This is a genomic window from Hymenobacter metallilatus, assembly GCF_003944705.1.
Classification (GTDB): domain Bacteria; phylum Bacteroidota; class Bacteroidia; order Cytophagales; family Hymenobacteraceae; genus Hymenobacter; species Hymenobacter metallilatus.
The window spans coordinates 288,356-346,026 of record NZ_RWIS01000001.1; the positions used below are offsets into that span (position 1 = coordinate 288,356).

General features: G+C 61.1%; 50 protein-coding genes and 1 tRNA gene (2 of these 51 running past the window's edge). 30 read left to right on the forward strand and 21 right to left on the reverse strand.

Annotation, left to right across the window (positions count from 1 at the left end; translation table 11 throughout):
* Together EI290_RS01090 and EI290_RS01095 are read left to right on the forward strand one after the other, a co-directional pair.
* Positions 1–1,268: the 3' end of a PAS domain-containing hybrid sensor histidine kinase/response regulator gene (locus EI290_RS01090; RefSeq protein ID WP_125425770.1), read on the forward strand. 2,332 nt of this gene lie to the left of the window's left edge; the window shows 1,268 of its 3,600 coding nt (coding positions 2,333–3,600); its start codon lies off the left edge, out of view; the stop codon is at positions 1,266–1,268.
* Between the two features lie 34 nt (positions 1,269–1,302).
* Positions 1,303–2,382, forward strand: coding sequence for a flavin-containing monooxygenase (locus EI290_RS01095; protein ID WP_125425772.1), 1,080 nt, complete (start codon positions 1,303–1,305; stop codon positions 2,380–2,382).
* Between the two features lie 374 nt (positions 2,383–2,756).
* Here the strand turns inward: EI290_RS01095 and EI290_RS01100 are convergent, their stop codons facing one another.
* Positions 2,757–3,137 (reverse strand): T9SS type A sorting domain-containing protein, encoded by a 381-nt coding sequence (locus EI290_RS01100; RefSeq protein ID WP_125425774.1) that lies wholly within the window; start codon positions 3,135–3,137, stop codon positions 2,757–2,759.
* Between the two features lie 175 nt (positions 3,138–3,312).
* Here EI290_RS01100 and EI290_RS01105 point away from each other — a divergent pair, with 175 nt between their 5' ends.
* From EI290_RS01105 to EI290_RS01125, 5 genes are all read left to right on the forward strand, one after another.
* A complete protein-coding gene (locus EI290_RS01105; RefSeq protein WP_125425776.1) occupies positions 3,313–4,431 on the forward strand; it encodes an NAD(P)/FAD-dependent oxidoreductase in 1,119 nt (372 codons plus the stop codon).
* Positions 4,432–4,529: 98 nt separating this feature from the next.
* A complete protein-coding gene (locus tag EI290_RS01110; RefSeq protein WP_185816788.1) occupies positions 4,530–5,711 on the forward strand; it encodes a type III polyketide synthase in 1,182 nt (393 codons plus the stop codon).
* Positions 5,712–5,860: 149 nt separating this feature from the next.
* Complete coding sequence (locus EI290_RS01115; protein ID WP_125425778.1) at positions 5,861–6,568, forward strand: methyltransferase domain-containing protein; 708 nt, start codon at positions 5,861–5,863, stop codon at positions 6,566–6,568.
* Between the two features lie 75 nt (positions 6,569–6,643).
* A complete protein-coding gene (locus EI290_RS01120; RefSeq protein ID WP_125425780.1) occupies positions 6,644–7,078 on the forward strand; it encodes a TonB-dependent receptor in 435 nt (144 codons plus the stop codon).
* The gene (locus EI290_RS01125) at positions 7,078–8,247 is read left to right on the forward strand and encodes an MFS transporter (RefSeq protein ID WP_125425782.1); all 1,170 of its coding nucleotides are present in this window, start codon (positions 7,078–7,080) and stop codon (positions 8,245–8,247) included. The genes EI290_RS01120 and EI290_RS01125 overlap by 1 nt, the downstream gene beginning before the upstream one ends.
* Before the next feature lie 180 nt (positions 8,248–8,427).
* Here the strand turns inward: EI290_RS01125 and EI290_RS01130 are convergent, their stop codons facing one another.
* The gene (locus tag EI290_RS01130; RefSeq protein WP_125425784.1) at positions 8,428–9,336 is read right to left on the reverse strand and encodes a histone deacetylase family protein; all 909 of its coding nucleotides are present in this window, start codon (positions 9,334–9,336) and stop codon (positions 8,428–8,430) included.
* Positions 9,337–9,434: 98 nt separating this feature from the next.
* Positions 9,435–9,512 (reverse strand) — tRNA-Val (locus EI290_RS01135).
* Positions 9,513–9,715: 203 nt separating this feature from the next.
* On the opposite strand from EI290_RS01135, the gene EI290_RS01140 reads away from it, so the two are divergent.
* Both EI290_RS01140 and EI290_RS01145 read left to right on the forward strand, forming a co-directional pair.
* Complete coding sequence (locus EI290_RS01140) at positions 9,716–10,408, forward strand: porin family protein (RefSeq protein WP_125425786.1); 693 nt, start codon at positions 9,716–9,718, stop codon at positions 10,406–10,408.
* Positions 10,409–10,495: 87 nt separating this feature from the next.
* Positions 10,496–10,990 (forward strand): DUF6992 family protein, encoded by a 495-nt coding sequence (locus EI290_RS01145; RefSeq protein ID WP_125425788.1) that lies wholly within the window; start codon positions 10,496–10,498, stop codon positions 10,988–10,990.
* Between the two features lie 79 nt (positions 10,991–11,069).
* On the opposite strand, the gene EI290_RS01150 is transcribed toward EI290_RS01145, so the two are convergent.
* From EI290_RS01150 to EI290_RS01180, 7 genes are all read right to left on the reverse strand, one after another.
* Positions 11,070–11,627: a type 1 glutamine amidotransferase domain-containing protein gene (locus EI290_RS01150; protein ID WP_125425790.1), complete on the reverse strand. Its 558-nt coding sequence runs from the start codon at positions 11,625–11,627 to the stop codon at positions 11,070–11,072.
* A gap of 125 nt (positions 11,628–11,752) precedes the next feature.
* Positions 11,753–12,271: an acyl-CoA thioesterase gene (locus tag EI290_RS01155; protein WP_125425792.1), complete on the reverse strand. Its 519-nt coding sequence runs from the start codon at positions 12,269–12,271 to the stop codon at positions 11,753–11,755.
* A 60-nt stretch (positions 12,272–12,331) separates the two neighbouring features.
* Complete coding sequence (locus EI290_RS01160) at positions 12,332–13,444, reverse strand: DUF3616 domain-containing protein (protein WP_125425794.1); 1,113 nt, start codon at positions 13,442–13,444, stop codon at positions 12,332–12,334.
* A gap of 64 nt (positions 13,445–13,508) precedes the next feature.
* Positions 13,509–14,021 carry a hypothetical protein gene (locus EI290_RS01165; protein WP_125425796.1) on the reverse strand — a complete coding sequence of 171 codons (513 nt, stop codon included), beginning with the start codon at positions 14,019–14,021 and terminating at the stop codon, positions 13,509–13,511.
* A gap of 139 nt (positions 14,022–14,160) precedes the next feature.
* Entirely contained in the window at positions 14,161–14,571 is a 411-nt protein-coding gene (locus EI290_RS01170) for a hypothetical protein (RefSeq protein ID WP_125425798.1), read from the reverse strand.
* 75 nt (positions 14,572–14,646) lie between these two features.
* Positions 14,647–16,692 carry an FAD-dependent oxidoreductase gene (locus tag EI290_RS01175; protein WP_125425800.1) on the reverse strand — a complete coding sequence of 682 codons (2,046 nt, stop codon included), beginning with the start codon at positions 16,690–16,692 and terminating at the stop codon, positions 14,647–14,649.
* Between the two features lie 379 nt (positions 16,693–17,071).
* Positions 17,072–18,514 (reverse strand): aldehyde dehydrogenase family protein, encoded by a 1,443-nt coding sequence (locus tag EI290_RS01180; protein ID WP_125425802.1) that lies wholly within the window; start codon positions 18,512–18,514, stop codon positions 17,072–17,074.
* A gap of 144 nt (positions 18,515–18,658) precedes the next feature.
* Between EI290_RS01180 and EI290_RS01185 the strand changes: the two genes are divergently transcribed.
* From EI290_RS01185 to EI290_RS01195, 3 genes are all read left to right on the forward strand, one after another.
* A complete protein-coding gene (locus EI290_RS01185) occupies positions 18,659–19,114 on the forward strand; it encodes a DinB family protein (protein WP_185816789.1) in 456 nt (151 codons plus the stop codon).
* Between the two features lie 61 nt (positions 19,115–19,175).
* Positions 19,176–19,988, forward strand: coding sequence for an MBL fold metallo-hydrolase (locus tag EI290_RS01190; RefSeq protein WP_125425806.1), 813 nt, complete (start codon positions 19,176–19,178; stop codon positions 19,986–19,988).
* An 88-nt stretch (positions 19,989–20,076) separates the two neighbouring features.
* Positions 20,077–20,664: a phospholipid scramblase-related protein gene (locus EI290_RS01195; protein ID WP_125425808.1), complete on the forward strand. Its 588-nt coding sequence runs from the start codon at positions 20,077–20,079 to the stop codon at positions 20,662–20,664.
* Positions 20,665–20,730: 66 nt separating this feature from the next.
* On the opposite strand, the gene EI290_RS01200 is transcribed toward EI290_RS01195, so the two are convergent.
* The 3 genes from EI290_RS01200 to EI290_RS01210 all read right to left on the reverse strand — a co-directional run bounded on the left by EI290_RS01200 (position 20,731) and on the right by EI290_RS01210 (position 23,236).
* Entirely contained in the window at positions 20,731–21,225 is a 495-nt protein-coding gene (locus EI290_RS01200) for a hypothetical protein (protein ID WP_125425810.1), read from the reverse strand.
* Between the two features lie 173 nt (positions 21,226–21,398).
* Positions 21,399–22,607 carry a tetratricopeptide repeat protein gene (locus tag EI290_RS01205; protein WP_246008813.1) on the reverse strand — a complete coding sequence of 403 codons (1,209 nt, stop codon included), beginning with the start codon at positions 22,605–22,607 and terminating at the stop codon, positions 21,399–21,401.
* A 227-nt stretch (positions 22,608–22,834) separates the two neighbouring features.
* Positions 22,835–23,236: a hypothetical protein gene (locus tag EI290_RS01210; protein ID WP_125425814.1), complete on the reverse strand. Its 402-nt coding sequence runs from the start codon at positions 23,234–23,236 to the stop codon at positions 22,835–22,837.
* Positions 23,237–23,375: 139 nt separating this feature from the next.
* On the opposite strand from EI290_RS01210, the gene EI290_RS01215 reads away from it, so the two are divergent.
* From EI290_RS01215 to EI290_RS01225, 3 genes are all read left to right on the forward strand, one after another.
* Entirely contained in the window at positions 23,376–24,245 is an 870-nt protein-coding gene (locus EI290_RS01215) for an AraC family transcriptional regulator (RefSeq protein WP_125425816.1), read from the forward strand.
* A 124-nt stretch (positions 24,246–24,369) separates the two neighbouring features.
* A complete protein-coding gene (locus EI290_RS01220; protein ID WP_125425818.1) occupies positions 24,370–25,455 on the forward strand; it encodes a hypothetical protein in 1,086 nt (361 codons plus the stop codon).
* A 132-nt stretch (positions 25,456–25,587) separates the two neighbouring features.
* Positions 25,588–26,958 (forward strand): serine hydrolase domain-containing protein, encoded by a 1,371-nt coding sequence (locus tag EI290_RS01225; protein ID WP_125425820.1) that lies wholly within the window; start codon positions 25,588–25,590, stop codon positions 26,956–26,958.
* Between the two features lie 74 nt (positions 26,959–27,032).
* On the opposite strand, the gene EI290_RS01230 is transcribed toward EI290_RS01225, so the two are convergent.
* Positions 27,033–27,689, reverse strand: coding sequence for a T-complex 10 C-terminal domain-containing protein (locus EI290_RS01230; protein ID WP_125425822.1), 657 nt, complete (start codon positions 27,687–27,689; stop codon positions 27,033–27,035).
* A 196-nt stretch (positions 27,690–27,885) separates the two neighbouring features.
* On the opposite strand from EI290_RS01230, the gene EI290_RS01235 reads away from it, so the two are divergent.
* The 8 genes from EI290_RS01235 (at position 27,886) to EI290_RS01270 (ending at position 35,800) form a co-directional block, all read left to right on the forward strand.
* Positions 27,886–28,539: a head GIN domain-containing protein gene (locus tag EI290_RS01235; protein WP_125425824.1), complete on the forward strand. Its 654-nt coding sequence runs from the start codon at positions 27,886–27,888 to the stop codon at positions 28,537–28,539.
* 337 nt (positions 28,540–28,876) lie between these two features.
* Positions 28,877–29,485 (forward strand): pseudouridine synthase, encoded by a 609-nt coding sequence (locus EI290_RS01240; protein ID WP_125425826.1) that lies wholly within the window; start codon positions 28,877–28,879, stop codon positions 29,483–29,485.
* Between the two features lie 297 nt (positions 29,486–29,782).
* On the forward strand, positions 29,783–30,256 hold the full coding sequence (locus tag EI290_RS01245) for a TPM domain-containing protein (protein WP_125425828.1): 474 nt from the start codon (positions 29,783–29,785) through the stop codon (positions 30,254–30,256).
* Positions 30,257–30,271: 15 nt separating this feature from the next.
* Entirely contained in the window at positions 30,272–31,291 is a 1,020-nt protein-coding gene (locus EI290_RS01250; protein ID WP_125425830.1) for a hypothetical protein, read from the forward strand.
* A 344-nt stretch (positions 31,292–31,635) separates the two neighbouring features.
* Positions 31,636–32,103, forward strand: a complete 468-nt coding sequence (locus EI290_RS01255) for a cold-shock protein (RefSeq protein WP_125425832.1) — start codon at positions 31,636–31,638, stop codon at positions 32,101–32,103.
* A gap of 142 nt (positions 32,104–32,245) precedes the next feature.
* Entirely contained in the window at positions 32,246–33,922 is a 1,677-nt protein-coding gene (locus EI290_RS01260; RefSeq protein ID WP_125425834.1) for a hypothetical protein, read from the forward strand.
* A gap of 127 nt (positions 33,923–34,049) precedes the next feature.
* Positions 34,050–34,889, forward strand: coding sequence for a HipA family kinase (locus tag EI290_RS01265; RefSeq protein ID WP_125425836.1), 840 nt, complete (start codon positions 34,050–34,052; stop codon positions 34,887–34,889).
* Positions 34,886–35,800 carry a DUF3037 domain-containing protein gene (locus EI290_RS01270; RefSeq protein ID WP_125425838.1) on the forward strand — a complete coding sequence of 305 codons (915 nt, stop codon included), beginning with the start codon at positions 34,886–34,888 and terminating at the stop codon, positions 35,798–35,800. The genes EI290_RS01265 and EI290_RS01270 overlap by 4 nt, the downstream gene beginning before the upstream one ends.
* A gap of 87 nt (positions 35,801–35,887) precedes the next feature.
* Here EI290_RS01270 and lpdA read toward each other — a convergent pair whose 3' ends face one another.
* The 7 genes from lpdA to EI290_RS01305 all read right to left on the reverse strand — a co-directional run bounded on the left by lpdA (position 35,888) and on the right by EI290_RS01305 (position 43,618).
* Positions 35,888–37,294, reverse strand: coding sequence for a dihydrolipoyl dehydrogenase (gene lpdA / locus EI290_RS01275; protein ID WP_125425840.1), 1,407 nt, complete (start codon positions 37,292–37,294; stop codon positions 35,888–35,890).
* A 611-nt stretch (positions 37,295–37,905) separates the two neighbouring features.
* Complete coding sequence (locus EI290_RS01280) at positions 37,906–38,364, reverse strand: hypothetical protein (RefSeq protein ID WP_246008814.1); 459 nt, start codon at positions 38,362–38,364, stop codon at positions 37,906–37,908.
* Positions 38,365–38,543: 179 nt separating this feature from the next.
* Positions 38,544–39,254 (reverse strand): carboxypeptidase-like regulatory domain-containing protein, encoded by a 711-nt coding sequence (locus EI290_RS22655; RefSeq protein WP_246008815.1) that lies wholly within the window; start codon positions 39,252–39,254, stop codon positions 38,544–38,546.
* 61 nt (positions 39,255–39,315) lie between these two features.
* Positions 39,316–39,771 (reverse strand): hypothetical protein, encoded by a 456-nt coding sequence (locus tag EI290_RS01290; protein WP_125425842.1) that lies wholly within the window; start codon positions 39,769–39,771, stop codon positions 39,316–39,318.
* A gap of 165 nt (positions 39,772–39,936) precedes the next feature.
* Positions 39,937–40,314 (reverse strand): hypothetical protein, encoded by a 378-nt coding sequence (locus EI290_RS01295; RefSeq protein ID WP_125425844.1) that lies wholly within the window; start codon positions 40,312–40,314, stop codon positions 39,937–39,939.
* Positions 40,315–40,949: 635 nt separating this feature from the next.
* Positions 40,950–41,549 carry a Crp/Fnr family transcriptional regulator gene (locus tag EI290_RS01300; RefSeq protein WP_185816790.1) on the reverse strand — a complete coding sequence of 200 codons (600 nt, stop codon included), beginning with the start codon at positions 41,547–41,549 and terminating at the stop codon, positions 40,950–40,952.
* A gap of 413 nt (positions 41,550–41,962) precedes the next feature.
* On the reverse strand, positions 41,963–43,618 hold the full coding sequence (locus EI290_RS01305) for a M1 family metallopeptidase (RefSeq protein WP_125425848.1): 1,656 nt from the start codon (positions 43,616–43,618) through the stop codon (positions 41,963–41,965).
* A gap of 214 nt (positions 43,619–43,832) precedes the next feature.
* Between EI290_RS01305 and EI290_RS01310 the strand changes: the two genes are divergently transcribed.
* The 7 genes from EI290_RS01310 to EI290_RS01340 all read left to right on the forward strand — a co-directional run.
* Complete coding sequence (locus EI290_RS01310; RefSeq protein WP_125425850.1) at positions 43,833–46,601, forward strand: hybrid sensor histidine kinase/response regulator transcription factor; 2,769 nt, start codon at positions 43,833–43,835, stop codon at positions 46,599–46,601.
* A 537-nt stretch (positions 46,602–47,138) separates the two neighbouring features.
* The gene (locus EI290_RS01315; protein ID WP_125425852.1) at positions 47,139–48,461 is read left to right on the forward strand and encodes a sugar porter family MFS transporter; all 1,323 of its coding nucleotides are present in this window, start codon (positions 47,139–47,141) and stop codon (positions 48,459–48,461) included.
* A gap of 197 nt (positions 48,462–48,658) precedes the next feature.
* Positions 48,659–49,543, forward strand: a complete 885-nt coding sequence (locus EI290_RS01320; RefSeq protein ID WP_246008816.1) for a carbohydrate kinase family protein — start codon at positions 48,659–48,661, stop codon at positions 49,541–49,543.
* A 33-nt stretch (positions 49,544–49,576) separates the two neighbouring features.
* Positions 49,577–51,121 carry a glycoside hydrolase family 32 protein gene (locus tag EI290_RS01325; protein WP_125425854.1) on the forward strand — a complete coding sequence of 515 codons (1,545 nt, stop codon included), beginning with the start codon at positions 49,577–49,579 and terminating at the stop codon, positions 51,119–51,121.
* A 260-nt stretch (positions 51,122–51,381) separates the two neighbouring features.
* Positions 51,382–54,438, forward strand: coding sequence for a SusC/RagA family TonB-linked outer membrane protein (locus EI290_RS01330; RefSeq protein ID WP_125425856.1), 3,057 nt, complete (start codon positions 51,382–51,384; stop codon positions 54,436–54,438).
* Between the two features lie 19 nt (positions 54,439–54,457).
* Positions 54,458–56,023, forward strand: coding sequence for a RagB/SusD family nutrient uptake outer membrane protein (locus EI290_RS01335; protein WP_125425858.1), 1,566 nt, complete (start codon positions 54,458–54,460; stop codon positions 56,021–56,023).
* 131 nt (positions 56,024–56,154) lie between these two features.
* Positions 56,155–57,671, forward strand: partial view of a glycoside hydrolase family 13 protein gene (locus tag EI290_RS01340; RefSeq protein WP_125425860.1) — the 5' portion only. The gene runs 262 nt beyond the window's last position; the window shows 1,517 of its 1,779 coding nt (coding positions 1–1,517); the start codon lies at positions 56,155–56,157; its stop codon lies beyond the right edge, outside the window.

Genomic DNA, 57,671 nt, shown 5'->3' on the forward strand with positions numbered 1-57,671 from the left:
AAAAAGGCATTACCCTCCGCCTGCAACTGCCGGCCGCTGGCGGCCCCACGTGGGTACTCGGCGACCCGTACCGGCTACGGCAGGTGTTGCTGAACCTGCTCAGCAACGCCATTAAGTTTACCGATAAAGGTCAGATTCTGCTGGTTTGCCGGCAGGTAGGTGCCGCTGCGGAGCTGGCTCACTACCAGTTTTCGGTGATGGATACGGGCATTGGTATTTCGGAAGGGCAGCTTCAGCAGCTGTTCGAGCCCTTCACGCAGGCTTCGGCCAGCACTGCCCGTGAGTACGGGGGCTCGGGCCTCGGACTCAGCATTTCGCGGGGGCTGGTAGAGTTGCTTGGGGGTACGCTCACGGCGGAAAGCCGCTTACACTATGGCAGTACTTTCCGCTTCACGCTGCCTTTTGCGAGTGTACCGCCCCCGGCCTCGGAGCCTACCCCACCCGCCCCCGACTACCAGCTGCTGAAAGGCCGCCGCGTACTGCTGACCGAAGATAACCCGGTAAACCAATTGCTGGTGCAGGTGATGCTGAAAGGCTGGGGCATGGAAGTTGATACGGCTTCCTCGGGCCAGGAGGCCCTGCTGCTGTTTCGGCAGCACACGTACGACGTGGTCCTGATGGACATTCAGATGCCGGGTATGGATGGGGTAGCTACCACCCAACTACTGCGCCAGCACCCGGACACGATACGGGCGGCTACCCCAGTAGTAGCCCTGACGGCCCACGCCATGCAGGGAGAAGCGGAGCGTTACCGAGAGGCCGGCCTGAATGCGTACCTCTCCAAACCCTTCCGCGAAGAAGCGCTATTCCGGACCATTACGGAGCTGCTTCATTCCGAAACGCATTCCGCGTCTGCTCCCGCTGTTGTTCAGCAAACCGCCGCAACACCACCGCCTGTCCCGGTTCCTGCCTCGCAGGAGCCCCTGTACGACCTGGAAAACCTGCGGCGCATTACCGGCAACGACCTGGCATTTATCCGGCGGCTCATTGACCTGTTCATCAGCACTACTCCCCCGGTTGTTGCTGAAATGGAGCAGCACCTGGCTGCCCGGCAGCTGGAGCCGTTGGGAGCCGCCGCGCATCACCTCAAAAGCTCCATTGACGGCTTGCAGGTGCAGGCGCTACGGCCACTACTCCGCGAGCTGGAAGCCACCGCCTACGCCCCCGAAACTGCCGACTGGACCGTGCTGCAACGCCAGGTGGAGCAGGTCCGGCTGATTGCGGACGAGGTAATCGGGCAGCTCCGGCAGGAATTTCCGGAGCAATGAGGCTACCTTGCTCCGTCCTTGTGCAGCCTACGTCATGATTCCCAACGGTGTACCCGCTTCCACCCCCCGCACCACCGATACGCTCGTTATTGGCGCTGGCCAGGCCGGGCTGGCCGCGGCCTACTACCTGCAGCAGCACGGCACGGCCTGCCTGCTGCTGGATGAGCGCCCCGCGGTAGGGCACTTATGGGCCACGCGCTACGATTCTTTGCGGCTGTTCTCCCCGGCCTGGGCCAGCCGCTTACCAGGGTTGCCCTGGCCGGGGCGGGCCCTGCGCTACCCCACGGCCCAGGAAGCGGCGGCCTACCTGCAGGACTATGCCCGGCACTTTGGGTTTGCCATTGAGCACAACCAGCGCGTACAGCTGGTACAACCCACCGCTGGTGGCTACCACACCCACACGGCCAGCGGCCAGCAGTACCTGTCGCGGCGGATAATTGTGTGCACGGGCCCTTATACTACACCCACCATTCCGGCCTTTGCAGCTGATCTGGAACCGGGCGTGCAGCAAATGCACAGCAGCCACTATCAACGGCCTCAGCAAGTAGCTGGTACCGGCCCGGTAGCCGTGGTGGGCAGCGGCAACTCGGCCCTGCAGATTGCCGCCGACCTGGCAGCCACCGGCCGGCCGGTGTTCGTGGCCTTCGACGAGAAAACGCCGGCTACTCCCAACAATACCGCCATGTGGCTGCTACTGCTGGGTACCGGTATACTGGAGGCCAGCCGCACGAGCTGGCTGGGGCGCTTCATGCGGAGCCAGCCAGAGCCCGTAGTTCGCCAGGACCTGCAGCGGCTGCGCAAGTTGGCCAATGTGCAGTTTATTGGCCGGGCACTGGCTACCAGCGGGCCGGACAGTCTGCGGGGGAAGCTGGCTACCACCGCCCCGCTGGAGGCGGTGCTCTGGGCCACAGGCTACGCTCCTGCCTATTCCTGGCTGCAGGTGCCGGGGGCACTTACCGCGTCCGGCGAGCCAGTGCAGCAGCAAGGAATGAGTCTGGCGCCGGGGTTGGCCTTCCTGGGGCTGCCCTGGCAGCGCAACCGGCGCTCCGCCTTAATGGGTGGGGCCGCTGCCGATGCCCGGCACGTGGTACGGTGCCTGCTGAAAAGCACATAATTATACTGCAACTTCGGGCCGTGTGCCAGTGTTATAGAGGAGTGCAGCTACTGTACGGACGCACTATTTCAGTGTATGGCCTCGTTGCAGAGTTGTTTCTCGCTCTTAATTCTTTTTTGTATGACGCTGCTAATCTTCCTTGGAATTGCTGTGGCTACGGCCTTACTCACACTCGATACGGTACGTAACCTGAAAGATACGCTCCAGCCCATTCCGGTGCGGGCCCGAAATAAACGCTAATTCGTCTGTTTCCGGACGGGAAACGCCTCCTTAACCAGGAGGCGTTTTTTATTTCTTTCCTACTGAAATACGCACAAAAAAAGAGCAGCACTCGGGCTGCTCTTCTGAAGTATATCCACTGGGGAAAGAACCATTTACCGGATTACCAGTTTTCGCATCTCACTGGCGTTGTCTGATTCCAGACGCACATAGTAGAGGCCGTTGGCAAACTTACTCAGGTCCAGGGTACGGGTGTACCGTTCATTTAGCTCCGTGAGCGTTTCGCGGTACATCACCGTTCCAATTACGTTCAGAACGCGCAGCTCTATTTTGCGGCCCTCAAACCCATTAATGGCAATATGAACGATACCAGTGCTGGGATTAGGATACACCAGCAATGCCCGCTCCTCACTGGCTGCCCGGGCGGCTACTGCCGGGCGGGGCGAAGCTCCCTGGGCCAGCGCCGGACGGGGGCTGCCGTGCAGGCCGGTAGCCAGAAATAGTAATAAAGAAAAAATGCGTAGGCGTTGCATCATAGAATACGTTAAGTGGGTGGGAATTATGCCCGAACGGAATATGCAATAACGGCGGACAGCGGGTTAGGTTTTACAAAAATACGACGCTAAACGAGTAAGCCAGCGGAATATAATTCATCTTCGATAAAACAAATCATTTTCTCTTCGTTTTCACCGATTTAGCCGTTAAAATAAGTTGGACGTTGTCATTATCGGCGGGGGCTTGGGCGGGTTGTGTGCCGCCCTGGATTTGCGGCAGCGTGGCCACGCGGTGCTGGTGGTGGAGCGGCAGCAGTATCCGTTTCATCGGGTGTGCGGCGAGTACATATCCAACGAGGTGCTGCCCTACCTGCACCGGCTGGACGCGGCCCCCACTCCGCTCAACCCGGCCCGCATTACCCGGCTGCAGGTAAGCTCCCCGGCCGGGCGGCAGCTAGCGGCCTCCCTGCCGCTGGGCGGATTTGGCGTGAGCCGCTACGCATTGGATTATTTCCTGTACCAGCGGGCCGTGCAGGCCGGGGTGGAGGTGCGGCAGCAGGCCACCGTTACGCACGTAGCTTTCGATGCCGCCCGTGGGGAGCACACCGTAACGCTGGCCGATGGTGCCACTCTCCGGGCCCGGGTGGTGCTGGGGGCTTATGGCAAACGCAGTAGTCTGGACCGGCAGTTTGCCCGGCCGTTTTTCAGCCAACGCTCCCCTTACCTGGGCGTAAAGTACCACCTGCGCTACCCCAGTATGCCCCGCGACCTGATAGCGCTGCACAACTTTGCGGATGGCTACGCCGGTATTTCGGCCATTGAGGACGATAAGTACTGTTTCTGTTACCTCACCACCCGCCGCAACCTGAAAGCCCACGGCACCATTCCGCAGCTTGAGGCGCAGGTGCTGGCCCGTAACCCGCGGCTGCGGCACATTCTGGAAACGGCCGAGCAGCTGTACCCGAAGCCGGAAGTCATCAACGAAATTTCCTTCGCCCCCAAAACCTGCCTCGAAGACCACGTGCTGCTGTGCGGCGACGCCGCCGGCCTGATTACGCCTTTGTGCGGCAATGGCATGGCCATGGCCATCCACGGCGCCAGCCTGGCCGCCGAGCAGGTACATGGGTTTTTGCGGGGCCGCCTCACCCGTCCGGCCCTGGAGGCCACCTATACTGCCGACTGGCACCGCCACTTCGGGATCCGCCTGCGCACCGGGCGGGCCGTACAGCAGCTGTTTGGGCAACCCGTGCTGAGTGAGCTGGCAGTGAACGGCCTGCGCCTGTGGCCGGCGGCGGTGCGGCAGCTGGTGCGGCGCACCCACGGGCAGCCGTTTTAGCCGAGGAGTCCCGTCCGGCGCCCCAGGAAAAAATAGTCAGCAGCCAATCCCGAAAACCTGTAACCCGGGCATTGGCTTTTTTACGTAAACTGCCTCTGATGAGTAGTTACCTGTGTGCCATTGGCACAGCCAACCCGCCCCACCGTATCCCTCAATTGCAGATTGCCGATTTCATGGCCAGCGCCTTGGAGCTGGACGAAGCCGGTACGCGCCGGCTGCGGGCCTTGTACCGGGTATCGGGCATTGAGCAGCGCTATACCGTGCTGCCGGATTACGGCCGCTCCAACGGGCAGTTTGAGTTTTTTCCGAACTCACCGGGCCTGGAGCCCTTTCCGGGGGTAGGCCAGCGCATGGCCGCCTACCGCCGCTACGCCCTGCCGCTGTCGGTACAGGCTGTGCAGGACTGCCTGCGCCAACTGCCGGAAGTTGAGGTTGGCTCCATCACCCACCTGATTACGGTGAGCTGCACGGGCATGTACGCGCCGGGGCTGGATATTGAGCTGGTGGCCGCCCTGGGGCTGCCGGGCCACGTGCAGCGCACCTGCGTGAATTTTATGGGCTGCTACGCGGCCGTGAACGGCCTGAAACTAGCCCATGCCTTCTGCCAGGCCACGCCCACGGCGCGGGTGCTACTAGTGTGCACCGAGCTATGCACCCTGCACTTCCAGAAAAGCCACGAGGACGACCACCTGGTTTCCAACGCCCTGTTCGGCGACGGGGCTGCCGCCGTGCTGGTACAGGGTCAGCCAGCCGCTACGGGTCCGAGCCTGGCGCTTACGGCTTTCCACTGCGGCCTGGAGCCCGACGGGCACGCCGATATGGCCTGGCACATCAACAACTTCGGGTTTGAGATGACGCTGTCGTCGTATGTGCCGCGCATGATTCAGCAGGGAATCGGGCAGCTTACCCAGCGCCTGCTGGCCGATTTGCCGGTGCAGCTGACCGACATCCGGGCGTTTGCCATTCATCCGGGCGGGCGCAAAATCCTGGAGTCCATCGAGCAGGCGCTGGGCCTCACCGCCCACGACAACCGCTTCGCCTACCAAGTGCTGCGCAACTACGGCAACATGTCGTCGGCGACGGTGCTGTACGTGCTGCGGGACTTACTCCGCACGCTTACCCCCGCCGATGCTGATGCCCCGGTGCTCAGCTTCGCCTTCGGCCCCGGCCTTACCCTGGAAGCCATGCTGCTGACGGTAGTGTATGAGGGCAAGGTGGAAATTGTGCGGAATACGGAAGATGTGGAGAATGTACAGAACGTGGCGGTGCTTTCATCCTGAGCAGCACGCAGGACCTTGCCACGTTGAAACATCAACCAGACTAACGAGGCACTTCGTCCGCGGAGCATCTTCCTAAATGGGCGCCGGACGGAGAAGGACAGCACCGCCATATTCCGCATATTTTCCACATTACGCACATTAAGAGTTTCATGCCCGACTTTCGCGTCCGTGCTACTGAACCAGAGCTGATGGACGACCTGACGCTGGCCTCGGATGAGCTGCGGCAGAACCTCGACGAGCTGGAAACCATCAATACCTGGCTGGGTGGCTACGCGCCGGTGCTGGATGCCCTGGCCCGGCTGCAACCCCGGTTTCCGGAGGGCCGCCCCCTCCGCATAGCCGACCTGGGCAGCGGCGGCGGCGACACGCTGCGGCAGATTGCCCGATGGGCCCGCCGCCGGGGCGTGGCCGTGGAGCTGACCGGCGTTGATGCCAACGCTTTCATGCTGCAATACGCCGCCAGCAAAAGCCGGCAGCACCCGGAAATCCGCTTTCAGCAGGCCGATATTTTCTCGCCGGAGTTTCAGCGGCAGCCCTTCGATATTCTCACGGCCAGCTTGTTCTGCCATCATTTCCCGGACGAGCAGCTGGCACTCATGCTGGCCCAGTGGCACCGGCAGGCCGGGCTGGCCGTCATCGTGAACGATTTGCACCGCCACCCGCTGGCCTACTACAGCATCTGGGGGCTCACGCGGCTGCTGGGCGGCTCCCGGCTGGTTCGTCACGATGCGCCCTTGTCGGTGGCCCGGGCCTTCAACCGCCCCGACTGGCGGCGGCTGCTACACCATGCTGGCATCCGGACGTACCAGCTGCGCTGGCGCTGGGCCTTCCGGTGGCAGCTGATTGTTGATTGTTGATTGTTGATTGTGCTGTGATCCTGCGCGGCAGCCACGCGAAACCTCTTACTTTCAATCTGGCAAACTCGCCTTTCTATGGTTCCGCACGGCCTGGCTCGCTTCTTTCTGTTGTTGCTGGGCAATGGCTACCTGGGCAGCCTGTGCGCGCTGGATGCGGCTGAATACCAACATCAGTACCAGACTTACGGGCTGGTTGCCCAGGACGATTGGTGGGTGCTGGAGAATCTGACGCTGCAAGTGGGCCTGCGTATGGATTACCAGCGGCCGTATCCCCAGTACCTGGGTGAAGGTAGCCGGCGGGGGCGCGGCTTCTGGCTGCTGGGGGTGCTGGGCGAGAAAATCTTTGCCCCGCATTTTTCGGTGGTACTCAACGTGGAGAATTTCCTTGACGTGCGCCAGACCCGATTTGAGCCCGTGGTACTCGGGCCGCCCACTGCACCCACGTTCCGGCCGCTCTATGCTCCTCTGGATGGTATTGTAGGCAACGTGGCCCTGAAAATTACGCTCTGATGGCCCGGCTTTCCTACCTCACCCGCGCCGTCTGGCTTCTCTCGCTCATCAGCCTTTTTACTGATCTGGCCAGCGAAATGCTTTACCCCGTGATGCCGCTTTACCTGCAAAGTATCGGTTTCTCGGTGGTGTTTATTGGGCTGCTGGAAGGCGTGGCCGAAGCTGCGGCCGGCCTGAGCAAGGGCTACTTCGGGCAGTGGAGCGACCGGCTGGGCCGGCGTGTGCCCTTTGTGCAGTGGGGCTACGGCCTGAGCACACTCAGCAAGCCACTGCTGGCGGTGCTGGCCACTCCGGCCGGGGTGCTGCTGGCCCGCACCCTGGACCGCCTGGGCAAAGGCCTGCGCACCGGAGCCCGGGACGCGCTGCTCTCGGACGAAACAACACCGGAAAATAAGGGCAAGGTGTTTGGCTTCCACCGCTCAGTAGACACGCTCGGGGCGGTGCTTGGCCCCATGGCCGCCTTGCTTTGGCTCGGGGCTCATCCGGGCCAGTTTAGGGCTTTGTTTCTGTGGGCCTTTGTACCGGGGGCGCTGGCGGTGGCCGTTGCCTTGCTGCTGCAGGAGCGGCCTGCTCCCGCTTCGTCCCGGCCGGTGCGGCCGTTCTGGGCCTCTTTTGGCTATTGGCGCGTAGCTCCACCTGCCTACCGGCGAGTAGTGGGGGCGCTGCTGGTGTTTGCCCTCTTCAACAGCTCCGATGCCTTTTTGCTACTGCTGGCCCGGCAGCGGGGCGTATCCGAAACGGGCGTTATCGGGCTCTATATTCTCTACAATGCCGTGTACGTACTCAGCGCCTGGCCCCTGGGGCACCTGGCTGACCGGCTGGGCCCACGCCGGCTGCTGGTGGGGGGGCTACTGCTGTTTGCGGCCGTGTACGGTGGCGTAGCCCTGGCTCATTCCGGATGGACCTTTGTGGTACTGTTCGGCCTCTACGGCCTCTATGCGGCCAGTACTGAGGGGGTAGCCAAAGCCTGGGTAAGCAACCTGTGCGCCAAGTCGGATACCGGCGCGGCCCTGGGCACCTTCGGGGGCCTTGGGAGTTTGGCCGCCCTGGGAGCCAGCGTGGGCGCTGGCGCACTGTGGCAGGTGGCTGGGCCCGGCTGGACGTTTGGCATTGCGGCAGGGGTGGCCCTGAGCGTAGCCGTATTCCTGGCCCGAAGCCGCCCGTTGTAATCCATACCTAAATACCAGCAAAGAATAAATCCAGGCCTCCTCCTGGCAGCCCCCTACCACTCTGTGGTGAAATGGTGAGGTGGTGAGGTGGTGAGGTGGTGAGTTTGACGTTCTATCCGCGCAGTCGGCGCGAGTGGCGCAAGCGGCACGTTAAACTCACCATTTCCCCACCTCACCCCCTCACCCCCACAAATCGGCAGCTACGCGGAAGGTGGCGGTGTGGGCGTTTACGATGTCGGCGAGGCGGGGGGAGTAGCCGCCGCCCATGCACACCACCACCGGCAGGCGGTGCTGGTGGCAGAGGCCCAGCACGTAAGCGTCGCGCTGGCGGCAGCCTTCGGGGCTCAGGCTCAGGTGGCCCAGCTTGTCGGTGGCCAGCACATCTACTCCGCTCAGGTAAAACACGAAATCGGGCTGGTGCTCGGCCAGCAGCCGGGGCAGGGTGTCGCGCAGCAGCCGGAGGTAGGTGGTATCGTCGGTGCCGTCGGGCAGGGGCAGGTCCAGGTCGGAGGTTTCCTTGCGGTGGGGGTAGTTGCGGGCCCCGTGCATACTGAACGTAAATACCCGGGGCTCGTGCTGGAAAATAGCGGCGGTGCCGTTGCCCTGGTGCACATCCAGGTCCACTATCAGCACCCGGCGCACGCCCAGCGCGGGGTGGGCCAGCAGGTAGGCCGCCGCCGCGGCCTGGTCGTTGAGCAGGCAAAACCCTTCGCCCCGGTTCCGGAAAGCGTGGTGGGTGCCCCCGGCAATGTTCAGGGCCACGCCGCCAGTCAGGGCCCGGCGGGCGCACTCCAGGGTGCCACCCAGAATGGTGGTTTCGCGCACAATCAGCTCGGGGCTCCACGGAAAGCCAGTGGCCCGCTCCTCGGCGCGGGTAAGCTGCCCGGTTTGCAGGCGGTGGTAGTAGTCGGCCTCATGCACCCGCAGGATATCCGCGGGCGGGGGCGGAGCGGGCCGGAAAAAGGCGCTTTCTTCCACAATACCCTCCCGCAGCAGCTGCTCGGGCAGCAGCTCATACTTGAGCATGGGGAAGCGGTGGGCGGTGGGGAGCGGGTGGGCGTACAAGGGTGCCCAGGCAATGGCAAGCATACCGCGCAAACCTACGCAGGCAGAGCCGGATAGCAGAAGCCGGACACAAAAATAACCGCCGGTCGGGGGCGGTTATCTTCGGATTCGGATGGTTTTGTTGGTGGGGCGTATCGGGCTCGAACCGATGACCCCTACCTTGTCGAGGTAGTGCTCTGAACCAACTGAGCTAACACCCCGGACAAAACCTACTGGCGGCGGCCGTAAGGGGCCAAAGGTAACCGTTCGGTGGGCAATATGCTTGTGGCAGCCGTATAAGATTATGACCTTCCCCGGGTGGGGGCTGTAACCTTCTGCGCGTGGGGTAGTATAGCGGCATACGCTGGCTGGTGGGCTATTCCCCGGCTGCCCTTTCCTACACCTGAACCACCGTTACCATCCCATGAAACACATTGCACTCCTGCTGGCTGGCTGCGCCCTGAGCGCTACGGCCCTGGCCCAGACGAATGGCCCCAGCGGCACGCCCTCCTCGGCCGATTACGGTACCGGCACTACCGACTCCCGCAACAATGGCTTCGGTATCAAAGGTGGCTTTACGGCCTCCAACTTCCGCGGCGACGACAAGAAGAACTACGGCAACGAGGCCATCTACAACACATTCCACGCCGGGGTGTACGCCCAGTTTGGCTTCAACGACAAGTTTTCCCTTCAGCCGGAAGTACTCTATAGCCGCCAGGGCTTTAAGGCCAGCAACCCCGCCAACACCTCCCAAACCGGCACTTATACCACCCGCCTCGACTACGTGCAGGTGCCGGTACTACTGGTGTACAACTTCCTCGATAACGTGAGCTTGCACGTGGGCCCGCAGGTTTCCTTGCTCACCAAGGTAAAGGAGGGCAGCAAGGAGCGGAAAATTGCCGACGAGAACAATACCTACGGCTATAGCTACAGCAGCCTCGACTATGGCCTGGCCGCAGGCGTAGAGGCCCGGGTAGGTCCCGCCCGCGTGGGTGGCCGCTACACTGCCGGCTTCGCCGACATCATCAAGGACCCCGCTAATACGGCGGCCCAATCCATCGACAATATCAAGAACGGGATGTTCCAGGTGTACATTGGCCTGGGCATTGCCAACTAACTGGCCCCGTATTGGTTCTTGCACAAGAAGGAGGCTCCCCGGGGCTTCCTTTTTTTGTAGCCGACAGCATTCCTCCGTATATCTGGTATGACGACGCCCGAGCTGGACCTGATTAACCATGCCCGCGAGCTGCTGGCCGAGCGGGGTATGGCCATACTCGGCGCCTGGGCCCTGCTGAACCTGGTGGTCAGCGGCTACTACGTGGCCCGCACCGATACCCGCACCGTAGCCCACCACTTTCACCTGATGAACGTGAGCTGGAACGTGGTAAATGCCCTGCTGGCCGTTTGGGGAATACTGCGGGCTAACCCACAGCACGTAGCGGGCCTGAGCCTGGCCGAAAGCAACGCCGCTCAACTGCACTTCGAGCACCTTCTGCTACTCAACGCGGGCCTCGACCTCCTGTATATGGGGGTAGGCTACTGGCTCCGGACCCGGGCCCCCAAGGCTGCCCGCCCCGAGCGCCTGGAGGGTTTCGGCCGCTCCGTGCTGCTGCAAGGCGCTTTCCTGGCACTCTTTGATACCGGCTTCTATCTGGTGTACCACCAGTACGCAGCCCAGTTGCAGAGCCTGCCCCAGTAGCCGCAAAAAAAACCGCCCCGTCGGCAACAGCAGGCCGACGGGGTGGTTTTGCCAAAGGTAGCCCGCAGGCTCCCCGGACTTATTTTTTACCTACCAAGGCTTCTTTGATTTTCTCGTTGAAGTTGGGAATGTCCTGGGGGTTGCGGCTGGTAATGAGGTTACCGTCGACTACCACCGTCTGGTCGATCCAGCGGCCCCCGGCGTTTTTCACGTCGGTTTGCAAGCTGGGCCAACTAGTGAGCTGCTTGCCGCGCACCACATCAGCCTCAATAAGAGTCCAGGGACCGTGGCAGATGGCGGCTACCGGCTTGCCGGAACGCACAAACTCGCCAATGAAGCTTACTACTTCGGATTCGGTGCGGAGCACATCGGGGTTCATCTGGCCGCCGGGCAGCACCAGGGCATCGTAGTCGGCCACTTTCACGTCGCCAATTACTTTATCCACGTCTACTTTGTCGCCCCAGTCTTTCTCATCCCAACCCTTAATAGAGCCGCTTTTTAGAGAAATTACGTGGGTTTCGGCGCCTTCGCCTTCCAGGTACTTCTTGGGTTTTTCCAGCTCCGACTGCTCGAAGCCGTCGGTGGCTACAATGGCTATTTTCTTGCCTTTCAGGTCGTTGCTACCAAAAATGCTCATACGTCCGGGTGGTTGAGTGAAGAAGGATGGATGCTAAAAAGCCGGAAGCGCGCGTGCGTTTCCGGCTTTTCTTTAACGGACGGGCCGCCCCACGGTTGGAGCAGGATTTTGGCCTTGTGCCGATGCTAGTCCTGCTCGTGCCGCTCCCGCTTCAGCTCCTTGCGCAGGCGCTTCACCCGCTCATCAAAGCCGTCGGGGTCGTAGCTGACCTCCTCCACATCCAACTGCTCCAGCATGTCCATCAGCTCGTCGGAGTGCTCGGTGCGGGTGCCGCCCGGTACTTTCACAAAAGCCATTTCCGACCACAGCACGGCTTTCAGCCGCAGGCCATCCTCGCTGAGCATCAGCATTTCTACTACCAGGTTGGAGTTGTCGAAGTGGATGAGCTGCGTCCGGATGAGGACCTGCTCGGCGTGGTTGGCCGGCCGCAGGTACGCTATGCAGTGCTTAGTAATCACCCAGGCCGCCTTCGACTCGCGCGCCAGCTCGCCCAGGTTCAGCGCGTAGTGCCGGATGGTGTGCTCCTCACGGGCATTGAGGAAGTAGTCAAGGTAGCGGGCATTATTAAGGTGGCCCAGCATATCACAATCCTGAAACCGGATGCGGTGCAGGGTTTCGGGGGTTTTTACCAGTTGAGAAGCCATAACGGTCGGCGGAGGTGGAACGGGCGCAAAGGTGCGGATTTGTTGCCGGTTGGCGGGGCGTCAGGCCTTTGTGGGCTCGGGGTGGGGCAAGTCGAAGGAATTCACCAGAATCTGGTGGGGCCGGGGCTTGCGGGCGGGGGCCGGCTTATCGAACACCACCAGCATCTCCCGCTCACTAAGCAAGGCCATACCCTCGGCCCGGTCGAGGTGGGGCAGGTGCGGTACGTCCAGCAGGCGCTCCAGCTGGTCGGCCGGCGTGAGGCTGTCGTGGGCCTGAAACAAGCCATTGCGCCAGCGGTACACGGCAATGGTGCCGTCCAGGTCCATGGTGGGGCCGGCCAGAATCAGCAAATCGGTGCCCTGCTGCCGGATTTCCCGGATGCCCATGCCCCGCAAATCCAGGAAGTGCTTTTTGTAGAGTGGATGGCGGCCGCCCTCCATCTGCCCCAGCCGAAGCCGCCCTTTGCGGTGGTGCTCGGGCCGGATTTCCAGCACAATAGCCCAGCCGTGCAGCACCGGCCCCCGCAACCCCAGAAACAAACGCCCATCTGCCGCGGCGGCCAACCCTTCAATGTCCAGGCCGTTGTCCTTGGCGGGCACGCGCAAGGCCGGGCTCAGGTGCTCATCCTGGGCCAGTACTTCCAGCAATTCGTTACTGCCCGGCTTGCGGCCGCGCAGCTGCGCGGCCCGCAGCTTCTGGCCAGCCGCCGTCGGGTGCGGGGCCGACTTATGCAGCTCATAGTCGCCCGAGTCGGGGTTGAGCACCAGCGGAATCCGGGCCAGCAGGTTGCGGTTGGGAGCCACCTCCACCTTGGCCAGCCGCTTGATTTGCTTGGCCACGTTCGGGTCTTCGGGCTTGGCGTTTCTGCGCTTGATGCTGTGGGAGCCAATCACCCAGAGGTAGTTTTCCGCCTCGCCCATGCCCTCCAGGTCCACTTCCTCCGTCACCTTATCCGGCAACTCTATCAGGTCGGCCAGGGCGTACTGGCAATGCTGGCCGAAAGTGCGGGGACCAGTGCGGCGCAGCCGCTCCAGGGTGGTGGCCTCGTCGCAGCAGAGCCAGAGGTTTTCACCGGTCAGCACGGCCGCCGACAAGCCGTCGCGCACGTCGTCGCCCTGGGAATTGCGGCTGAGTTTGGGGTTGAAGCGCAGCGTATAGGAAGCAGAGGCCATAAACCGGGGAAAAGGTGTAGGCTACAAACGGCCCCGGGAGCGGGAGGTTTGCGGCCCGCCCAAATTACCGGCCGCCGCAATTGCGCCGCACCTGCTCCAGCTGCCGCACCAGGCTCTGCACCACGGCCTCATCGGTGGTGTGGAGCGGCAGCTCAAACGTGGTGGTGTTGGAGCTGTCTTTTTCCTTTCGCGCCCGCTCAATTTTCAGCTCGTAGTATTTCTCGCCGGTTTTTTCGCGGGTGGCGGGGGCATAGGTCAGCGCCGTTACCTGGTTCCAGTCGGAGCCCAGCTTCAGCTCAAACTCCACCTTGTCATTGGATTTCACGGCCCACTCGCCCCCGTTCTTCTCGTGGCTGACCTGAATGGAAGTGGCCCCCTCAGCGGGCCGGGTGCGGTACTTGCGGATTATCTGAGTGAAATGACAATCCGAAAGCACTACCCGCACCTCCGTTTCCGGTTCCTTTGGGTCGCGCATCAGCTGGTTGAGCCGCTGGGCCAGCCCTGCCGAGGAAGAAGAGGTCTGGGCCCAACTAACGGCCGGCAGACTGAGTAACAACGCCAGTACACAGGTTTTCATGGTACATCTGAAAAGTAAAGCCCACAAGTCCCACCGTCTTTCGGCGGGCCTTGTGGGTTCAGATGGTACTCATGCTGAAAGGGTTGCCTGCTGTGCATTGCCGGACTGAAAAGCCTACCAGCCAGCACCTGTACCTCGGCTATTGCGCCCGACGGGCCTGCATCTGGGCTTGCACCTGGCGCTGCTTGGCTTTGAGCTGCTGATATTGTGCCGGCGTCAGAATACTTTTCAGTTCCTGGTCGGAGGCGGCATTGATGCGCTTGAGTTCGGCCAGCAGGGCGGAGCGGTTGCTGCCCAGCCGCTGCTTGGCGCTGTTAGCCTGCTCGGTAGTGTTGGTGAATACGGCCCGCACTTTACCGCGCTGGTCACTGGTCAAGTTCAGCTCCTCCGTCAGCACATCGGTCAGGTCGCGGGCGGCAGTGGGGGCCACTACCGGGGCCGGAGTGGTTGTAGCAGTAGCTGTGGGGCTTTTGTCTTTGGTGCGACGGGCGCAGCCGGCCAGCAGGCTGGCAGCCAGCAGCACGGCTAGCGGGAGGCGAAGTGAGAACATACAACAAGGAGAAAGGCGTGTTGCTGATGCCTACGCGAAAACCCAGCCGACGGGTACATTTTTCCCTCCCAGCCTCTATTGCGCCACTAAGGCCACGTGTTTCCGGGCAGGCAGGCTCGCTTTCAGATGCTGGGCCGTATGGTGCGCCAAGGCCATAATGGTGAGCATGGGGTTCACGCCGCTGCAGGCCGGAAACGCCGAGCCGTCGGCCACGTACAGGTTGCGCACCTCGTACAGCTCGCCGGTGGGGCTGGTGGGGTGCGTGGCCGCGTCGCCGCCCATGCGGCAGGAGCTCATCTGGTGGGCGCTGTACAAACCAAACTGGTTGGCCTTCCAGCTCAGGTACGGTAGGCTGTTGAGCACTTCCGGGTTGAGGGCCCGGCCGTTTTCGGCGCGCAGCAGCGGCAGCGTACCGTGGGGCAGCAGCACCGTGTGGGCCCCGGCCGCCACATGAATGTTGGCCGCCGCCTGCACGCCCTGCAACAGGTGGTTGCGGTCAAAGTCGCTGAGGGTGTAGTCGATGAGGGGGGCGCCGTGGCGGTCCACCGTTACGCTGCCCCCGTCCCGGTCCCGGGTCAGCACGATGAAGGAGCCCAGGTGCGCGGCCTGCCGCATCAGCTCCTTATGCTGCTGCCCCGAGCGCCAGGGCAGCACCATGCTCATCAGGCCGGGGTGGGCAGGCGGCGTTTCCAGCTTCGCGCCGAAGTTAGTGCCATCCAGCATCGTAAAGCCATCATTCACCACCGACATCATCGGCCCGTGCCAGGGGTCCATGCGCTGCGGGTACAGCCCCGATACCACCACCGTGGGGTGCAGGTGCAGGTGGCGGCCCAGGTGCGGGTGCCGCACCCCGCTGCGCAGCAGCAGGGCCGGCGTTTGCACCGCCCCTCCGGCCACCACCACCCGGCGGGCCCGCACCGTCAAGCGTAGCGGCCGGCCTTCGGGGGTGGTGTACACGGCTTCGGCCCCGGTGGCCTGGCCCTGGGCCAGGGTGATGCGCTCCACCTGCGCGTTGCACACAATGCGGGCGCCGTGCTCGAAAGCCGTTTGCAGGTAGGTGTTCAATGTACCCTGCTTGATGCCGTACCGGTCGCCGAAGCAGCTGTAGCCCAGGCCCTGAAAGTGCTGCTCCGAGCTGCCCTGGTGCCGCTCATTGCGCGGAATTAGCTTCACTTCCTGGCCCAGCCGCTGCGAGCCATCCAGCAGAGCCTGGTTTTGGCCGTTGTGGCGGGTGTACTCAATGTTCACGCTCAGCACCCGGCTCACGGCATCCAGACTCTCGCGGAAGGAGGCCGCCACGAAGTGCGGGGCCTGGTGCTCCCGGGCCCATTCCTGAAGCACGTAATCGGGGGTGCGGAAGGAGCCGGCCCAGTTGATGGTGGTGCCGCCGCCCAGGCAGGAGCCCGCCAGCAGCCCAATGCCGCCGTCCTGGGTGCTGAGGGTGCCGCGGGCGTCGTAGAGGGCGCCCAGCATGTCTACCTCCCGCTGGGTGAAGTCGGGGCCGTGGAAGTAGGGGCCTTTCTCCAGCACCAGCACCTCGTAGCCGGCAGCAGCCAGCTCGCCGGCTACCACTCCTCCCCCGGCCCCGCTGCCAATCACCAGCACGTCACAGTCGTAGCGGGTGCCGTCCTGGGTGGGTTGCAGCAGCTGAATGGGGCGGGTAGCGGCCACGGACTCATCCACGGCCTGGGGGCCCGGGTAGCCGATGTGCTCCCACACAAACTGCCCCTGCTCGGGCGTGGAGCCTCCGTAGTACAGAAACATGCAGAGCTTGCGCAGGGCCTGCACGCCTTTGCGCAGCTGGGGCAGATTGGAAGCCGCCCAGCTTTGCAGCATTTTTTCGCGCTGCTCGGGCTCCAGCCGGCCAAACGGCCGCAGCGGCCCAAACCACGTCATGCCCAGTGCCGCCGAATCCAGCAGCTTCAGCAGCTGCAAAAATTCCCGCTGCGCCCCGGCGGGTTGGGCCGCAATGGCCGCCGCCAGCTTGTCCAGGTCGATGCCCTCCGAGCCACGCCGGGCCCAGTAGGCGGCATCGGTGGAACCGGCCGGAGCGGGCAGGCTGGGAATAAAGGTGTCGGCGAGGGCGCGCAGGGTAGCACGTTGCGCTTCGGTAAACTGCATGACGGGCGGGAAAACAGAAAAACGAACGGAAACAGCACCGGCCCGAAGTCCGGCCCTAAAAGTTCGTCATTTTCCCCGAATTACTCGTCATGCATACGAAAGAGTAGCTGAGTAGCGGAGTAACTGAGTAACTGAGTAATCGTTCTGTTTCTATTGGAAACTGTTTAGGAAGTCGTCTGACAGAACCAATCAGAACGTCATGCTGAGCGAAGCCGGAGGCGGAGTCGAAGCATCTCTACCGTTTCGTTGCAATGCCATTGATTAGCCAGCGGTAGAGATGCTTCGACTGCGCTCCGCTTCGCTCAGCATGACAGAAACGACGTTTTCGCCAACCCCACAACACGCTATTAATCAGCCACTCACTTACTCAGCTACTCCTTTAGAGCCATTTTACCAGCCAGTTGATTAGTTTCTTGACCTGGGGCGTGTAGGGCGGGTAGATGGGCTTGAGGCCGGTGCGGCCCACGCGCTGCCTGAGCACCGATTTTTCGTTGCTGAACGCCAGGAAGCCCGCGTGGCCGTGGGCCCGGCCCAGGCCGCTGTTGCCGAAGCCCCCGAACGGCAGGTCGGGGTGGCCCAGGTGCAGGATGGTTTCGTTGACGCAGGCCCCGCCGGCCGGAATGTGCTGCAACAGGTAGTGCTGGTTTTCCTGGCTCTGGGTGAATACGTACAGGGCCAGCGGCCGGGGGCGGGCGTTTACCTCATCCACGGCCTGCATAAGCGTGCGAAACGTGCGAATGGGCAGCAGGGGCCCGAATATTTCCTCCTGCATCAGGCGGCTTTCCGGGGCCACGTCCAGCAGCACTGTTGGCTCCACAAACCGGTGGGCGGCATCGGTGGTGCCGCCCACGGCCACTGTGGCGCCCTGCTCCCGGGCCTCCGCCAGCAGCCCCGCCAGGCGTTGGAAGTGGCCGTCATTCACAATGCGCGCAAACGAGCTGGAAGCGGCTACGGGCTGCCCGTCGGGCGAGTAGAACCGGCCAATCACCTGCTGGATTTCCTCCACCAGCTGGTCGCGCACCTGCTCGTGCACCAGCACGTAGTCGGGGGCCACGCAGGTCTGGCCGGCGTTGATGCCCTTGCCCCACACGATTTTCTCAGCGGCGTCGCGCAGGTCGGCGGTATCGTCTACCACGGCCGGACTCTTGCCGCCCAGCTCCAGCGTTACGCTGGTGAGGTGCTCGGCGGCGGCGCGCATCACCACCTTGCCCACCTGCGGGCTACCCGTAAAGAAAATATGGTCGAAGTGCAGCCGGAGCAGCGCCGTAGCCACCTCCTTGTCGCCTTCCACCACGGTTACCTCGGCGGGGTCGAAGATTTCGCGGCACATGCGGCTCAGGAGGGCGGCCACGGTGGGCGTCATCTCCGAGGGCTTGATGATGACGCAGTTGCCAGCGGCCAGGGCCGAAATCAGCGGGTCGATGGCCAGGTAGAAGGGGTAGTTCCAGGGCGCAATAATCAGGCACACGCCCTTGGGCTCGGCCTGCACCCAACCCCGCGTACCCACCAACGCCAGCGGAGTACCCACCTTGCGCGGGGCGGCCCACTGCCGGAGGTTGCGCAGCGTATGCTTCAGCTCTGTTTGCGACGACCAGATTTCGGTGACGTCGGTTTCGGCGGCGGGCTTGCGGAAATCGGCGTACAGGGCCTGCTGAATGGCCGCCCGGTTGTCGGTAATCCAGGCGCCCAGCTTGCGCAGGCGGGCGGCCCGGCCTTCGGTGCCTTCGTGGCGCAGGGCTTCGGCCCGGCCCTGCTGGCGGGCAAACAGCGCCGTGAGGGCGTGAGAAGCGGGGGCGGCAGGCGAAGAGACAGGGCTGAGCATGGGCAAACGAAGGGCGAAATGGAGAGATTAGCGGATAAAAAGTACATAACACCCGCCGAGTTCCAACGGCATAACGCCATCTTTGCGGACTTGTTTGGGCAATTACGCGCGTGCTCGCCCGAAACCAGCCGCTTACTTTCCCCCATGCACCACGTTTGTCATCGTTTGCAGGAGCTGCTGAGCCTGCTCAACGAAGAGTTGCCCACGCTCACGCCGGAGGAGCTGACGATACCCCCGGCCCCCGGCAGATGGTCGCGGCAGGAAATTCTTGGGCACCTCATCGATTCGGCCGCCAACAACCACCGGCGGTTTGTGCTGGCCCTGACCCAGCCCGCGCCTTTGCTGATTGTGGCCTACAACCAGGACGACTGGGTGCGCTGCGCCGACTACCAGCACACGCCCGCCACCGACCTGCTGGCGCTCTGGACCACGTATAACCGCCAGCTCATCCGGCTGATTTCCCGGATTCCGGCGGAAGCATACCAGCTGCCCTGCGAGTTCGAAAATGGCTATTCCGTTACCCTGGGCTGGCTTATCGACGATTACGCCGTGCACCTGGAGCACCACGTGCAGCAGATTCTGGACCGTACCCCGCGCTAGCTCAGGCACTTTTTCGGGAGGGCGCGGCGTTAGGGGGGCTTGTTTGCCTGATACGTGCCTGATGCGAGTTTCTGTTTTTCCCGGCCCGGTGCGGCTGGTAGTTGTTTGTTGGCTGATTTTCCTGGTTTTTTCGCTGCTGCCGCGTGGGCAGGCAGCTCCGCTTCCGGCCCTGCCGCCGCTGCGGGTACGCCCCGTTGCCCCCGATGTGTTTGTGCCCACCATGCACTACCGGGTACCCGGTAGCGCCGCCACGCTGGTAGCCAACGGCCTGTTGGTACAAACCAGTAAAGGGCTGATGCTGATTGATGGGGCCTGGAGCGCCGACCAAACAGCCCAATTGCTGCGCTGGGCTGCCGACAGCCTGCACCAACGGGTGCGGCTGGTGGTGCTCACGCAGGCGGGCACTGCTACCCCCGAGGCGCTGGAAGTGCTGCGCCAGCACAACGCCCGGATTTACAGCAGCAGGCCCACGGCCCGGCGCTGGCATTCCACTTATCCGCGGTCCGCCCCGCCCACTGCCGCCCTCAAGCCCTATACCCTAATTCGGGCGGGCCGTACGCGGCTGGAACTGTTTTTTCCGGGGGCCGGATTTGCGTCCGATAATGTGGTGGCCTGGCTGCCCCGGCGCAAAATGCTGTACGGGGGCGAGCTGGTACGGGAGCAAGCGGCCACGTCGTTGGGCAGTTTTGAAACCGCTACGCTTAAGCAATGGCCCGCCAGCCTGCGCACCCTGGCTACGCGCTACCGCCGTGCCCGGGTAGTGGTGCCGGCTCACGGCTCCATTGGCAACCTTGCCCTGCTTGTACACACGCAAAAGCTCGTGCGGGAGGCAGCTCGCCGCAAGCCAACAACGGCCCTCGGCCACCGGCCGTAGCCTGCATTCTGCTGGTTGCGTTGGGCGGAAAGGCACGAAACCGTAGCTTGCGGCTACTCTTCCTTCACCCTTTCCCCAGTAGTTCAGTATGCTCAACCGGCGCACCTATTTTATCCGGGAACACGCGGGCGTGTTCAAGCTCAAAGACACCTACGACATTCTGGACCCCGAAACCCAGGAGCAGATTGGCTATGCCACGGAGGCAACGCCCACCTGGGCCGTGTGGCTGCGGCTGTTGCTCAAAAAACATATGCTCCCGGTTACCATTGCCATACGGGAGCAGCCGGAGGCGGCCCCCGTGCTGCGGATTGAGCGGGGCTGGACGTTTCTGCGCTCCAAGGTGCACATTGTGGATGCCCGGGACCAGCGGATTGGCTACTTCAAGAGCAAGCTGTTTACCCTGAACGGGGGCTTCTACGTGTTCAACAACCAGGACGAGCAGATTGCCGAGGTGAAAGGCAGCTGGAAAAGCTGGGACTTCCAGTTTGTGGCGGCTTCGGGGCAGGAAATCGGGGTAGTCACCAAGAAATGGTCGGGGCTGGGCCAGCAGCTGTTTACCACCGCCGACAACTACCTCATTTCCATCAACGACATGGGCGAGCAGCAGGCGGCTTCCAGTGCGCTGCTGCTGGCCGCCGGGCTGGCTATTGATACCGTCTTTCATGAGCGGCAATAGTAGCGGCACCAGATCATAGCCCCATTCACGCCGCCGCAACTACTATTCGGGGGTGCGTGAGTGGGGTTATGACCCGGCCCGCCGCCGGTGCCGCCGCTGGTAGCAGCGCACCAGCATGGGCGCCCGTCGGCTGCCAGTCCAGTCGTGGTCGGTGGTAGGAGTCTCGGCCTCCGAAAGCCACTCCAGCGCCGCGGCTACTTCGGTAAAGTACTGGATTTCGTAGGGTAGCGTCTGGTGCATGGAGGCCAGGAGCAGCCCCTCTACCACCATCCGGTTATACACATCCAAGGGTAGCAGTACTGCCAGCCGCTGAATTCCGGAGTTGCGCAGGCGGGGCAGCCACCCGGTTTGCAGCCATACCTGCACTTCCTGCACAAGCGGAGGCAGGGCCTGCAGGTTCAGCAGAAGCTGCCGGGCCTGGTACCGGCGGATAGCCACCAGCAGCGTTTCCAGAATGGGCAGCAGTTGCTGAGCATTGCTCCGCTCCCGCCGCCATAGCCGCAGCATCCGCAGGTGCTGGTTGTAACGCAAAATCAGACGGGGCAGGGCGGCAGGAGGCATGGGTGCGCGGGTATGGCACGGGATACACTCCGTACACCTTAAGATACGAGCTTGCCAGTGGCTCCCGATTTCCTGTGTGTACCCGCCGGCCCGTGTTTACGACCAACCCCGGCCAGTGGTCCGTCAACCCGCCCATATTCTCTGCCAAGCACCGGGCTCCGCGCAGTAGCAGCTTAGCGTTTCTTCTGCTTTTTAAGGTAGGCCTGGGCTTCGTTGTACGCTTCTGATTTACGCTCAGCTTTCTGCTGCACCTCCTTATAGTAACGAATAGCATCGGCCGGCATTTTTTGCTTATCCGAAATACGGGCCAGATTGAGCAGAGCATAGAGGTAGAAGCCCTGCTTGGTATCGTTGGTGCTTTCGGCAAACACCACGCAGCGCTGATAGTATTCCCGGGCCTTGTCCAGGTCCTTGTACTGGTTTTGCATCAGGCTGCCCAGAAAAAACGTGGCGTAGCGCCCACTAATGCCCTCGTAGCCTGGCAGGCCCCGGTTTATTTTGTCCAGAATATCCCGGCTCACCCGCTCACACTCACGCAGGTCGCCTACCTGGTAGCTCATCAGGGCATAAAAGCGCTGCAGGTAGCCGTTGTCGGGGTATTGGGTGGCCATGGCCTGGGCCAGGGGCAGGGCCTCGGCAGGCTTGTTTTCCTGGTTCTGCAGAATCTTCATCAGGAACACTTTAGCCTCCGGAGCCGTGTAGAAGCCGTTGGCCGCCACTCCACGCAGCTGGCTTAGGCCCAGCTGCTTGTTGCCCTTCGGAAAGAACAGCAGCACCGGTTTCAGCAGCGGATAATTTTCCGAAATCCAGGGGGCGTAGTAGTTGATCAGGGCCTGTCCGAACAGGAATTCGGGGCTGAGGCCGTTAGCCTCCCGGCTTTTCTCCAGGTAGTCGAGGGCGTGCTTACTGGCAAAAGTGGCCTTACTCCAGTTGTGCCGCTCGGCGTTCAGGCGGGCCGCAAACCCGTAGGCCGCCGACAGGAAAAAGCAGGCTTCATAGTTTTTCTTATCGGCTTTGTACAGCGCCTCACCTTTGGTCACGGCCGTGTCCATGTAGGCCAGAAACACCTTGTCGTACTGCTCGTTGGTGATGTTGCTGGGCATGATTTTCCACCACGTGGTCAGGCCCAGCAGGAAGTAGGGCATGGGGTGGTTGGGGTAGCGGCGGCGCAGGCTCCGGAACTGCCGCTCGGCCTTATCGTGCTTGAAGTTGTAGATGTTGTACACCGCCCCTTCCAGCTCCGTTTGAATATCCTTGTCCAACAGCAGCCAGCCCGAAATATCGACGGCAGCCGGGGCTACATCCACGTTGGATAACTCAATCTGCCGGGCCGCACGGGCCGTATCGGGCTGCTGGGCCTGCGCCTGGAGGGCAAGCATCATCAGACAGCCACATAAAAAAAGACGCATACAGTACAGCTTGGGACCCCTAGTATAGAGGAAATGGGCGGGAGACGCGACGTATCATACGTACCAAAACAAAAAAAAGAGGCTGAAGCTCCCACAGCCTCAACCTCTTTTGCGTTTACTACGTGCTAAAAGCACCCAGGAAACGGCCAGCGGCTAAAATTCCCACCCAAAGCCGCTGGATGTCTGTTCCGAAAAACGGCCTAGCGGCCGCCGTCGGGCTGGCGGGTAAGCCAGCTGTATGCGTTGTATTGGCCGGGCGTAAAAATGCGGGCCAGCGTTTGTTGATACGTTTGCTCGGCTTGCAGAGCCGCAGGGCTCGGCAGCAGACGGCCCTCGGTGGCCGTAGCTACCAGGCCGGGCTGCTCCGGGGTTTCGCCCAGGGCGGCCAGCTGCTGAAAATACTGCCGGGTGCTCCGCTGCACGGCTTTTTGCTGCTGCCTGGAGAGCTGCAGCGAGGTAGCCAGGTAGCGGGCCAGCCGCGTGCTACGCACTTCTACCGATTCGGGCAAAGCCGAGGCCGGGCGGGCCTGGGCAAAGTGCGAACCTACTACCAGCAAAGCCAACATGGTCAGGGCCAGCAGGTAAGTATGGAGCGTTTTCATTTGAGCAGTGTGTTTCAGTATGTCAAAGGTCAGGATGGAATACGCAGAAAACCACTACCCGGTTGGCTATTTTTGGTGCCTTATTGACCAAATGTATTAACTTCACGTTCCCACAAAGCCACTGAGGCATTACCACCCCGTGAAATTACAATTTGAGCCCATTCATCCCACGGTTGACAGCTCGTTTACCCTGCTGCATTACACCGAAGTAAGCAAAGCCGAGCTGCTCTGGCATTACCATCCTGAGTATGAGCTGGTGTACATTCCGCAGGGCCACGGCCGCCGCCACATTGGCCAGCACATTTCCCGCTTCGAGGATGGAGAGCTGGTCCTGATTGGTCCCGACCTCCCTCACCTCACCTTCAGCTACGGGCAGCCGGTGGGTACGCCGTTCGAGGAAATAGTGGTGCAGCTGCGCGGCGACTTTCTGGGTACTGATTTCTGGGAAAGACCTGAGCTGGCGGCAATTCGCCATCTGCTGGCCCGCTCCCACGAGGGGTTGTCATTCGGGGGAAGTACGCGCACAGCCGTGGGGCCTACGCTGCGGCGGCTGCTTACGGCCCCGCCCTTTATGCGGCTGATGCTGCTGTTGCAGGTGCTGCAGGAGCTGGCGCAGGCTCCTACCACCGATATTCAGCCGCTGCACGCCGGCACGGGTGGGCAGGGGCTAAGCGGGAAGGAGCAGCAGCGCCTGAGCCGGGTGTATCATTTCGTGGAGCAGAATTACCAGCGGGCTACCCTGTCGGTGCAGGAAGTGGCCGATGTGGCCTACCTCTCGGTACCGGCGTTTTGCCGCTACTTCAAAAAGATGACCCGCCACACGCTCACCGATTTCCTGCAGGAATACCGGGTGGGCCAGGCCTGCCGCCTACTGCTGGACGACGACCTGGCCGTAACGGAGGTGTGTTACGCCTGCGGCTTCAACAACCTGTCGCACTTCAACAAAACCTTCCGCAAGTTTACCGGCCAGAGCCCCACCGAGTACCGTCGCCAACGCATCGGCAAGTAGAGGAAGTAGAAGAATTGGGTATAGGATAAGTAGGGAAGGAGTTATTCCGTATTCTTCCCCCGTCCTTTTGTACCTAGGCTCCTGCCCCGGAACAAGCAATGCCTGGCAAGTGTCTAGCGAGTAGATGCTTGCTGTTCTTCTATCCCTGCTCCTGGCCTGGCAGCGGCTGCTGCCCGGGCCCGAAAAGCCGCTGGTGCTACAGCCAGTGCCGCTGCTGCTGGCCTCTCCCCTCTTCACTGTAACGGCCCTCCACGATGCCCGGCCGGGCCGGCCGGCGGTGGCATGGCTACTGTCGGCATCCGGCGCGGCTCCACCGCAACCGGTAGAGCTGCAGGGGGGTACCGAAGCCGCGCTGCGCCAGTTTGTGGGGCGTAGCCTGCCGGTTGCCGCGGCGGCACGCTACCGGGTGGCGGTGCGGGTGCTGGAGTGCCGGGTGCAGGAAACTCCAGCCGCCGCTGGCCGACAGGCGGCCGGGCAGGTAACCGTACGCTTGGCTTTCGACTGGCAGAATGCAGAAGGGCGTATCGTGCAGCTTACCGAGTACCGGGGCGGCGCACGGTACCTGCGCCCCCTGGCCAGCCGGGCGGTAGTGGAGCCTACCCTCCGGCAAGCCCTGCTGAATGGCTTCGTGTACCTGAACCAGTGGCTTACGCAAGCCAGGGCCCACGATGTGCGGCTTGCTACGGCCGTGCACCCCACCTTCCGCTACGAAACCCGCCAAACCGAAGCGGATACCCTGTTTTACGACCCGGCCCGCCCTCTCGCCTGGACCGATTTTACCGGACTGCCCCGCCCCCGGGGGCGGTATGCGGCGGCCGTATTTCCGGGGTTTGCCTACCAGGGCCGGCCCCGGGTAGCCAATGGAGTGGTGGAGCTGGAGCTATACCTGAAGATATACGTGGTGCGCAGCTCCTCCTGGGTAGCGCCTGACCAGCGCACCGCCTTCAACCTCAACCACGAACAGCGCCATTTTGACCTGGTACGGCTGGTAGCCGAGCGGTTCCGGCGCAAAGCCACCCCCGATAGCCTCACGGTGGAAGACTACAATAGCATTCTGCAGCTGCAGTACCTCAAGTCCTTCACCGAAATGAACCACCTGCAGGAGCAATACGACCAGGAAACCCGGGGCGGTACGGATGCACAGGCCCAGGAACGGTGGAATCGTCGGATTGACGCGGAGCTACGCGGCTACGGCATTATGGGTCCCTAAAACGCGGCTTGGCGCCGTAGGGGCTTGCTTTGCTACCCCGAGCTGGCGCACTGGCTGGCGCATAGGAGAAGCCCCATTGGAGCAGTTGAAAATCCAGTATCTTCCTGGCATATTTCTACTTCAACCCATAGTATGTTGCGCACATCCTTTATTCTGCTGCCGGTGCTGCTGGCTGGCACTGCTCTGGCCCAAACGGCCGTCCCACCGGCTGCTTCCACCACCGCCCCGGCCGTTTCGGGTGCCCTGTTCAACCAAGCCAAGCTCGACAGCCTGTTCACGGCCCTCGAAAGCAACCACAAGCTGATGGGCAGCCTGGTACTGTCGCGGGGTGGGAAAGTGGTGTACAGCCGTGCCATTGGGTTGGAGCAGCCGGGCATACCGGCCACAACAGCCACGCGCTACCGGGTGGGCAGCATCAGCAAAACGTTTACAGCCACCCTAGTGATGCAGCTGGTAGAGGAAGGCCAGCTCAGGCTCGATGCACCTATTGCCACCTGGTTTCCGATGCTGCCCAACGCCACGAAACTTACCGTGGACCAGCTGCTGCACCACCGTAGCGGCCTGCACAACTTCACCAACGACCCGACCTACCGGCAGTACATGACCCAGCCGAAGACCCAGGCCGAAATGCTGGCCATTATGGCCAGGCCGGCCGTTGATTTCGAGCCGGGCGCCAAATATGCGTACAGCAACACCAACTACGTATTGCTGGGCTACCTCATCGAAAAGGTCACGAAGCAGCCCTACGCTAAGGTTCTGCAACAGCGCATAACCGGCAAGCTGAAGTTGAAAGATACCTACTACGGCGGCCGCATCGGGAGCCAGCCGCACGAGGCGGCCTCGTTCACCTGGAGTGGTACCGCCTGGCAGCCCGAGCCGGAAACCGACATGAGCATTCCCGGTGGCGCGGGTGCCATCGTCTCGACGCCCGCGGATCTGGCGCGTTTCATGGAGGGGCTGTACGGGGGCAAGCTGGTGAAACCCGCCACCCTGCAGCAGATGCTGACGATGCAGGACACATACGGCGTGGGCCTGATGCAGATGCCTTTTTACGGCAAGCAGAGCTTCGGGCACGGCGGGGCCATCGACGCCTTTCGGTCCATGGTTGGGTACTTTCCGGCCGAGCAGCTGACGGTAGCGTACTGTACCAATGGCTCCACCTACAGCCCCAACGATATGGTTATTGGGGCGCTGTCCAGCTACTTTGGCCGCCCTTACCGCCTGCCTGATTTCACAACTTCCGCGGTTACGCTCACGGCGGCTGAGCTGGCACCTTACCTGGGCACTTACGCCAGCTCCCAGCTCCCGCTTAAAATCAGCGTAACGGCTAACGGCACCACACTCCTGGCGCAGGCCACCGGCCAGAATGCCCTTCCGCTCACGGCCAAAACCAACACGCAGTTTGTGTACGAGGGAGCCGGCATTATCATGGACTTCGACGCCGCCCGGCATACGTTTACCTTGCGCCAGGGGGGCGGCACTTACCTGTTCACGCGGGAGTAGCTGGTTGCGTAGTCAGCAAAAAGCCCCCGTACCGAGGTTGGTACGGGGGCTTTTCTATTCGATCCGGCAACGGACTAGTCTTTCACTTTCACCTGTCCATCGTCGGCGTCGCGCTTCACTTTGGTGCCGTTACGGTACTCCACTTTCGTGTCACCGTCCTTGTCAATCTTTACGGTTTTGCCGTTGGAGTACACGATTTTGGTTTCGCCGTTGGCTTTCTTATCGTACTTCACAACAGCCGGGCCACGGCGGGCGGGCGTGGTTTCGCGGGTTGTGGTGGTAGTTACCGTGGCGGCCGTGTACGGCGTACCGTCGTAGTAAGTGCCGCGGTTGGAGGCGTAGGTGTTGTATTGCGGCTCCGTGACATAGGTTTTCACCTGTCGGTCGGTTTCGTCGTTCACCTGGCGCAGGGCCGCATAGCGGCCGGTAGTATCGGTGGCGTAGCGGGTATTTACCTCGTTGAGGCGGCGGCCCCGGGTATAGTAGGTTTTGGTTACCTGAGTTACCACCACCGTATCGGTCAGTTTCAGGTCGTCGGCAATGCGGGCGGCCAGGCGGTCGGCCTCGGTGCGGTAAGCAGCCGTGTCGTTGTTGAGTGCGGTATCATCCACTACCACGGCCGTATCGGCCGCGGGGGTCGTGGCCGCATCCACGGCGGCAGGTTTGTCCTGGGTGCAGGACGCTACGGCCAAGCTGGCGGCCGCAGAGAGCAAAAGCAAAGACTTATTCATGACAAAAGTCGGGTGAGATGAAAGCGGCCGTGTTACATATAGCGCGGCTGCTATAGATGGGGCTGATACGGCAGCGCTTGCACGGGGGTTACGAGGAGGCAGCGCACAAAAAATGATTGGTTCAGGCAACGCTTGCGGCCCCTGCTCCATCTACCTGGGCATACGTCATCTGTTCCACTTCTAGCACTAAGGCCTCATGAAAACAACTCTGATACTATCGGCTTGGGCCGTAACGGCTTTTTTGAGTAGCTCCGCCCTGGCCCAGCAGGTCCGCAACGTTGGCGCATTTGAGCAGGTGAAAGCCAGCGGCGCCATTGATCTGGTCCTGCAGCAAGGGGCTGCTACGGAGGTAAAAGTGGATGCGGAGCCAGGCGTAGGGGAACATGTACGGGCCGAGGTGCAGGGTACTACCCTGGTTCTGTACCGCGACAAAGGCCTCTCGTCGTTGCTTTCCAGCAAGAAAGTAACAGTATATATCACCTGCCCTACCCTCACGGGCGTATCGGTGAGTGGAGCTTCCGATGTTAGAAGCGAAACGCCTTTCACCGCCGACAGCTTCACAATCCAGGCCAGCGGGGCGTCGGACGTGACCATGCGCCTGAACGTGAAAACCCTGACTGCCTCCGCCTCCGGGGCCAGCGACCTGCGCCTTTCCGGTCGCGCCGAGCGGCAGCAGATACACCTCAGCGGCAGCAGCGACTACAAGGGCTACGAGCTGCAGAGCCGCACCGCCGACATCCACGCTACGGGTGCTTCCGATGCCTACGTAGCCGTAACGGAAGAGCTGCAAAGCCAGACCTCCGGCTCCAGCGACGTGCATTACAAAGGCAAGCCCCGCCTGACACGCTAGGCCCGGGCACCGGACGACCCGCCGCCCCACCGGCGGCAGCACACGCAAACGGTTCCTCTTACCACCGCTCTGCCAAAGCGTTGTACAGGTCCGGCTGGGTGGCGGGTGCACAGGCGGTGCAGACGGTCACCTACAAAGAAGGTCAGAAACCGTCATGGCGAACTTCCTCGGCAAGCTCGCCATGACGGTTTCTGACCTTCTTTGGGGTACAGGTTGCCAGATGTCCACTTGCCTCAGGACAAGTGCACTGCCTGGGCTCGGGCAAAGAATGCCCTTTCCGTTTGGGTACGGCATGGGCAGCTGTGGCAGTGGCTTCCGGCCTGCCTACCTTTGCGCCATGACCGTTCACCGCCACTTCCTGCTTTTCAAACCCTACGGCTACCTCAGCCAGTTCACCAGTGAGTTTGAGCGGGAGAAGCGCAAGAAGCGGTTTTTGGGCGAGCTATACGACTTTCCCGTGGGCACCATGGCCATTGGCCGCCTCGATGAGCACAGTGAGGGGCTGCTGCTACTGACTACTGATGGCCGCCTGAGTGAGCAGATGCGCCGGAAGGATATAGAAAAGGAATATTACGTGCAGGTAGATGGGCTTATTACCGATGCCGCCGTGGCCCAGCTGCAGGGTGGCGTAGAAATAGGCCTCCGCGACGAGCGGTACCAGACGCTTCCTTGCCGGGCCCACCGCCTGCCGGCCCCGCCCACCCTACCCGCCCGGGGCCGCCGCATCCGCGACGAGCGGCATGGGCCTACCAGCTGGGTGAGCATTACGGTAACGGAAGGCAAATTTCGGCAGGTGCGCAAAATGACGGCCGCCGCTGGCTTTCCTACCCTGCGGCTGGTGCGGGTGCGGGTGGGCGGCATTGTACTGGCCAACCTGCAGCCGGGCGAGGTGCGCGAGGTGGCAGAGCTGCCCGGCACCAACTATCCAATGAACCCCGCCGCATAGGGCACCATGGCGGTGTGAAGTCTATCTTGCGGGCCATTTGCGCTCGGGTATATTGGTGTTGGAAGTGCCGCAGCCCAGGCTGTATGCGCCAGCACCGTACTAGTATTCAACGACTGGGGAGTCGGCGCTGCATCAGGCACCTACTATTACCTGCTTCGCCACCGCAGCAGCGGGCAGCTGTACAAAGGCTGGCTTACCGTCAGGAACTAGCCAATTGACTGTTCTACCAGGTAGCCACTCTGGCCGCAACTCCACAACGAAGAGTACATTAGCCGGCACTCCTACTTCCCTGCGCGTATGGTGTTTCGCTTTCTGCTGTTCTGGCTGACCACCGGCCTGCTGTTTCTGGGGGCCTGCTCCACGCCCGATGCCCCACCTGCTACCGACTACCTCAGCCGTATTCCGGACCCCAAAACTCTGGGCGAAACCTACCTCAGCAACCCCGACAGCCTGCTGGCTCCGGCCACCGTGCAGGACCTGAACGCCACCCTCCGCGCCCTGGACCAGAGCGGACGCGCCCACCTGGATGTGGTGGCCGTGCGTAGCATTGGGGAGGAAACTCCCAAAACTGCTGCTACAGCCCTGTTCAACCGTTGGAAAATAGGCGACCCGCAGAAAAACAACGGCCTGTTGCTGTTGCTGGTACTCGACCAGCGGCGGGTAGAAATAGAAACCGGCTACGGCCTCGAAGCCGACCTGCCCGACATAACCTGCTTCCGCATTCAGCAGCAGTATATGGTGCCGCTGCTGCGGGCGCAGCGCTACGACTAAGCCGTGCGCCAGGGCGTGGCCGCCCTCATCCGCCAGCTTGGGGCAGGCTCGGCAGCCCTGGCCCCCGCCGACTCTGCTGTGGCTCCCGCGTCCTGGCCGGATGCCCTGGAGGCCCCGGAGGCCGTTGCGGGGCCCGTGGTGACAGATGAGTTGGCAGGTAATAGCTGGAGCAGCTTAACGGTGGTATGGGCCTGGATACTAGGCATACTATGGGTGGCTACCACCATTGCCCTGGCCGTGCAGAAACCAACCGTATCTGCCCCGCGCTGGGTGTTATGGCTCAGCCTGGTAGTAGTGCCGGTATACATAGCGCTGGTAGTATTCACCAGCTGGCCATTGCCCGCAGCGGGGTTGCTGGCCCTGTGCTACGGGTTTCCGCTGCTGTATGCCCATTGGTACCTGAGGCGCGTCGGCCGGGAGCTGCGCACCCGGTACGCCACCAAAACCCGGCACGAGCAGTACGTTTTTCTTCACCGGGCCCACCACAATCTGGGTTTCACGGCCTGGCTGTTTCCGCTGGGGCTGGCTTTTTATTGGTCCCGCTACCGTCGTCGGCTACGCCAGCTGCGCGAGGCGCCGTACGCCTGTCCTGCCTGCGCCGCGCCCATGCGCCGCCTCAACGAGCAGGCCGATGATGAGAAGCTGGCGCTGCATCAGGTAGCGGAGGAGCAGGTGCAGTCCGTGGATTATGACGTGTGGCACTGCCCCCAGTGCCAGCAGACGTTTACCCTCGACTATCAGAACCTGAGCACCGACGTGCTACCCTGCCCCGAGTGCCAGCACCGCACCCTGCAGCCCCGCACCGACCAGGTTGTGCACTCGGCTACTACCTCCTCCGAGGGCTGGGGCTGGCACGTACACCGCTGCTACTTCTGCAACCACGAGCAAAAGGAGAAGTACACTATTGCCCGCCTGGCCACTTCTTCCGGTGGCTCCTCCGGCAGTTCCTCATCGTCGGCCTCGTCCTCCGGCAGCTCCTGGTCCAGCAGCAGCGGCGGCTCCTCGGGTGGTGGTGGGGCTGGTAGCAGCTGGTAGGCACGGCTGGCACAGGCACTGGTGCGGGGCGGGCTACTACTCCTTATTTAACCGGACCGGCTGGCATTCTTTTGCCGAAATTTAAGGGTATCTTTACTGCTCTCATCACTGCAGCAGCCCACGGCTGCCGGCGTATTAATCGGCAGTAGTTCAGCCGGCATTCCGCTTCTCTGCTTTCGCTGCGCTTTTTTCTTCCGGAAAAGTCATTCGGAAGTGGGTTGCGCCGGGGCCGGCTACAGGAACTTTCCTGCGGTCAGGATTGTACCAAAGTGATACTCTTTTTTACCATTTTAAGGCTGTTCTTCGTCAGAACGGCCGCTACTTTAAGACGCTGACATACACGAATGGGTAGATCACAAGCCACCTTCGGCAAGAGGGAAAACGAGAAAAAACGCCTGAAAAAACGGCAGGACAAAGAGGAGAAGAAGGAGGAGCGCCAGGCCAATGCTAAAAAGGGCCAGGGCCTCGACGATATGCTGGCGTACGTGGACGAGTTCGGCAACATCAGCTCCACTCCCCCGGACCCGAACCGCAAAAAGCAGGAGATTAAGCTGGAAGACATTCAGCTGGGCGCGGCCCGCGTGGTGGAGTCGGAAGAGGATGCCGTGCGCACCGGTACCGTTACCTTCTTCAACGAATCGAAAGGCTACGGCTTCATCAAGGATAAAGTAACCGGCGAGAGCATTTTCGTGCACGTAAACCAGGTGCAGGCATCGTCTCCGCTCAAGGAAAACGACAAGGTAACCTTCGAGGTGGAAATGGGGCAGAAAGGCCCCAGCGCGGTAGGGGTAAAACTAGCCGCCGCCGTATAGCCCAACCCATACGCTTCGTATACGCAAAGCGCCAGCTACTCCCGCAGTAGATGGCGCTTTTTTGTTGGCCGGCATAGCAGCCACGATTAGCATAGCGCCCAAATCCGTATGTTACGGACTAGTTCATTACGCTACGTTATCCATGCCGGCTGTATCCGTCCGGGCCCTGTGGTGGGCCTTGCTGCTTGTTCTTGTATCCGCTACCGCCCGGGCCCAAACGGCCCCGCCCGCCGCGGCCGACCTCGACGCCTTCTACGACCAGCTCAACGCCTACCGCACCGCGCGCTACCAGCCCCTACCCGAGTTGGAGGCCCTGCAGCTGCCCGCCACTTTCTCGGGGGCCGAGCTGAAAGCGTTGCGCCTGCAGGAGCGCCACATTGTACGCATTGATTTGGTGTACACGGCCTTTCGGCTGAACCCCACGTTCAATCAGCGCCAGCTTAACCTGAGCCGCATCCGCAACCTGGCGGCCGGCGTACCGGGCTTGCTGCAGGATGAATCGGTGACGTGGACGCTGGTGGAGCAGACCGGCTGCAACAGCCCCGCCGAGTGCCAGCCGTTTTTCCACGGGTTTGTGGTGTACGTGGCCCGGCACGCCACCGCCGCCACTATGCGCGCCGACCTCGACAGCCTCACCCGCAAGCTGCGCATCCTGGAGAAGAAGCGCCCCAAAGCCAGCAAGAAAGCCCAGGGCAAGAAGGTGGCCTGCAACCTGCCCGGCTCCCGGTTCAGCAACCGCCAGATGGCCCGCAGCCTGCGCCGCCTCTACCGGTGCCCCCAGCGTGAGGCCCAAGTGGTGCAGTTTCAGCTGAGCGTGGATGCCCGGGGCGCTATTCAGACGGTGAAGGTGCTGCCCACGGCCCGGCCCGTATGCGTGGCGGAGCTGGAAGAAGCCATCCGCAAAAGCGTGGCCTTCACCTCCGGCTTCCCCATCGACCGCCGGATGTTCCCCTTCATTGCCAAGGGTGCCATCCGGCTGCCGCTGGGGCCGCTGCAGCTGCTGGGCCCGCCCGATATGGGTTTTACCAGCTTCGCCCTTCCCGATTCGGCGGCCCGCCTATACCGGGTGTTCCTGAAAAAGAAGAACAAGCAGCATAAAAACGACTATTGCGAGGCACGCATCACGAAAAAAGGCGAACTGCGGGCCGCCGCCGATACGGCCGCCCCCGAGCTGGCCCTGCCGCCCGATGCCAACGTGGTGAGCCGGGTGCTGCAGCGCCACCCCGAGTGGAGCAAGGAAGTGGTGGTGACGGACGTGACGGGCAGCATGTTCCCCTACACCTACGATTTGCTGGCCTGGCTGCAGCTCAGCGCCCTCGAAGACGAGAAAACCTTCGTGTTCTTCAACGACGGCAACGACCAGTCCGACAAAGACAAGCGCGTGGGCAAAACCGGCGGCCTCTACCACGTGCGCACCGACAGCTACGAGGCCATCAAAAACAAGCTCATTGAAACCATGAAGGCCGGCGGCGGCGGCGACGCGCCCGAAAACGACGCCGAAGCCCTGCTTTACGCCCAGCAGTTGGCCGCCGCCCCCGATTCGGCCGAGCTCATCCTCATTGCCGATAACTACACCTTCCCCCGCGACGCCCGGCTGCTCAAAAACACCACCGCCCACGTGCGCATCATCCTCTGCGGCGTGCACGACTACATCAACCCCAAGTACCTCGCCCTAGCCCGCAAGCACGGATTCAGCCTCCACACCATCGAGGCCGACCTCCTGGACCTGAGCAAGCTACTGGAGGGCGAAACCATCACCATCCAGGGCCAGCAGTACCAAGTGACGAAGGATGGTTTTAAACTGGTGCGGAAGACGTAAGGCGCCTCTCTTTTCTATATGTTTCAACACCCATGTTGTATTGGTAAGTGAACTGTGAAGTCTACCTTTGCATCCTTTCGTTCATTATGGTTTGCTATCAGCCATGTAATGATATTTTGAATACTCTATGCTGACGTCGCCAGAATTGTATCGAGTGCGAACAGTACGTGAAGTAATCAATACGTTGCACAAGCCCCTACTGGTAATGGCAGAGAACGGGGAGATGTATTATCTAAAGTACACACGTTATCAGCCCTATGAGCTTAAATGCGAATGGCTATGCCACTACCTATTAAGGCTATGGAATATTCCAACACCTGATATTGCAGTTCTTACTGTACCAACGGAAATATTTCCAACATTTCCGGTTGCCGCTCAGTCAGCAATCCGTTTCCTAAATCAACCTGCTTTCGGCTCCAAGCAGGTTCATGGCTCGATAGATAGCAGTGATTTCATTCAACATGGCTCATCCTCAGAGCTAGCAACTCTCACAAATCCTGATGATCTATTATGGATTTCCTTATTCGATGCTTGGGTAAGCAATGATGACCGGAGAGCTAGTCACCATAATCTGATCATTGCCCCTGACTTATCTGTTGGCCGTAATAGGCTTCGATGTTGGGCTATTGATCATGCTTTCACTTTTACATCACGGCCTTTCGAGGAGCTCGAACACCAAGAAACTTACTTTAGCTACAATATAAATCTCTCTCAGGCAAGCATAGCTAAAGCTGTATTGAATTCATGGAGAGAGAAATGGCCTCTTCTATGGACAACCGAGCTAAAAGCAGGATACTATCTTAGGATCAAAACTTGCCAAAAGAACTTTGCTCACGTATGCAGCTTATTACCAGCACCTTTTCAGTTAAATGAATCTGAGCAAACTCATTTGTTTTACTTCCTGTTCTGTCCGAAACGATTAGAACGACTCTGGGAAGAATTTTTTGCTTCTTTGCCACTATCATGAACACGACTGCTTTTTACACCTTGTTACGCATTATGCCCAATCCGGCATCAGGCGAAGCTGTGGTCGTGGGGCTGGTGCTGTTCGATGGAATGCAGCACGAGGTACGAGTGTCTAAGCGCAAACTCAAGCTCGCCATATTACTTGCTCGCAATGCAGAAGCGGCTATCCGATATGCGATTAGACAAATTGAAGCTCGAGTGGAGACAGATACCATTGCTAGAAGTCAAGCCATGGTATCAGAACGTCTACCCGAACTGACACAGCTTATGTCTCGTTCGGATTGGGAATACCTGACTAAGTATTCTAATGGATTACTTAGAGTGGATCATCCAATGAATGTAGCTATGTTCGATGGCGACAACCCAGCGCTTGTTTTTAATCAGCTATATACAAGCCTTGTAGATTCAGACGATTCAGTAAAACAACCTAAGCGGAAGACGTTAGTCAATGAGTCTGTCAAAACATTGATCCAGCGTGTCAAGCCTCAGGTTCACACAAATATAACTCTAACGCCCAAGCTGTTACCTGACCTTTTCTTCAACCTTCGTTTAGATTGTATAGGTATGAATGGCTCATTGATTGGTGCCCATAGCTTACATCTTGAGCAGCTGAGCATGGACACATTACAACAGCATTTCAGCGAGTGTCGATTTGCAATTAAAAGTCTTAGCAAACACTACAAGCCTCAAAAGCCCCAGTCGAATATTCTGTATCTGTTAGCAGACGAGCCAGATGAACGAGCAGACCCTGACAAACATAAGTTCTGGCGTGCTATTCAGGAAGAGCCTATGTTAAAGGTAATTCCAACCGATGAAGCAGAGTTAATAGCCGACCAAATTGAAAGGACTGGTGCACGGACATTTCTCAACACGCCAACTAATCAACATGATGTCATAACGACATCCTTTTAATTCAAAATCGTATTGCGCTAGAAACAAAAAGCGGCGGCAGCTCCTAGGAGCTGCCGCCGCTTTTTGTTTCTAGCGCAAGCGCAGGAATTACATGTGAATCGCGCGGTTCTCGGTAGCGGCAAGGCAGGCTTCCTTCATAGCCTCGGCATAGGTGGGGTGGGCGTGGCTCATGCGGGCGACGTCCTCGGCGGAGGCGCGGAACTCCATGGCCGTTACGGCTTCGGCGATGAGGTCGGCAATACGGGGGCCAATCATGTGCACGCCCAGGATTTCGTCGGTTTCCTTATCGGCCAGCACTTTCACGAAGCCGTCGAGGTCCATGGAGGCGCGGGCGCGGCCCGAGGCGCGGAAGGGGAACGAGCCGGTTTTGTAGGCTTTGCCCTGCTCCTTCAGCTGCTCCTCAGTGTAGCCTACTCCGGCCACTTCGGGCCAGGTGTACACCACGCCGGGGATGAGCAGGTAGTTGATGTGAGGCTTCTGGCCGGCAATGGTTTCGGCCACAAACACGCCTTCTTCTTCGGCCTTGTGGGCCAGCATGGCGCCGCGCACCACGTCGCCGATGGCGTAGATGCCGGGTACCGAAGTTTGCAGGTGCTCATCGACCTTGATGCGGCCACGCTCCTCCATTTGCACACCGGCAGCTTCCAGATTCAGGCCCGCGGTGTAGGGCGCGCGGCCCACGGCCACCAGGCAGTAGTCGCCCTCAAACTTCACTTCCTCGCCCTTGGGGTTGGTAGCGGTTACCGTCACGGCGTCACCCTCGCGGGTAGCGCCGGTTACTTTGTGGCTCAGGAAGAACTCGATGCCGATTTTACCCAGGATGCGCTTGAGCTCCTTGCCCAGACCACGGTCCATAGTCGGAATCAGCGAGTCCATGAACTCCACCACCGACACTTTCGCGCCGAGGCGGGCGTACACCGAGGCCATTTCCAGCCCGATTACGCCGCCGCCAATCACAATCATGTGCTTGGGCACTTCCCGAATGTTCAGAGCCTCGGTGCTGGTGATGATGCGCTGCTTGTCCTGCTGGATGAAGGGCAATACGGTGGGCTTGGAGCCGGTAGCAATGATGACGTTTTTCGTCTCAATCTGCTGGGCCTCGCCGCCGGCCGTGGGCGCAATGCTGATGTGGTTCTTATCGACAAACGAACCAACGCCGTGGATGACGTCGATTTTGTTTTTCTTCATCAGGAACTGAATCCCGTCGGTATTGGCCTTCACCACCCCGTTTTTCCGGTCGATGAGCTGGTTCATGTTAATCTGCAGGTCGCTCAGCTCAATGCCGTGCTCCTTGAAGGTGTGCGCGGCATTGTGGTAGTGCTCCGTAGAGTCGAGCAGGGCCTTGCTGGGAATGCAGCCCACGTTGAGGCAGGTGCCGCCCAGGGTGTCGTATTTCTCGATGAGGGCCGTTTTGAGGCCGAGCTGGGCGCAGCGGATTGCCGCTACATAACCGCCGGGGCCGGAGCCGATAACGGTAACGTCGTATTGGTTCATGCGAAGGTGAATTCGGTGGAAATCAACTGTGCGCGAAGGTACGGACAGGGAAGTTGGGAAGCCGGGAAATTGTGCAGGTGTGTTGGCTGGACATCCATATGGGTGGAAGGCGCACATTTTCAACCACGTTGCGAACTAGAGCTAGAGCTAGTTCCCCTCCTTGGAAAATTCCGCGCATAAAGCGGCGTGGGCTAGGGGTGGTTGATCTTGCATGAGAACGTCAACTAAAAACTAATTCTAAAAACCGTACAGCTATTGTCAACCACCCCTAGCCCACGCCGCTTTATGCGCGGAATTTTCCAAGGAGGGGAACTAGCCCATAGCTCTAGTTCGCAACGTGGGCTCCTTTTCCTCAAACCACATACACGCCAAACGGCTCCCCTGCCGGCCACTGCCAGCGGGGGAGCCGTTACAACGACAGAGTAACGCCACGGAAGCTACAGTTACGGGCCGGCAGCTCCGGAACTCAGAGCCGGATTAGCACCGGTTCTTTCTGTCTGGGTTTCCGAGGGGCCGAAGCCCTGAGGAAAGAGCGAAGCGCCGCCTCACTTCCGGGCCGCCCGAACGGCTCCCCTGCAGCTACCCAGGCGGCGTTGCAGCAGCACTTCGCGTTAGGCCGCGCGCAGAGCCGACGCCGTTTCCAGCTGCTCGGCCAGCGTGCGAAGAATAACCCGCGCCAGCGCCAGGTTGGTGGTACGCGCATCTACTACCAGGGCAATCAGCTGTTCGCCGGTGCGCGTGAGGCGCAGCAGGTGCAGCTGGCTGGAAAGCGTAATCAATACGTCCTCCATCTGCTCATTGGGCAGGCCCAGGGCCGCCAGCGCTTGGTGCTTGCGCAGCACCAGCCCCACCTGAAACCGGGCCGCGGCCGGCAGATCCAGCCCGGCGCTGGCGGAGTGCGCCGCCAGGCTGTTTCCCGAGGCCATATCAATTACCGCTACTGCCAGGGCCAGCGGCAGCTCCGCCCGGAACTGGTTGATCAGCTCCGCGGCCTGCCGGGCCAGCACCTGCCGGCGCTTGTGCAGGGCGGGCTGCCGGGTAGCTTTCTTACGATACGACTTTGGTTTCACGCGGGGAGCTAAGCAGATATACTATGCCGCTGGCAACGGCGTCGGATTTTCAGGCTACGTGCGAAAACGAGTAGCCGGGCCTTCCTGCTGAACACGAGTTGCGCCAACGGCACAACCAACGAAGCCCGGCTATGCGTTTCGACGGCCGTGGTATAAGGAGGCAGGCTTATGGCTGCCCTTTAGAACTGCCACCAGTGGCGCTTGGCCGCTTTGGCACGGGGCTGCAGCGTAACGTCGGCGTGGCCGGTGCTTTTCACGCCCAGCTCGGCTTCCTGGTAGCCGGCGTAGCCGTATTGCAGCGCCGTGGTGCCGGCCGGCACCTGCAGGGCGTATTCGCCCTGGGCATTGGTAGAGGTGCCGCGGTAGGTGCCAGGCTGCAGCACGGTGGCGCCCACCAGGGGCTTGCCGTTCTCATCCAGAATGCGGCCCCGAACCGTGAGCATGGCGCGGGAACTGCTGGCCTCGGTGCTGACCAGGGCGTTGGCTTCGCTGATGGTGCCGGCGTCGGCCACTATGGGCGTCAGCTCGGTGGGCGTACCATCGGTTACGGGAGTGCGCTCGGAGGGCAGGCGGGTACCGGCAAACACCATCGTGCCCACCAGCACGGCCGAGGCCACCAGGCTGGTAGCCCGGCGGCGGAAGCGCACGGGCTCCGTCCGGATATAGAGCAGCTGTTTCTGCACCCAGGTGGGGGCCGTTTGCGGCTCTTCGGCGGCGCGCAGGTGCTCCCAGCGCGTGAGGGTTTCGTGGGCCTTGTCGGCGTCGCGGTGCAGGTAGGCCTCCACGGCTTTGGCGGAAGCTTTGCTCAGGTCGCCCCGCAGGTAAGCGTCGCGGTACACCGGCAGCAGCTCGCCGGTAGTGGGGTTGAAGGGAGAAGCAGTAAGTTTCATTGCAAGCAGTTGGATATAAGGGTGAAAAGAAGAAATAACTGCCTGAGAACGGGTGCCACCGCTACTCCATTCGGGTTTCGCAGGTGCGCATCACCTCCCGGGCAATGCCTAAGTTGGTATCACGGCAATCCACGGCCACGTACAGAAAGCGCTGGCCATCGGGGAGCAGGCGCAGCAGGTGCAGCTGGGTCCGCAGGGTAATCAGCAGCTCGGTAAGCTGCTCCTCGGGGGGCAGGTGCAGGGCCTGCATGGCCTGCCGCTGCTGCCGGATTACCTCGGCATTGAACCCAATGATTTTGGCTGGGTTGAACTCCCGCGCCGTGGTATAGGACGCCAGCAGCTGACCGGAGGTAATGTCGCCCACGGCTGCCGCCAGCAGCTCCGGTAACCCGTGCAGCACGTGCTGCAGCTGCTGCTCGGCGGCCATACGGGCGGGGCCGGCCGGCCCCGCGCCCACAATCTTGTTGACGGTGGGCCCGGTAAGCGTCTGGAGTTGCGTCAGAAAAGGAATCTGCATAAGGGAAGCCACCAAAAGCGTTGCGTACCAGCCGCTCGCTCCCGGCCTGGCCGGTTGGTGTGGCCAGCGAACCGGCTACCCGAACCGCAAGGGTTCGGGCCCGACTTGGCCGGGGCAGCCACCAGGGGTGGGGCTGCCCCGGCAACGGGAGTCGCGGCCGTTCCCTTAGTTGAGGGCAGCGGCGTGGCTGCGGAGCACTTCCCGGGCAATGGCCAGGTTGGTATCCCGGGAGTTCACCACCAGGTAAATGAACTTGTTGTTTTCGGTGAGCTTGAGCAGATGGATCTGGTTGGAAAGCGTAATCAGGATATCCTCAATTACCTCTCCCGTAAGCTTGAGGGCTGCCATAGCCTTCTGCTTCTGCTTTACCACTTCGGTGTTGTAAGCCGCCGCCGTATCGGGGTTGATGTTGGGTGAGTTGGTGTGCGAGGCCAGGCTCATACCGGAAGTAGTGTCTACCACGGCCACGGCCACCAGGCCGGGCAGGTCGTTGATGATTTCTTGTACTACTTTACCAGCGGGGTTGTTCGTAGAGTAAGCCATGATACAGGGGAAATGAAAATGTAAGAGTGGAAGTGAAAAGCCACTACTACCTCCCTCCTGCCGCATATTTCCACCGCCGCATTGGTCCACGCGTTGACCGTTGGGAGTTGGATAGGGGGCTGCGGCAGGAGCATAAGGCAGCTACTTGCCCAGCTGGCTTAACCAACTGAAGAACAAGCTGACTTGCTCTACAAAACTCCTGCATTCCTCCCCGGAAAGAAATGATTCAGCTCAACCGGAAAAATGATTCTAATTAAATTCTTCCCACCCTAAACAATGCGGGAACCCACAATGGGATATAAATAATACCATTTAAGAAAGTTTACTCACTATTCTGCCGGAAACAAAACTTCCCGGGCAGATAATCTGCTCGGGAAGCGGTACCGGGAACACCGGCCTGTTTATCTGGATTGCATGAATTGTCACATGAAAAACTGCCCTTTCGAGCCAGGACGTGTGAACAGTTAACACAATGTACTACCAGAGAACGTCCTTCCGGGCGCAGCCGAGGAAGGGCGTTCTTTTTAGGTGACTGTCCACACGCTCTAGCTGGGTAAGGAGGGTCTCTGACGTTTCCTGCAGCTCTTTTGAGTATAGTTTGTGCACCGTCTACGCGCTTCAGGGCGGTTGCCGGCTCAGTTATACAAGCTGGCCAGCTGGGTTAACCGGGGTTGCGATAATACCGTGATGCGGCTGCCTTGGGTAGCTACCAGCCCCTCGTCCCGAAACTCGGAGAGCAGGCGGCTGGCGGTTTCCTTGGTGGTACCGGTGAGGGCCGCTAGGTCCTCGCGCGAGACGGGGATACTAAACGGCACATCGGTAGCGGGCTGGAAGGCCTGGTAGAGTAGCAGCAGAGCCTCAGCCAGCCGCTCCCGCACGGGTTTGTAGGCCGTATGCAGCAGGCGCTCCTCGGCCTCCCCGAGGTTACGGGCCATCAGCCGCAGCAAGGAGTTAGAGAACTGGGAGTTCTGCTCCAGCAAACTGAAGAAGTCGGGGCGTGGAATCAGGCACACCACGCAATCGGTAAGGGCCGTGGCGGCCGTTGTGCACACCTGACCCATCATGAGGGAGCGGTAGCAGAGCACATCCCCCTCCCGGGCCAGGCGAATGATTTGCTCTTTGCCATCGGCGCTGAGCTTGGAAATCTTCACCTTGCCCTGAAACACGCAGTACAAGCCCACGGCCCGGCTGCCCTGCTCGAATATTACCTGCCCTTTGCGGTACGATTGGTGCAACTTACCCCCAGCCACCAACGATAACTCTGCGTGCTGACAGGCACCCAGCAAGGAGCGCTCAAAATTTGGGCAGGCCTGGCACGTAAGCGGAACCGTAGGCGCTATCATAACGTCATCTGAATAGTAAAAAGCGCAGCCAACCTTACTTGCCACCTGGAGCCAGCCACCACTGCACTTATGAGAAAAATACTGATTTACCACCGCTTGTTATCCCGTCTTACCTGAGTAGTCAGTAGCCCTAAGCTCGCTTACACCTACCATCTTATCAGATTAAGACCAGATTAAAACATAGCAAATATACCTTTCTACAAATAATTAAGTTCTTCCTTTACCGAGTTTTCACGGGGCGCACGATACGCGGCACCATCCACAATTGAAAAAAACGGTATCAAAATAAGACAATTTACATTCTATTATTCTACCAGAACCCCGATATAGTAATTTTGGGTATCTACCTCTAGTGTTTCGCGCGTCAAATTGGGAACAGCCAGCGGCTGAAATGTGGTGCTGAGCGGCAGTAGTTGGTACTGTCCGCCCCGAACCCGGACCCGAACAGGCAGGGCGAAGTCGGCCTCATTGGCAATCCAGCGGGCTTGGGCCGGACCTTCCTTGGGAAAGCGCACCTCCAGGATGGGCAGCCCGGAGTGGCGCAGGTACTGGTTGAACACGGGCGTGAGGTGCTGGCCCAGCTGCTGGTTGAAGTAGCCCACTACCTGCTCGGTGGTAATGGTTTGGTGGAAGAACTCCTTGTTGAGCCCCCGCAGCAGCGCCCGCCACCGGGCATCGTCGGGCACGTAGGCCGTGCGGATCATATTGAGCAGGTTGCTGCCTTTGTCGTACATATCCGAGGAGCCCTCCCGGTTTACACCGTAAGTGCCGATGATGGGCGCATCGTTGCGGATGTTGCGGCGCTGCCCGTGGATGTACTGCTGGCCGGCTTCCTTACCAAACTGGTTTTCCACGAACAGCGCTTCCGAGTACGTGGTAAACGACTCATGAATCCACATATCGGCAATATCCTGGCTGGTGAGGCTGTTGCCAAACCACTCGTGCCCGCTCTCGTGGATGATGATGAAGTCCCACTTATCCCCCCAGCCCGTGCCCGACCGGTCGCGGCCCAGGTAGCCGTTCTGGTATTTGTTGCCGTAGGCCACGGCGCTCTGGTGCTCCATGCCCAGGTGGGGGGCATCCACCAGCTTGTAGCCATCCTTATAGAAAGGGTACGGCCCGAACCAGCTTTCCAGGCTTTTGAGCATGGGCGGCACGTTGGCGGCAAACTGGGCTTTGGCCTTGGCTACGTTTTCGGGCAGCACCCAGTAATCGAGGCTCAGCGGGCCACTCTCGCCAGCGTAGGTACCGCCGCTCAGGTGCTGATAGTTGCCCACGTTCAGGGCCACATCGTAGTTGTTGATGGGGTTGCTCACAAACCAATCGAAGCGGGTGCCGCCCTTCACGGCCGCGGTGCGGCGCAGGCGGCCGTTGGATACATCCTTGAGGCCCTTGGGCACGGTTACGCTGATGAGCATGGAATCCACCTCATCGGCCTGCTGGTCTTTGCAGGGCCACCAGATGCTGGCGCCCACACCCTGGCAGGCCGAGGCCACCCAGGGCTTGCCCTGGGCATCCTGAGTGTACACCAGTCCGCCGTCCCAGGGAGCCTGCTTGGCCTCGGTGGGCTGCCCGCTGTAGAATACGGTGAAGGCCGCCCGGCTACCTTTAGTAATAGGAGCAGGAAAGGTGACAAATACGGCGTTGGCCTCCCGGGTGAAGGGCAGCGGCTTACCCTGGTACTCTACCTTATCCACCTGCAGGTTGGCAAACAGATCGAACTGCAGGCGGCTGAAATCCTGGATGGCCGTGAAGCGGAACTCGTTGGAACCGCTCAGGGCTTTGCGGGCCGGATCCACGCGCACATCGAGGTGGTAGTAGGTGAGGTCGTAGCAGGTGCGCAGCGCCGACTGGTAGCCCCGCAGCGAATCGGCGCGGGTGTAGGCGGCTTTGGGTTGCAGCAGCTGAGCCTGGGCACTGGTGAGCAGGCTGGTAAAAATCAGACTTAGAAAAACACGCACGATAACACGCTGGTTGGGTACTGAGGCAAAGAACGGCAGCCCGCGCAAAACGCTGCATTGGTGGTGGATTTTGGGTGGAGTGCCTGTTGCGCGAAGAGTTGATTCCGGGAAGTGGGGGTTTCTGCTTACTTTTCCCAGGCTGGGCCATGCTAGCGTACCAATCCGGCACCATTACCCGCTCTGCCGCTACTTACTTACCAACCAATCTGCACCCGTGTTCCGCTTCGTTCGAATTACACCCGTGTGGCTTTTCCTGTGGGCTCTTAGCCTGGCTGGTTTGGGGCTGACCGGCTGCGCCCCCGAAACCCGGGAGCCAGTGTACCGCATTGGGTTCTCGCAGTGCACGACCCACGACGCCTGGCGGCGGGCCATGCTGGCCGGTATGGAAAAGGAGCTGAGCTTCCACCCGAACGTGCAGTTCCGGATGCTGGATGCCAACAACGACAGTGACCTGCAGCGCCGGCAAATTCAGGAGCTGATCCGGCAGAAGGTGGATCTGCTGCTGATTTCGCCCAACCAGTCGGGCCCGCTCACGGCGCTGGCGGAAGCGGCCTACAACCAGGGCATTCCGGTCGTGATTCTGGACCGGCGCACCACTTCCCGCCTGTACACGGCCTACGTGGGGGGCAACAACCAGGAGGTGGGCCGCACCGCCGGCCGCTACGCAGCCCAGCTACTGAACGGGCGCGGGCAGGTGCTGGAAATTACCGGCACGCCCGGCTCCTCCCCCGCCACCGACCGGGACCTGGGCTTCCGCCAGGCCCTGCGGGCGTTTCCGCAGGTGAAGCTGGCGGCGCAGGTGGAGGGCAACTGGCAACCGGCTTCGGTGCTGAGCCGCCTGCCCGCCGTGCTGCGGGCCAACCCCGACATCGACCTGATTTTTGCTCACAACGACCCCATGGCGCTGGCCGCTCATCAGGTGCTGCGGGAGCTGGGCCGCGCCGGACAGGTGCGCATCATTGGGGTGGATGGTCTGCCGGGGCCCGGCAACGGGCTGCAGCTGGTGGAGGATGGCGTATTGCAGGCCACCCTGCTCTACCCGACCGGGGGCGAAGAGGCCATCCGAACGGCCCTGCGCATTCTGCGCCACGAGCCTTTCCTCAAGGATAATGTGCTGGGAACAATGGTCATTGACTCTTCCAATGTGGGCACCATGCGCCTGCAAACCGAAGCCCTGACGGCTCAGCGCCAGGATTTGCAGCAGCAGCAGTTGCGCCTGAAGGAGCAGATGCGGCGCTACGCCAGCCAGAAAGTAACCGTGTACCTATTGCTGGGCAGCCTGGCGGTGGCCATGCTGCTGGGGGCCTGGGCCTGGCGCTCCTCCCGCATCAACCGCCGCATTCGGGAAGTGCTGGAAGGCCAGAACGCCAAAATCAGTGCCCAGCGCAACCAGATTGCCCAGCTGGCCGAGGATGCCCGCCGCTCCTCGGAGGCCAAGCTGCGTTTCTTCACCAACTTCTCCCACGAGCTGCGCACCCCCCTTACCCTCATTCTGGGGCCGGTGGAGGATCTGCTGACCAACTCCAGCGAGCTGTCGGCGGCCCAGCGCCAGGATTTGCAACTGGTGCGCCGCAACACCCAGCGCCTGCTGCAGCTGGTGAACCAGCTGCTCGATTTCCGCAAGATTGACGTGGGCAAAATGGCCGTGCGTGCTACCCAGGGCAACCTGGTGGCCTTTGTGCGGGAGCTGATGGATGTGTTCGAGAAAACTGCCCTGCGGCGGGGCATCACCTTCCGGTTTCTGCCGGCCGAGCCGGTGATTACCCTCTGGTTTGATGGCGACATTCTTGACAAGGTATTTTCCAACCTGCTGTCCAACGCCTTCAAGTACACCCCCGATGGGGGCCAGGTGGTGGTGAGTATGCAGCGCAACCCCGATACCAACACCGTGCGCGTGAGTGTGGAGGACAACGGCCGGGGCATTGCCGAAGTCGACCAGCCCCACATTCTGGGCTGGTTTTACCAAGGCAGTCAGCCTTCAGCCAATGGCTCGGGACTGGGCCTGGCCCTGGCCGATGGCCTCACCCGCCTGCACGAGGGCACCCTCTCGTTCCGGAGCCAGCCCGGCCACGGCAGCACCTTTGAGGTGACGCTGCCCCTGGAAAAGCCCGCTACGTTTCTGGATGCCGAACAGGCCCTACCGCACGCTCCCCTGGTACCCGACGACCTGCTGGAGGACGAGTCCCCGCTGCCGGCCGAGGAGGCCTCGGTGGCCCGTACCGCTACCACGGCCCTGGTTATTGAGGATAACGAGGAGGTACGGGCATTTCTGGTGCAGAAGCTGCAGCCCCATTTTCAGGTGAGTACGGCCGCCGACGGAGCCACCGGCCTGCGCCTGGCCCACGACACCATTCCGGACGTAATTGTGTGCGACGTGAACCTGCCGGAGCTGAGCGGGCTGGCGGTGGTTACGGCCCTCAAAGGCGACTGGCGTACCTCTCACATTCCGCTGGTGCTGCTCACGGCCCGCAATGCTCCCGAGCAGCAGATTGAGGGCGTGCAGGCCGGCGCCGACCTCTACCTGACCAAGCCCTTCAACCCCACTTTCCTGGTAGAAAGCCTGCGCACCCTGCTGCGCAACCGGGACCAGCAGCGGGAGCACTTCCGCCGGGAGCTGTCGGTGGATACGGCCACGGTGGCTCCCCAGCGGGTGGATCAGAAGTTTCTGGCCGATCTGACGGCCATTATCGAAGCCAACCTGGACCGGCCCGGCCTGAGCGTGGACGACATTGCCCGCAGCCTGGGCGTGTCGCAGATGCAGCTGTACCGCAAGGTGAAGGCCCTGCTGGGTACCGGCGTTACCGACTGCATCCAGAACCTGCGCCTCACCAAGGCCCGGCAGCTGCTGCTGCAGGAGGGCAGCACCGTAGCCCAGGTAGCCTACCAAACGGGGTTTTCCTCGCCCTCCTACTTCGCTACTTTATTCAAAGGCAAGTACCATGTGTCGCCTTCCGAGTTCAAGGCCCTGCACACCGCCATGTAATCTGCGTTACTAACTAGAGGCTATCTAATTCCCCTCCTTGGAAAATTCCGCGCATCAAGCGGCGTGGGCTAGGGGTGGTTAACCTTGCGTTAGAACGGTTTCTAGAGCTAGTCCTAAAAATTGTTCTTACATCCACCAACCACCCCTAGCCCACGCCGCTTGATGCGCGGAATTTTCCAAGGAGGGGAACTAGCTCTAGCTATAACCTCGGTGTTACAATTCAGATTATATAGCCACGTGCGTGAGGTGACCTACCAGCACGATGGTGCTACCGCCGCAACTGGTGCAAGGCGCTCCGTTTTATCCTATTCGGTGACTTGATTGGACTTCTACCCCTGTAGAAATCCTGCACATCGTGTCTGATTTTTAAAGACGCAGGTTGCACGGCCCTACCGCGCAAAAATTCAATTCATTAACCATCAAATACTTACACCAAAAACAAGACCGTGCAAGAATTCTGTACGCATTTGAAAGAATGCAGCAGACCATAGCCGGCCGGGAAGCCAACATTTGGGAAACGCTCAGCTCAGGCATCCCATGATTCAGCGCAAAGTTTTTTTCTGGTCCATCGTTACGGCACTCGGCGGCTTTTTGTTCGGGTTCGATACGGCGGTGATTTCGGGGGCCGAAAAAGCCATTCAGCAGCTCTGGGGCCTGAGTGCTTTTGAGCACGGCTTCACTATTTCTATTGCCCTTATTGGTACGGTGCTGGGCGCCATGTTCGGGGGCATTCCCTCGGACCGGCTGGGGCGGCGGCAAACCCTGCGCTGGATTGCGGTGCTCTACCTCGTATCGGCGGTGGGGGCGGCCCTGGCCCCAAGCTGGGTACCCTTTCTGCTGTTCCGCTTTCTGGGCGGGCTGGGCGTGGGCGCCTCCTCCGTTACGGCCCCACTGTACATTTCCGAAATTTCGCCGGCCAGCTCCCGGGGCAAGCTGGTGGGGCTGTTCCAGTTCAACATCGTATTTGGCATTCTGGCCGCTTACCTCTCCAACTACCTGCTGGCCAACGTCGGGGATATTTCCTGGCGGCTGATGCTGGGGGTGCAGGCCGTACCCTCCGTGGCTTTTCTGGTGTTTCTGTACCAGGTGCCCGAAAGCCCCCGTTGGCTGCTGCTGCACGGCCGCCTGGCCGAGGGGCGGGAGGTGCTCCGCATCATCAGCCCCGAAACGGTGGATGCCGATGTGGCGGCTATTCTTAAAGGCCAAGCCCACAGCGCAGAGCAGAGCGAGTCACTATGGGCGCGGCAGTACCGCACGCCGGTGCTGCTGGCCATTGCCTTCGCCTTTTTCAATCAGGTATCGGGCATCAACGCCATTATTTACTACGCCCCGCGCATTTTCGAAATGACGGGGCTGGGTCAGGGCGCGGCCCTGCTCTCGTCGGCGGGCATTGGGTTGGTGAACTTCATCTTCACCCTGCTCGGCGTGAACGTGATTGACCGGTTTGGGCGGCGCAAACTAATGCTGGTGGGCTCGTTGGGCCTTATTGCCACGCTGGGGCTGGTAGCCCGGGCTTTCTACACCCAGCAGTTCAACGGCTACCTGGTGCCGGTGCTGCTGTTCGTGTACATCGGCTTTTTTGCTTTCTCGCAGGGGGCCGTCATCTGGGTGTTTATCTCCGAAATCTTTCCCAACGCGGTGCGGGCCAAGGGCCAGGCCCTGGGTTCTTCCACGCACTGGGTAATGGCCACCGTCATTGCCTTCACCTTCCCCTACTTCGCCGAGCGGCTGGGCGGGGGGCACACCTTCGCCTTCTTCTGCGCCATGATGGTGCTGCAGCTGCTGTTTGTGCTGCGCCTGATGCCCGAGAAGAAAGGCAGCAGTCTGGAAGAAGTGGAACCCGTTCTGGTCATGCACTGACCAACTCAGCTTACGCAACAACAAATCAGCGTGGTATTCCTGCCGAAGTGGATATAGCCGGGGCCGTTTGCTTGCTGCAACGAGCACTCCCCGGGCCCGGGGCTGCCGGTGAGTACAGCCCCCGGACCACCCCGCACCGCCGCTTCGGCAGGTTTCACCGCCCAGTGTTTTCAGGTACTTAACTTCCTGCTTATCCCATGCCAATTGCTTGCTTTGGAGAAATGCTCTGGGACGTGCTGCCTACGGGTAAGCAGCCCGGCGGCGCGCCCCTGAACGTGGCCGTGCACCTGCACAACTTCGGGCTGGAGGCGCACATCATCAGCCGCGTCGGCCACGACGACCTGGGGGCCGAGCTGCTGGCGTTTGTGGAGTCCAAGCACATCAGCACCCGCTACGTGCAGCAGGGCGAGACCCACCTGACGGGCGTGGTGAAGGCCAACGTGAGCAACAGCATGGAGGTAACCTACCAGATTGTGAAGCCCGTGGCCTGGGACTACATCCAGTACGATGCCGCCCTCAGCGAGCTGGTGCAGCAGGCCGATGCCTTCGTGTACGGCAGCCTGGCCGCCCGCCACGCGCCCTCCCGCGAAACCCTGTACCGCCTGCTCCAGCAGGCTTCCCTCAAGGTATTCGACGTGAACCTGCGCCCCCCGCACTACTCCCGCGACGTGGTAAGCTACCTGCTCAACCAGGCCGACATTGTGAAGCTCAACCACCACGAGCTGGAGGAAATTATGGGCTGGTTCAGCGTCAGCTCCGACGAGGCTACGGCCCTGCGCTGGCTGGCCGAGCGGTTTCAGCTGCAGGCCGTGTGCGTGACCAAAGGGGCCGACGGTGCCGCCCTGTGGGTGGACCGGCAGCTGTACAGCAGCCCCGGGCTGGTGGTGCAGGTGCAGGACACCATCGGTAGCGGGGACGCCTTTCTGGCGGCTTTGCTGCGGGGCTGGCTGGCCGGCCAGACGCCCCCCGACTACCTGGCTTTTGCCTGCGCGGCCGGCTCATTGGTGGCCAGCTGCCAGGGAGCCACGCCCCCCATTTCGGAGGCCGAAGTGCTGGCTCTGGCGGCCACCTCCGCCACCTGAGTACCCGCTCTGCTTTTTCACCTTTCCCACCGCATGAAAACAATAGTCCTATCAATTATAGCCCTGCTCAGCGCCGCCACCAGTCCGGCGCAGACGCCCGTGGCCTCTCCCGACCCCTACCGGCCGGTGTACCACTTCACGGCGCCCAAAAACTGGATTAACGACGCCAACGGGCTGGTGTACAGCAACGGCCAGTACCATCTGTTTTACCAGTACAACCCGCAGTCGGCGCAGCCGGGCCACCTGAGCTGGGGCCACGCCACCAGCCCCGACCTGCTGCGCTGGACCCACCTGCCCGTGGCCCTCACCGAATACCCCGGCCCTGAGGGCAGCAACATCATGATTTTTTCGGGCAGCGCCGTGGTGGACAAGGACAACACCTCGGGCCTGTTTCCGGCCGGCAAAACCGACGGGCTGGTGGCCTTTTATACCGGTCACCAGGAGAAGCCCGGCCTGGTGATGGCCCAGCATCAGAACCTGGCCTCCAGCCAGGACGGGGGCCGCACCTGGCAGCGCTACGCCGGTAACCCCGTGCTCGACATTGGCAGCAAGGAGTTCCGCGACCCGAAGGTGTTCTGGTACGCGCCCCAGCAGAAGTGGGTAATGGCCACGGTAAAGGCCGACCGCCAGCAGGTATACTTCTACGAGTCGAAGGACCTGAAGAAGTGGGACTTTATGAGCCGCTGGGGCCGGGCCGGCAACACGGTGCGGGAGTGGGAGTGCCCCGATTTGTTTGAGTTGCCGGTGCCGGGCGGCGGCACCCGCTGGGTGCTGCTGATTTCGGCCGGCAACCCCACCGAGCAGTTCCGGGGGCAGCAGTACTTTCTGGGCCGGTTTGATGGCAAAGCCTTCACGCCCGACCAGCCCTACGAGGAGCCGGCCTACCTGGACTTCGGCAAGGACTACTTTGCCGCCGTTACCTTCAACAACGCCCCCGACAACCGCCGCCTGCTGGTGGGCTGGACCAACGACTGGGCCTACGCCCGCGACGTGCCCACCGGCGACGAATGGCGTGGCAACTTCGCCGTGCCCCGGGAGCTGAGCCTGCGCCAGACCAGCGCCGGCCTGGCCCTGGTACAGCAGCCCCTGGCGGAACTGCGCACTCTGGGCAAAGAAGCCCTCAGCCTGAAAAACCAGACCATCAAGCCCGGGGCGGCCGGCCTGCCGGTAGCCTTCCGGGGCGAATCCTACGACCTGGAGCTGATTGTGAAGCCGGGTACCGCCACCGCCTTCAGCCTGAACGTGCTGGAGAGCGAAGCCGAGCGCACCACCCTGCGCTACAACGTGGCCCGGCAGGAGCTGACCCTGGACCGCACCCAATCCGGCAACGTGAGCTTCCACCCCATGTTTGCCAGCTCCCTGGAAACGGCGCGGGTACCCTTGCAGAACGGCCAGCTGAAGCTGCGGGTGCTGGTGGATAAATCGGTGGTGGAGGTGTTTGCCCAGGATGGCGAAACGACCCTGACCGACCTGGTTTTTCCGCGCCAGCACGCGGGCCGCATCAGCCTCCGGGCCGAGGGCAGCCCGGTGCAGCTCACCCAGCTACGCCTGACCAACCTGAGCCAGCCCGCGCCCTGAAGACCCGGATGCTGTAACTGGTTGCTCAACCCTTTTTGCTTCCTGTATACCCTTTAATCCCCATTTCATCTCCTGCCAGCTGCTCGTTCGGCCCGTTTCCCACCAGGTGCCCACTGGCAGCCACTGAATTTCACCAGAACCTTTGATGAGTTGCTTATAGCGAAGCCAGGCCCGCTGTCCTGCTTATCTGCCGAGTGGTGGCAGCAGGCTTGTGCTTCGCTAAGTGCCTGTAGAATTCCCACACTTTTTTTCCCTCACTCATGCATAACAACTGGTACAAACGGTACAAATCTCAGGAACTGCCAGCCGCTGGGCTGGCAGCCCACACCTCGTCGGCCTGGCTGAAAGCCCTGACGATTGGTGGTCTGTGTGTCCTCTCGCCGCTGCTGGGCCAGGCCCAGGCTACGCGCGCCGTTAGCGGCCGGGTGGTGGATGCCAACTCCTCCGGCCTGCCCGGAGTAACAGTGGTAGTGCCCGGCTCCACGGTGGGCACCAGCACCGGCCCCGATGGCTCCTTCCGGCTGGATGTGCCCGCGGCGGCCACTACCCTGTCGTTTTCCTTCGTGGGCTTTACCACCCAGCAGGTCAGCATCACCGATAAGACATCGGTGCAGGTAACGCTGCGCGAAGACACTCAGGTGCTGGGCGACGTGGTGGTGGTGGGCTACGGCACGGCCCGCAAGCAGGATGTGACCGGGGCCGTAACGGTTATCGGTGAAAAGGATTTTAACCGGGGCACCTTTACCTCCCCCGACCAGCTGTTGCAGGGCCGGGTATCGGGGGTGCAGGTGAGCAACAACAGCGGGCAGCCCGGCGGCCCGGCTACCATTCGGGTGCGGGGCAACTCGGCCGTAACAGGCTCCGGTCAACCGCTGTACGTGGTAGATGGCGTGCCCCTGGACGGCCGCACCGCCCGGCCGGGCCTGGTAGCCTCAGCCGATGTAGGAGCCGGGGCCGACAGCAACCCCCTCAACTTCCTCAACCCCGACGACATTGAAACCTTCACGGTGCTCAAGGACGCTTCGGCTACGGCCATTTACGGCTCGCGGGCGGCATACGGGGTGGTTCTGATTACTACCAAAAAAGGAAACTCGGGGGCGCCGGTGCTCAACGTGGGCGTATCGGGCGGCTTCTCCACCCTGCTGCGGCGGCCCGATTTTCTGAACGCCAGCCAGTACCGGGAAGCTATTCGGTACTATGGGGCACCAGCGGCCAACGACAAGGGCGGTGACGTGGATGCCCTAGATGAGATTCTGCGCACGGGCTACCTGCAGAACTACAACGTGGCCATGAGCGGGGGGGGCGAAACCGGCCGCTACCGCCTCTCGCTGGGCTACCTCGACCAGGATGGTATTGTGCGCCGCACCGGCTTTAAGAAGTACAGCGCCAACCTATCAACCAACCTGCAGTTTCTGGAAAGCAAGAAGCTGGGCCTGGATATCAACTTAACGACCAGCCAGTTCCGGGAGCAATTGGCCAACATTACCACCGATGCCGGTTTCCGGGGCAGCCTGATCGGGCAGGCCCTGCAGTGGAACCCTACCCAGCCCCTGCGCAACCCCGATGGCTCGCTCTACATTGTGGCCGGCGACGTGGTGAACCCGCTGGCGGCTCAGGAACTGTTCAACGACCGGTCCCGGGTGAACACCATTCTGGCCAGCTTTGCGCCTTCGTACAAGTTCACCGACTGGCTGAACTACCGTATGCTGCTGAGCGTGAACTACAACTCCGGGGAACGGCGCACCTCCCTTAACCAGCGCCTGATCAACTACCCTGGCATTGAAAATCAGGGCTTTGCGGCCATCAGCAACAATGAGCTGACCACCCAGCAGATGGCGCACACCCTGAACTTCAATAAAGCCGTAACAACCGACCTCAACCTGAACGCGGTGCTGGGCTACGAGTACACCAAGTTTATCAACCTGGGCTCCAGCCTGAGTGGCTTCGGCAACCCCGCCACCGGGGGCTTCGGCAACTTCGGCCTCGATTACACCGACTACATTCAGACTTCGGCCACCGGCTCCCGCAGCATCTCCTCGTTCAACGACCCCACCTCGGCACTCCAGTCGTTCTTCGGGCGGGCTATTCTGAACTTCAAGAACCGCTACGTGCTGACCGGTACGCTGCGCCGCGACGAGAGCAGCAAGTTCGGTGACAACGAGAAAGTGGGCTATTTCCCTTCGTTTGCCGTGGCCTGGGACCTGAGCCAGGAGGCCTTTTTCCCGGCCGAGCAGCTCACCCAGCTGAAGCTGCGGGCCGGCTACGGCCTCACCGGCAACCAGGAGTTTCCGGCGGGGGCAGCCCAGGACCGCTTTGAGGTGCGCGACAACGGAGCTCAGATTCCGCTTAACAGCCGCAACGAGAACCTGAAATGGCAGGCCGACCGGCAGTTCAACGTGGGTATCGACATTGGAGCCGTGGACAACCGCTTCACTTTCTCGGCCGACTACTTCAACAAAACCACTACCGACATTCTGTTTCCTACGGTACCCGGCCAGCCGGCCCCGCAGGTGCAGGCCATCTTCTGGGATAACCTGGATGGCAAAATCGTGAACAAGGGCGTGGAAATGGCCCTGGGGGCAGTGCTGGTGCGCCAGGAGAAAGTGGAAGTGGGCTTCAACGCCAACGCCACCTTCATTCGCAACGAAGTAAAAGACCTAGTTGGGCCCGACATTATTACCGGTGCCATCAACGGACAGGGCCTGTCGGGGGCTACCTCGCAGCTGATTCGTAACGGTTACCCCATCAACGCCTTCTTCCTGCCCCGGTACAATGGCCTCAACGACCAGGGCCTGTCGAACCCCATCGACATTGCCAATCCGGTGTACGCGGGCAGCCCTAACCCCAAAACACTGCTGGGCCTGAGCGCCAACGCCCGCTACGGCAAACTCTCCCTCATTGCCAACATGACCGGAGCCTTTGGCCAGTACGTGTACAATAACACGCTTAACGCGGTAGGCAACGTAGGCCAGATTGGGGCCGGTAAAAACATTGCCTTATCCACCTTCGAAAACCCGGTGAAGGAATCCATCGGCAACCCGGCAGCGGCCACCACCCGCTACCTGGAGAAGGGCAATTATCTGAAGCTCTCCAACCTCACGCTGGCCTACGGCCTTGGCAACCTGGGCAGCTTCATGAAAGGAGCCCGCGTGTACATCACGGGCCAGAACCTGCTGGTATTCACCAAATACGATGGGTTTGACCCGGAAGTAAACACGGTGAAGCGCGGGGCCAACCAAGTGCCTTCGGTGGGCATTGACTACCTGCCCTACCCCAGCGCCCGCACCTTTACGCTTGGTGTTAACTTCAACCTGTAACCTCTAAGTACTTCCCACCATGAAATACGCTAAGATTGCCTATGCAACTGCCCTGCTCACGTTGCTACAGGGAGCCACTAGCTGTGATGTTGATGAAACGCTGCAAGGACAGCTGGCCCTCGACCAGATTCCGCGCGGCGACCCCGCGGCCCTGCTGCAGGGGGTATACAATGCCCAGCGCGACCCAATTCAGGGCCACGTGAGTGTATTTGCCCTTCAGGAGGTATCCACGGATGCGCGCATTATGCCCACCCGCGGGCCAGACTGGGACGACAACGGCAAGTGGCGGGCCCTGTTCAACCACACCTGGGACGGCAACAACGAGCGGGTGCGGGACACCTTCAACCAGCTGGAAGGCATCATTTTCGCCTCCACCGATTTGCTGCGCTTCTCCCCCAGCACCCAGCAGCAGGCCGAATCCCGGTTTTTGCGGGCCTGGGCTACCTTCCTGCTTCTGGACCTTTACGACCAGGTGCTGTACCGGGAGCCGGGCGAGGCACTCAACAACCTGGCCAAGGTGCGCAAAGGCAGCGAGGCGCTTAACTACATTGTGAGTGAGCTGAACGCCATTCAGGCCGACCTACCCGACGCCCCGGTTAGCCGGGCTACCAAGGATGCGGCCCGGGTGCTGCTGATGAAGTGCTACCTCAACAAAGGGGTGTACGCCAACCGGGCCGCTCCCACCTTTGCCGCCGCCGATATGAACCAGGTAATCCGGCTGGCTGACGAGATTATCAACAGCAACAAGTACGCCTTTACCCCCAATTTCTTCGACAACTTCGCGCCCAATAACGGCGCCATTGGCCGGGAAAATATCTTCACTCAGGAAAACACGTTCGGCAACGCTGGCCCCACCCGCGACTCCTGGAAGTTTGTGTCGCACTACAACATGCGGCCCGTGGATGGCTACAACGGCCCCGCTACCACGGCGGCCTTCTACGACCTGTTTGAGGCTGCGGATAAGCGCCGGGGCGTGGCCTACGACATAGCGGGCGGTCCGGCCAACCCCGGGCGCCGCATCAACGTGGGCTTCCTTATCGGGCAGCAGTACAACCTCATTACTGATGCTCCGCTTACGACGCGGGGCGGGGCGCCGCTGGTCTTTACCAAGGATATTAACCTCTCGGAAACCGGCTCCGACCTGGAGGCCAAGGGCATCCGGCCCCTGAAATACCCCGTCGACTACGTGAGCGAGGCCAAAGGCGGCAACGGATGCGAGAATGACCACGTGACGTTCCGGCTGGCCGATGTGCTGCTGATGAAGGCCGAGGCTATCCTGCGGGGTGGCACGCCTACCAGCGCCGGCACGTACGGCGGAACGGCCCTGACCATCGTCAACTCACTGCGTACGCACCCTTCCCGCGGAGCCAGTGCCCTTACCTCTCTCTCGCTCGATGTGCTGCTGGATGAGCGGGGCCGGGAGCTATACGGGGAATCGTGGCGGCGGCAGGATATGATCCGGTTTGGCAAGTTCCTGCAGGCCCGCAAGGACAAGCCCCAGAGCGACTCGAAATACCTGCTCTACCCGGTGCCGAAAAACCAGGTAGACATCAACCGGAACATTGTGCAGAACCCCGGGTACTAACCCTTGCCTGAAGCAACGTACCAGCAGGCCGTTGGTTACCGCCCGCGTTGGCGGCAGCCGGCGGCCTGCTTGCGTGTGAGCCGCCGCCCCGCCGGTTCGGGTACTCCTGCTGCATTAATCCTTATTTTCTGATGAGAAATCGACGAATTGCGTACGTACTGCCGTTGCTGGCGGCCCTGGCCACCGCCTGCAACCAAAGCCCGAAAACGGAAACCATTGCCGCTGCAACTCCTGCCGCCACCGCCGATAGCACCGCTACCCGGAAAAAGGACTGGTGGAAGGAAACGGTGGTATACCAGCTGTACCCGCGCAGCTTCCAGGACAGCAACGGCGACGGTGTGGGCGACCTGAAAGGTATTATCTCCCGCCTCGACTACCTGAAAAACACCGGCGTGGGCACCGTGTGGCTCAACCCCATCTACGCCTCCCCCAACGACGACAACGGCTACGACATTTCCGACTACCGCCGGATTATGCCCGAGTTTGGCACCATGCAGGACTTCGACGCCCTGCTGGCGGGCATGCACCAGCGCGGCCTGAAGCTGGTGATGGACCTGGTAGTGAACCACAGCTCCGACGAGCACGCCTGGTTTAAATCGGCCAGCGCCTCCCGCAGCAGCCCCTACCGGGACTACTATTACTGGTGGCCCGCCGAGAAAGGCACCCCGCCGGCCCGCTACAGTACCTTTGATGTGAAGAAGAACGCCTGGCAGTACAGTGCGCCCACCAACTCCTACTACCTGCACATCTTCTCCCGGAAGCAGCCCGACCTGAACTGGAATAACCCCAAGCTGCGGCAGGAGGTGCACGCCATTATGAAGTTCTGGCTGGATAAGGGCATTGATGGGTTCCGGATGGATGCCTTCCAGTTTGTGGCCAAGGACCCCAGCTTTCCGCCCATGCCCGGCCTTACGGAGCAGAACTACGCCAACGCCTACAACCACGGCCCCCACCTGCACGATTACCTACGGGAGATGAACCGGGAGGTACTCAGCCGCTACAACGTGATGAGCGTGGCCGAGGGCGCGGGCCGCAGCCCCCAGGAAGCCCACCTCTTCGTGGACCCCGACCGCAAGGAGCTGGACATGACCTACCACTTTGAGGGTACCGGCGTGGGCAGCAACTCCGAAACCTACCAGCTCACGGAGCTGAAGCGCGTGTTTACGAAGTGGGACAGCGCCTTCGCCCAAACCGGCTGGCAGGCTTTGGACCTGGGCAACCACGACCAGCCCCGCATGACCAGTAAATTCGGCGACGACCGGCCGGCGTTCCGGGTGGCCTCGGCCAAGCTGCTCAACACCTTTCTGCTCACCATGCGCGGCACGCCCTACTGCTACAACGGCGACGAGCTGGGCATGACCAACATCAAGTTCGACAAGATTTCCGACTACCGCGACCTGGCGGCCCTAAACGGCTACGCTTTGGTGAAGAGCCAGGGCGGCAACCTGCCGGCCTACCTCAAAAACCTGCAGCGCTTCTCCCGCGACAATAGCCGCACCCCTTTCCAGTGGGACAGCACCGCCAACGCGGGCTTCACCACCGGCACCCCTTGGCTGAAAGTCAACCCCAACTACCGCACCGTGAACCAGGCCGCCCAGGAACGGGACCCCAACTCGGTGCTGAACTACTTCCGGCGGGCCGTGGCGCT

What these genes read in the sequence shown, in the direction of transcription:
- EI290_RS22655 (WP_246008815.1), bottom strand. Translation starts at nt 39,254, where the DNA reads ATGAAACTTACTGCTTCTCCCTTCAACCCCACTACCGGCGAGCTGCTG.
- EI290_RS01255 (WP_125425832.1), top strand. Translation starts at nt 31,636, where the DNA reads ATGGGTAGATCACAAGCCACCTTCGGCAAGAGGGAAAACGAGAAAAAA.
- EI290_RS01200 (WP_125425810.1), bottom strand. Translation starts at nt 21,225, where the DNA reads ATGCCTCCTGCCGCCCTGCCCCGTCTGATTTTGCGTTACAACCAGCAC.
- EI290_RS01110 (WP_185816788.1), top strand. Translation starts at nt 4,530, where the DNA reads ATGAGTAGTTACCTGTGTGCCATTGGCACAGCCAACCCGCCCCACCGT.
- EI290_RS01175 (WP_125425800.1), bottom strand. Translation starts at nt 16,692, where the DNA reads ATGCAGTTTACCGAAGCGCAACGTGCTACCCTGCGCGCCCTCGCCGAC.
- EI290_RS01145 (WP_125425788.1), top strand. Translation starts at nt 10,496, where the DNA reads ATGACGACGCCCGAGCTGGACCTGATTAACCATGCCCGCGAGCTGCTG.
- EI290_RS01150 (WP_125425790.1), bottom strand. Translation starts at nt 11,627, where the DNA reads ATGAGCATTTTTGGTAGCAACGACCTGAAAGGCAAGAAAATAGCCATT.
- EI290_RS01240 (WP_125425826.1), top strand. Translation starts at nt 28,877, where the DNA reads ATGACCGTTCACCGCCACTTCCTGCTTTTCAAACCCTACGGCTACCTC.
- EI290_RS01265 (WP_125425836.1), top strand. Translation starts at nt 34,050, where the DNA reads ATGCTGACGTCGCCAGAATTGTATCGAGTGCGAACAGTACGTGAAGTA.
- EI290_RS01210 (WP_125425814.1), bottom strand. Translation starts at nt 23,236, where the DNA reads ATGAAAACGCTCCATACTTACCTGCTGGCCCTGACCATGTTGGCTTTG.
- EI290_RS01290 (WP_125425842.1), bottom strand. Translation starts at nt 39,771, where the DNA reads ATGCAGATTCCTTTTCTGACGCAACTCCAGACGCTTACCGGGCCCACC.
- EI290_RS01235 (WP_125425824.1), top strand. Translation starts at nt 27,886, where the DNA reads ATGAAAACAACTCTGATACTATCGGCTTGGGCCGTAACGGCTTTTTTG.
- EI290_RS01100 (WP_125425774.1), bottom strand. Translation starts at nt 3,137, where the DNA reads ATGATGCAACGCCTACGCATTTTTTCTTTATTACTATTTCTGGCTACC.
- EI290_RS01225 (WP_125425820.1), top strand. Translation starts at nt 25,588, where the DNA reads ATGTTGCGCACATCCTTTATTCTGCTGCCGGTGCTGCTGGCTGGCACT.
- EI290_RS01220 (WP_125425818.1), top strand. Translation starts at nt 24,370, where the DNA reads ATGCTTGCTGTTCTTCTATCCCTGCTCCTGGCCTGGCAGCGGCTGCTG.
- EI290_RS01295 (WP_125425844.1), bottom strand. Translation starts at nt 40,314, where the DNA reads ATGGCTTACTCTACGAACAACCCCGCTGGTAAAGTAGTACAAGAAATC.
- EI290_RS01115 (WP_125425778.1), top strand. Translation starts at nt 5,861, where the DNA reads ATGCCCGACTTTCGCGTCCGTGCTACTGAACCAGAGCTGATGGACGAC.
- lpdA (WP_125425840.1), bottom strand. Translation starts at nt 37,294, where the DNA reads ATGAACCAATACGACGTTACCGTTATCGGCTCCGGCCCCGGCGGTTAT.
- EI290_RS01330 (WP_125425856.1), top strand. Translation starts at nt 51,382, where the DNA reads ATGCATAACAACTGGTACAAACGGTACAAATCTCAGGAACTGCCAGCC.
- EI290_RS01095 (WP_125425772.1), top strand. Translation starts at nt 1,303, where the DNA reads ATGATTCCCAACGGTGTACCCGCTTCCACCCCCCGCACCACCGATACG.
- EI290_RS01160 (WP_125425794.1), bottom strand. Translation starts at nt 13,444, where the DNA reads ATGGCCTCTGCTTCCTATACGCTGCGCTTCAACCCCAAACTCAGCCGC.
- EI290_RS01270 (WP_125425838.1), top strand. Translation starts at nt 34,886, where the DNA reads ATGAACACGACTGCTTTTTACACCTTGTTACGCATTATGCCCAATCCG.
- EI290_RS01195 (WP_125425808.1), top strand. Translation starts at nt 20,077, where the DNA reads ATGCTCAACCGGCGCACCTATTTTATCCGGGAACACGCGGGCGTGTTC.
- EI290_RS01230 (WP_125425822.1), bottom strand. Translation starts at nt 27,689, where the DNA reads ATGAATAAGTCTTTGCTTTTGCTCTCTGCGGCCGCCAGCTTGGCCGTA.
- EI290_RS01205 (WP_246008813.1), bottom strand. Translation starts at nt 22,607, where the DNA reads ATGATGCTTGCCCTCCAGGCGCAGGCCCAGCAGCCCGATACGGCCCGT.
- EI290_RS01130 (WP_125425784.1), bottom strand. Translation starts at nt 9,336, where the DNA reads ATGCTTGCCATTGCCTGGGCACCCTTGTACGCCCACCCGCTCCCCACC.
- EI290_RS01155 (WP_125425792.1), bottom strand. Translation starts at nt 12,271, where the DNA reads ATGGCTTCTCAACTGGTAAAAACCCCCGAAACCCTGCACCGCATCCGG.
- EI290_RS01245 (WP_125425828.1), top strand. Translation starts at nt 29,783, where the DNA reads ATGGTGTTTCGCTTTCTGCTGTTCTGGCTGACCACCGGCCTGCTGTTT.
- EI290_RS01125 (WP_125425782.1), top strand. Translation starts at nt 7,078, where the DNA reads ATGGCCCGGCTTTCCTACCTCACCCGCGCCGTCTGGCTTCTCTCGCTC.
- EI290_RS01335 (WP_125425858.1), top strand. Translation starts at nt 54,458, where the DNA reads ATGAAATACGCTAAGATTGCCTATGCAACTGCCCTGCTCACGTTGCTA.
- EI290_RS01260 (WP_125425834.1), top strand. Translation starts at nt 32,246, where the DNA reads ATGCCGGCTGTATCCGTCCGGGCCCTGTGGTGGGCCTTGCTGCTTGTT.
- EI290_RS01180 (WP_125425802.1), bottom strand. Translation starts at nt 18,514, where the DNA reads ATGCTCAGCCCTGTCTCTTCGCCTGCCGCCCCCGCTTCTCACGCCCTC.
- EI290_RS01190 (WP_125425806.1), top strand. Translation starts at nt 19,176, where the DNA reads ATGCGAGTTTCTGTTTTTCCCGGCCCGGTGCGGCTGGTAGTTGTTTGT.
- EI290_RS01165 (WP_125425796.1), bottom strand. Translation starts at nt 14,021, where the DNA reads ATGAAAACCTGTGTACTGGCGTTGTTACTCAGTCTGCCGGCCGTTAGT.
- EI290_RS01325 (WP_125425854.1), top strand. Translation starts at nt 49,577, where the DNA reads ATGAAAACAATAGTCCTATCAATTATAGCCCTGCTCAGCGCCGCCACC.
- EI290_RS01315 (WP_125425852.1), top strand. Translation starts at nt 47,139, where the DNA reads ATGATTCAGCGCAAAGTTTTTTTCTGGTCCATCGTTACGGCACTCGGC.
- EI290_RS01140 (WP_125425786.1), top strand. Translation starts at nt 9,716, where the DNA reads ATGAAACACATTGCACTCCTGCTGGCTGGCTGCGCCCTGAGCGCTACG.
- EI290_RS01320 (WP_246008816.1), top strand. Translation starts at nt 48,659, where the DNA reads ATGCCAATTGCTTGCTTTGGAGAAATGCTCTGGGACGTGCTGCCTACG.
- EI290_RS01120 (WP_125425780.1), top strand. Translation starts at nt 6,644, where the DNA reads ATGGTTCCGCACGGCCTGGCTCGCTTCTTTCTGTTGTTGCTGGGCAAT.
- EI290_RS01170 (WP_125425798.1), bottom strand. Translation starts at nt 14,571, where the DNA reads ATGTTCTCACTTCGCCTCCCGCTAGCCGTGCTGCTGGCTGCCAGCCTG.
- EI290_RS01185 (WP_185816789.1), top strand. Translation starts at nt 18,659, where the DNA reads ATGCACCACGTTTGTCATCGTTTGCAGGAGCTGCTGAGCCTGCTCAAC.